This window comes from Variovorax sp. 05L425 (genome assembly GCF_056397705.1).
In genome coordinates this window covers 113324-166560 of the sequence record NZ_JBFTNY010000016.1, presented here as the reverse complement: position 1 = coordinate 166560, position 53237 = coordinate 113324, and the positions used below count along the sequence as shown (strand labels likewise).

The 53237-nt window shown below is 65.1% G+C and carries 55 protein-coding genes (1 of these 55 cut by a window edge); 25 read left to right on the top strand and 30 right to left on the bottom strand.

All coding sequences use genetic code 11. The features are described 5' to 3' along the window. Positions 1-267: 267 nt before the first annotated feature. Both AC1DN9_RS19550 and AC1DN9_RS19545 read right to left on the bottom strand, forming a co-directional pair. The gene (locus tag AC1DN9_RS19550; protein ID WP_478103034.1) at positions 268-1476 is read right to left on the bottom strand and encodes a serine hydrolase domain-containing protein; all 1209 of its coding nucleotides are present in this window, start codon (positions 1474-1476) and stop codon (positions 268-270) included. A gap of 92 nt (positions 1477-1568) precedes the next feature. Beyond that, complete coding sequence (locus AC1DN9_RS19545) at positions 1569-1931, bottom strand: hypothetical protein (protein ID WP_478103032.1); 363 nt, start codon at positions 1929-1931, stop codon at positions 1569-1571. Positions 1932-2275: 344 nt separating this feature from the next. On the opposite strand from AC1DN9_RS19545, the gene AC1DN9_RS19540 reads away from it, so the two are divergent. Further along, positions 2276-2554, top strand: a complete 279-nt coding sequence (locus tag AC1DN9_RS19540; RefSeq protein ID WP_478103031.1) for a hypothetical protein — start codon at positions 2276-2278, stop codon at positions 2552-2554. Positions 2555-2559: 5 nt separating this feature from the next. Here AC1DN9_RS19540 and AC1DN9_RS19535 read toward each other — a convergent pair whose 3' ends face one another. From AC1DN9_RS19535 to AC1DN9_RS19480, 12 genes are all read right to left on the bottom strand, one after another. Beyond that, complete coding sequence (locus tag AC1DN9_RS19535; protein ID WP_478103030.1) at positions 2560-3327, bottom strand: SDR family NAD(P)-dependent oxidoreductase; 768 nt, start codon at positions 3325-3327, stop codon at positions 2560-2562. Positions 3328-3443: 116 nt separating this feature from the next. Next, a complete protein-coding gene (gene phaZ / locus AC1DN9_RS19530; protein WP_478103028.1) occupies positions 3444-4259 on the bottom strand; it encodes a poly(3-hydroxyalkanoate) depolymerase in 816 nt (271 codons plus the stop codon). After that, a complete protein-coding gene (locus AC1DN9_RS19525; protein WP_478103027.1) occupies positions 4259-5899 on the bottom strand; it encodes an alpha/beta fold hydrolase in 1641 nt (546 codons plus the stop codon). The genes phaZ and AC1DN9_RS19525 overlap by 1 nt, the downstream gene beginning before the upstream one ends. Continuing rightward, positions 5896-6363, bottom strand: a complete 468-nt coding sequence (locus tag AC1DN9_RS19520) for a MaoC family dehydratase (RefSeq protein ID WP_478103026.1) — start codon at positions 6361-6363, stop codon at positions 5896-5898. Before AC1DN9_RS19520 ends, AC1DN9_RS19525 begins: the two co-directional genes overlap by 4 nt. Positions 6364-6384: 21 nt before the next feature. Next, the gene (locus AC1DN9_RS19515) at positions 6385-8841 is read right to left on the bottom strand and encodes an efflux RND transporter permease subunit (RefSeq protein ID WP_478103024.1); all 2457 of its coding nucleotides are present in this window, start codon (positions 8839-8841) and stop codon (positions 6385-6387) included. 21 nt (positions 8842-8862) lie between these two features. After that, positions 8863-9948, bottom strand: coding sequence for a WD40/YVTN/BNR-like repeat-containing protein (locus AC1DN9_RS19510; protein WP_478103023.1), 1086 nt, complete (start codon positions 9946-9948; stop codon positions 8863-8865). A gap of 13 nt (positions 9949-9961) precedes the next feature. Beyond that, a complete protein-coding gene (locus AC1DN9_RS19505; RefSeq protein WP_478103021.1) occupies positions 9962-11311 on the bottom strand; it encodes a DUF1329 domain-containing protein in 1350 nt (449 codons plus the stop codon). A gap of 10 nt (positions 11312-11321) precedes the next feature. Further along, complete coding sequence (locus AC1DN9_RS19500) at positions 11322-13019, bottom strand: DUF1302 domain-containing protein (RefSeq protein ID WP_478103020.1); 1698 nt, start codon at positions 13017-13019, stop codon at positions 11322-11324. A 171-nt stretch (positions 13020-13190) separates the two neighbouring features. After that, entirely contained in the window at positions 13191-13904 is a 714-nt protein-coding gene (locus AC1DN9_RS19495; protein ID WP_478103019.1) for a hypothetical protein, read from the bottom strand. Beyond that, the gene (locus AC1DN9_RS19490; RefSeq protein ID WP_478103017.1) at positions 13876-14349 is read right to left on the bottom strand and encodes a universal stress protein; all 474 of its coding nucleotides are present in this window, start codon (positions 14347-14349) and stop codon (positions 13876-13878) included. Before AC1DN9_RS19490 ends, AC1DN9_RS19495 begins: the two co-directional genes overlap by 29 nt. 90 nt (positions 14350-14439) lie before the next feature. Beyond that, positions 14440-15219: a bestrophin-like domain gene (locus AC1DN9_RS19485; RefSeq protein ID WP_478103016.1), complete on the bottom strand. Its 780-nt coding sequence runs from the start codon at positions 15217-15219 to the stop codon at positions 14440-14442. 9 nt (positions 15220-15228) lie between these two features. After that, positions 15229-16422 carry a porin gene (locus tag AC1DN9_RS19480; protein ID WP_478103014.1) on the bottom strand — a complete coding sequence of 398 codons (1194 nt, stop codon included), beginning with the start codon at positions 16420-16422 and terminating at the stop codon, positions 15229-15231. A gap of 143 nt (positions 16423-16565) precedes the next feature. Here AC1DN9_RS19480 and AC1DN9_RS19475 point away from each other — a divergent pair, with 143 nt between their 5' ends. The 12 genes from AC1DN9_RS19475 (at position 16566) to AC1DN9_RS19420 (ending at position 29772) form a co-directional block, all read left to right on the top strand. Next, positions 16566-17138 carry a DUF3302 domain-containing protein gene (locus tag AC1DN9_RS19475; RefSeq protein ID WP_478103012.1) on the top strand — a complete coding sequence of 191 codons (573 nt, stop codon included), beginning with the start codon at positions 16566-16568 and terminating at the stop codon, positions 17136-17138. Continuing rightward, a complete protein-coding gene (locus AC1DN9_RS19470; RefSeq protein ID WP_478103011.1) occupies positions 17138-18358 on the top strand; it encodes an HlyD family secretion protein in 1221 nt (406 codons plus the stop codon). Before AC1DN9_RS19475 ends, AC1DN9_RS19470 begins: the two co-directional genes overlap by 1 nt. Beyond that, positions 18358-19788 (top strand): TolC family protein, encoded by a 1431-nt coding sequence (locus AC1DN9_RS19465; RefSeq protein ID WP_478103010.1) that lies wholly within the window; start codon positions 18358-18360, stop codon positions 19786-19788. The genes AC1DN9_RS19470 and AC1DN9_RS19465 overlap by 1 nt, the downstream gene beginning before the upstream one ends. Positions 19789-20004: 216 nt before the next feature. Then, positions 20005-22371, top strand: a complete 2367-nt coding sequence (locus AC1DN9_RS19460; RefSeq protein ID WP_478103008.1) for a DUF3141 domain-containing protein — start codon at positions 20005-20007, stop codon at positions 22369-22371. Further along, complete coding sequence (locus AC1DN9_RS19455; protein WP_478103007.1) at positions 22368-23306, top strand: phosphate acetyltransferase; 939 nt, start codon at positions 22368-22370, stop codon at positions 23304-23306. Before AC1DN9_RS19460 ends, AC1DN9_RS19455 begins: the two co-directional genes overlap by 4 nt. Before the next feature lie 4 nt (positions 23307-23310). After that, positions 23311-24504 carry an acetate/propionate family kinase gene (locus tag AC1DN9_RS19450; protein WP_478103006.1) on the top strand — a complete coding sequence of 398 codons (1194 nt, stop codon included), beginning with the start codon at positions 23311-23313 and terminating at the stop codon, positions 24502-24504. Next, positions 24501-25283, top strand: a complete 783-nt coding sequence (gene fabI, locus AC1DN9_RS19445; protein ID WP_478103005.1) for an enoyl-ACP reductase FabI — start codon at positions 24501-24503, stop codon at positions 25281-25283. The genes AC1DN9_RS19450 and fabI overlap by 4 nt, the downstream gene beginning before the upstream one ends. Before the next feature lie 27 nt (positions 25284-25310). Continuing rightward, complete coding sequence (locus AC1DN9_RS19440; protein ID WP_478103003.1) at positions 25311-25565, top strand: RNA-binding protein; 255 nt, start codon at positions 25311-25313, stop codon at positions 25563-25565. 22 nt (positions 25566-25587) lie between these two features. Further along, positions 25588-26607 carry a hypothetical protein gene (locus AC1DN9_RS19435; RefSeq protein WP_478103002.1) on the top strand — a complete coding sequence of 340 codons (1020 nt, stop codon included), beginning with the start codon at positions 25588-25590 and terminating at the stop codon, positions 26605-26607. Between the two features lie 138 nt (positions 26608-26745). Next, on the top strand, positions 26746-27564 hold the full coding sequence (gene ppk2 / locus AC1DN9_RS19430) for a polyphosphate kinase 2 (protein ID WP_478103040.1): 819 nt from the start codon (positions 26746-26748) through the stop codon (positions 27562-27564). A 2-nt stretch (positions 27565-27566) separates the two neighbouring features. Continuing rightward, positions 27567-28103, top strand: coding sequence for an N-acetyltransferase family protein (locus tag AC1DN9_RS19425; RefSeq protein WP_478103001.1), 537 nt, complete (start codon positions 27567-27569; stop codon positions 28101-28103). Next, complete coding sequence (locus AC1DN9_RS19420) at positions 28087-29772, top strand: SulP family inorganic anion transporter (RefSeq protein ID WP_478102999.1); 1686 nt, start codon at positions 28087-28089, stop codon at positions 29770-29772. Before AC1DN9_RS19425 ends, AC1DN9_RS19420 begins: the two co-directional genes overlap by 17 nt. A 6-nt stretch (positions 29773-29778) precedes the next feature. Here the strand turns inward: AC1DN9_RS19420 and AC1DN9_RS19415 are convergent, their stop codons facing one another. The 3 genes from AC1DN9_RS19415 to AC1DN9_RS19405 all read right to left on the bottom strand — a co-directional run bounded on the left by AC1DN9_RS19415 (position 29779) and on the right by AC1DN9_RS19405 (position 32947). Continuing rightward, positions 29779-30690, bottom strand: a complete 912-nt coding sequence (locus tag AC1DN9_RS19415; RefSeq protein ID WP_478102998.1) for a DUF2950 domain-containing protein — start codon at positions 30688-30690, stop codon at positions 29779-29781. A gap of 12 nt (positions 30691-30702) precedes the next feature. Beyond that, entirely contained in the window at positions 30703-32241 is a 1539-nt protein-coding gene (locus AC1DN9_RS19410; RefSeq protein ID WP_478102997.1) for a DUF3300 domain-containing protein, read from the bottom strand. Between the two features lie 67 nt (positions 32242-32308). Beyond that, positions 32309-32947 (bottom strand): response regulator, encoded by a 639-nt coding sequence (locus AC1DN9_RS19405; protein WP_478102995.1) that lies wholly within the window; start codon positions 32945-32947, stop codon positions 32309-32311. Positions 32948-33265: 318 nt separating this feature from the next. Here AC1DN9_RS19405 and AC1DN9_RS19400 point away from each other — a divergent pair, with 318 nt between their 5' ends. Beyond that, complete coding sequence (locus AC1DN9_RS19400) at positions 33266-34060, top strand: Crp/Fnr family transcriptional regulator (protein ID WP_478102994.1); 795 nt, start codon at positions 33266-33268, stop codon at positions 34058-34060. On the opposite strand, the gene AC1DN9_RS19395 is transcribed toward AC1DN9_RS19400, so the two are convergent. Beyond that, complete coding sequence (locus tag AC1DN9_RS19395) at positions 34050-34454, bottom strand: response regulator (protein WP_478102993.1); 405 nt, start codon at positions 34452-34454, stop codon at positions 34050-34052. The genes AC1DN9_RS19400 and AC1DN9_RS19395 overlap by 11 nt on opposite strands. A gap of 162 nt (positions 34455-34616) precedes the next feature. Here AC1DN9_RS19395 and AC1DN9_RS19390 point away from each other — a divergent pair, with 162 nt between their 5' ends. Further along, a complete protein-coding gene (locus tag AC1DN9_RS19390; protein WP_478102991.1) occupies positions 34617-36965 on the top strand; it encodes a PAS domain-containing sensor histidine kinase in 2349 nt (782 codons plus the stop codon). Here AC1DN9_RS19390 and AC1DN9_RS19385 read toward each other — a convergent pair. After that, complete coding sequence (locus AC1DN9_RS19385; RefSeq protein WP_478102990.1) at positions 36952-38292, bottom strand: TAXI family TRAP transporter solute-binding subunit; 1341 nt, start codon at positions 38290-38292, stop codon at positions 36952-36954. The genes AC1DN9_RS19390 and AC1DN9_RS19385 overlap by 14 nt on opposite strands. 111 nt (positions 38293-38403) lie before the next feature. On the opposite strand from AC1DN9_RS19385, the gene AC1DN9_RS19380 reads away from it, so the two are divergent. The 5 genes from AC1DN9_RS19380 to AC1DN9_RS19360 all read left to right on the top strand — a co-directional run bounded on the left by AC1DN9_RS19380 (position 38404) and on the right by AC1DN9_RS19360 (position 41285). Beyond that, positions 38404-39525 carry an AI-2E family transporter gene (locus tag AC1DN9_RS19380; RefSeq protein WP_478102989.1) on the top strand — a complete coding sequence of 374 codons (1122 nt, stop codon included), beginning with the start codon at positions 38404-38406 and terminating at the stop codon, positions 39523-39525. Positions 39526-39639: 114 nt separating this feature from the next. Then, positions 39640-40083, top strand: coding sequence for an ion channel (locus AC1DN9_RS19375; protein ID WP_478102988.1), 444 nt, complete (start codon positions 39640-39642; stop codon positions 40081-40083). 21 nt (positions 40084-40104) lie between these two features. Beyond that, positions 40105-40455, top strand: a complete 351-nt coding sequence (locus AC1DN9_RS19370) for a hypothetical protein (RefSeq protein ID WP_478102986.1) — start codon at positions 40105-40107, stop codon at positions 40453-40455. Positions 40456-40660: 205 nt separating this feature from the next. Further along, positions 40661-41119 (top strand): cupin domain-containing protein, encoded by a 459-nt coding sequence (locus tag AC1DN9_RS19365; protein WP_478102985.1) that lies wholly within the window; start codon positions 40661-40663, stop codon positions 41117-41119. Continuing rightward, positions 41112-41285 (top strand): hypothetical protein, encoded by a 174-nt coding sequence (locus AC1DN9_RS19360; RefSeq protein ID WP_478102984.1) that lies wholly within the window; start codon positions 41112-41114, stop codon positions 41283-41285. The genes AC1DN9_RS19365 and AC1DN9_RS19360 overlap by 8 nt, the downstream gene beginning before the upstream one ends. On the opposite strand, the gene AC1DN9_RS19355 is transcribed toward AC1DN9_RS19360, so the two are convergent. The 3 genes from AC1DN9_RS19355 to AC1DN9_RS19345 form a co-directional block, all read right to left on the bottom strand. Further along, positions 41248-41562, bottom strand: coding sequence for a hypothetical protein (locus AC1DN9_RS19355; RefSeq protein WP_478102982.1), 315 nt, complete (start codon positions 41560-41562; stop codon positions 41248-41250). The two genes, AC1DN9_RS19360 and AC1DN9_RS19355, sit on opposite strands and share 38 nt — an antisense overlap. Before the next feature lie 84 nt (positions 41563-41646). After that, the gene (locus AC1DN9_RS19350) at positions 41647-42081 is read right to left on the bottom strand and encodes a cyclophilin-like fold protein (protein ID WP_478102981.1); all 435 of its coding nucleotides are present in this window, start codon (positions 42079-42081) and stop codon (positions 41647-41649) included. Positions 42082-42194: 113 nt separating this feature from the next. Further along, complete coding sequence (locus AC1DN9_RS19345) at positions 42195-43160, bottom strand: AraC family transcriptional regulator (RefSeq protein WP_478102980.1); 966 nt, start codon at positions 43158-43160, stop codon at positions 42195-42197. Between the two features lie 205 nt (positions 43161-43365). On the opposite strand from AC1DN9_RS19345, the gene AC1DN9_RS19340 reads away from it, so the two are divergent. The 4 genes from AC1DN9_RS19340 to AC1DN9_RS19325 all read left to right on the top strand — a co-directional run bounded on the left by AC1DN9_RS19340 (position 43366) and on the right by AC1DN9_RS19325 (position 46801). Continuing rightward, positions 43366-44391 carry a class I fructose-bisphosphate aldolase gene (locus tag AC1DN9_RS19340; protein WP_478102978.1) on the top strand — a complete coding sequence of 342 codons (1026 nt, stop codon included), beginning with the start codon at positions 43366-43368 and terminating at the stop codon, positions 44389-44391. A gap of 183 nt (positions 44392-44574) precedes the next feature. Beyond that, a complete protein-coding gene (locus AC1DN9_RS19335) occupies positions 44575-44937 on the top strand; it encodes a MarR family transcriptional regulator (protein WP_478102977.1) in 363 nt (120 codons plus the stop codon). Beyond that, positions 44934-45929 (top strand): FUSC family protein, encoded by a 996-nt coding sequence (locus AC1DN9_RS19330; protein WP_478102976.1) that lies wholly within the window; start codon positions 44934-44936, stop codon positions 45927-45929. Before AC1DN9_RS19335 ends, AC1DN9_RS19330 begins: the two co-directional genes overlap by 4 nt. 191 nt (positions 45930-46120) lie before the next feature. Then, positions 46121-46801, top strand: coding sequence for a YceH family protein (locus AC1DN9_RS19325; RefSeq protein ID WP_478102975.1), 681 nt, complete (start codon positions 46121-46123; stop codon positions 46799-46801). A 13-nt stretch (positions 46802-46814) separates the two neighbouring features. Here the strand turns inward: AC1DN9_RS19325 and AC1DN9_RS19320 are convergent, their stop codons facing one another. Next, on the bottom strand, positions 46815-47762 hold the full coding sequence (locus tag AC1DN9_RS19320; RefSeq protein ID WP_478102974.1) for an adenylate/guanylate cyclase domain-containing protein: 948 nt from the start codon (positions 47760-47762) through the stop codon (positions 46815-46817). Positions 47763-48064: 302 nt separating this feature from the next. On the opposite strand from AC1DN9_RS19320, the gene AC1DN9_RS19315 reads away from it, so the two are divergent. Next, positions 48065-48397: a hypothetical protein gene (locus tag AC1DN9_RS19315; protein ID WP_478102973.1), complete on the top strand. Its 333-nt coding sequence runs from the start codon at positions 48065-48067 to the stop codon at positions 48395-48397. A 57-nt stretch (positions 48398-48454) separates the two neighbouring features. On the opposite strand, the gene AC1DN9_RS19310 is transcribed toward AC1DN9_RS19315, so the two are convergent. From AC1DN9_RS19310 to AC1DN9_RS19280, 7 genes are all read right to left on the bottom strand, one after another. Continuing rightward, entirely contained in the window at positions 48455-49396 is a 942-nt protein-coding gene (locus AC1DN9_RS19310) for an LD-carboxypeptidase (protein ID WP_478102972.1), read from the bottom strand. Then, the gene (gene tadA, locus AC1DN9_RS19305; protein ID WP_478102970.1) at positions 49393-50469 is read right to left on the bottom strand and encodes a tRNA adenosine(34) deaminase TadA; all 1077 of its coding nucleotides are present in this window, start codon (positions 50467-50469) and stop codon (positions 49393-49395) included. The genes AC1DN9_RS19310 and tadA overlap by 4 nt, the downstream gene beginning before the upstream one ends. Next, on the bottom strand, positions 50459-50686 hold the full coding sequence (locus AC1DN9_RS19300; protein WP_478102969.1) for a hypothetical protein: 228 nt from the start codon (positions 50684-50686) through the stop codon (positions 50459-50461). Before AC1DN9_RS19300 ends, tadA begins: the two co-directional genes overlap by 11 nt. Before the next feature lies 1 nt (position 50687). Next, entirely contained in the window at positions 50688-51335 is a 648-nt protein-coding gene (locus AC1DN9_RS19295) for an FMN-binding negative transcriptional regulator (RefSeq protein WP_478102968.1), read from the bottom strand. Between the two features lie 81 nt (positions 51336-51416). Further along, positions 51417-51929 (bottom strand): GlcG/HbpS family heme-binding protein, encoded by a 513-nt coding sequence (locus tag AC1DN9_RS19290; protein ID WP_478102966.1) that lies wholly within the window; start codon positions 51927-51929, stop codon positions 51417-51419. A gap of 117 nt (positions 51930-52046) precedes the next feature. Next, positions 52047-52673, bottom strand: coding sequence for a response regulator transcription factor (locus AC1DN9_RS19285; RefSeq protein WP_478102965.1), 627 nt, complete (start codon positions 52671-52673; stop codon positions 52047-52049). Continuing rightward, positions 52670-53237, bottom strand: the end of a protein-coding gene (locus AC1DN9_RS19280; protein ID WP_478102964.1) for a sensor histidine kinase. The gene runs 917 nt beyond the window's last position; 568 of the gene's 1485 nt are visible here — the last part of the coding sequence; the start codon falls outside the window, past its right edge; its stop codon occupies positions 52670-52672. The genes AC1DN9_RS19285 and AC1DN9_RS19280 overlap by 4 nt, the downstream gene beginning before the upstream one ends.

Here is a 53237-nt window from a genome sequence, read left to right as displayed (position 1 = left end):
TAGGGCCTGTTAACACATGAATSACCCTCGCGTGAGGCCCCAGAGAGGGCCCAATCTAGGCGCCAAGCGGAACTGGGGTGCGACCCCAGTGAGCATTGGCAACGACGAGTGGGCCCTCTCTGGGGCCTCACCCGAAGGGCCGGGGCGGCAAGGGGCGCAGGGCGWCGTTGCGGKCCTTGCCCGGGGGATCACCCCGGGCTGCGGCCCGCGCCTACCCCTGCACCCCTTGCCGCCCCGGCGCGAGGGTGATTCATGTGTTAACAGGCCCTAACCGCCAGGCTTTCGCGCCGCTTCGTCGTCGATGGACTTCTGCACCGCCTTGTAGAAGTCCTCGCGCGCCTCGATCTCGGCGCGGCCCGTGGCCACGGGCCAGTCGCCGTTGGAGGCGATCACCAGCCTGCGCTTCGGGTCGATGAAGATGCCCTGGCCGAAGATGCCGCGCGCCGCGAAGCTGCCGTCGTCGTAGGTCCACCACTGGAAGCCGTAACCGCGGCCCGGCTGCCCGATGTCCGCTTGGCGCGTGGTGGCCTCGGCCAGCCAGCCGTCGGCCACGACAGGCTGCCCGCCGGCACGTGCACCGTCGAGGATGAATTGCCCGAAACGGGCGAAGTCGCGGGTCGCCGCCTGGATGCAGCAACCGCTGATTTCCTGGCCAGTGCTGCTCAGGATCCACGTGGCCTTCTGCTCCATGCCGGCCGGCACCCAGATCTTTTCCGACAGGTAGCTTGCCAGCGGCTTGCCCGTTGCGCGCGTCACCAGTACGCCCACCAGGTTGGTCTCGCCTGTGCTGTAGTTCCAACGGGTCCCGGGCGGCGCTGCCCGCGGCAGCTGGCGAAGGTAGCTCACCAGCGCATCGACGCCTTCTTCGGGCTTGTGGTTGTTGAAGCGCGCCACGTCCGAATTCGGATCGGCATAGTCCTCGTTCCAACGCACGCCGGATGTCATCGTCAGGAGCTGGCGAATGCTGACGACGTCGTAGGCCGAGCCCTTCATCTCCTGGATGTAGTCGCTGACCTTGTCGTCGAGGCTGCGGATATGGCCGTCACGGACGGCGGCGCCGAGCAGCGTGGAGGTGATGGACTTCGCCACGGAGAAACTCGTCCAGCGCCCGTCCCGGTCGAAGCCCAGGCCGTAGCGCTCCAAGCGTAGCTTGCCGTCGTGCAGGATCAGAAGGGCGGCAGTCCTTTGCTTCGCCATGTAGGCGTCGACGTCCACCGGCAGCGCCAGCGGTGGACCCGGCGGCAAGGGCGATGGCGCGGTGCCGGCGGCGACGACGCGCGCCTTGGCCAGCACCGGCAGACGGTCGAGGGCCCGGAACCCTGCATCGCGCTGCGGCTCGCTCCAGAACAGCACGTCGCGATTGGTCGGCAGCGTGGCGAGCAACCCGCGCGTTTCCTTGTCGAGACTGAACCAGCCCGCTGCACCGGCAATGGCGACGACGGCCAGCGCCCCGAGAACGATCCTTCCAGGCTTCATGCTGCAAATTCCTTTGTTGATGTGATGACGTCCTGCGCATTGAACACCCAATCGGGTCGCATCGTGCCGTCATGACCCTGTTGGTATTTGCCCTAGGCAGATGCGCAGACCCGGCGTACGGCCGTCAGCAACTGGCGTACGCTGACCGGTCGCTCTAGAAAATCGGTGGCATCGAGGCGCGCGATGGCCACCGCGGTGCGAAACGCGGTGTGCGGCCCCATGACGATCACCGGGAGGGTATTGCCCGAGTCCCTGAGATCGCGCACCAGTCGCAGCGTGGCCGTCTCGTCCTCGTCGCCCGAGAGGATCAGGCAATAACCGGGTCCGCGCGGCATTCTGGCGAGAAGGTCGAAGCCGCCCTCGAGAAATACCAGTTCCACGCTGCGCCCGAGCGCCGATTCGATCCATGCGCGATCGCGCGGGTCAACGACGACGACATACACGACGGTAGGCATGTTTTGACGAGGCGGCTTTCGAGTCGACACCGCATGCCGCCGGCAATGTTCTGCAGATGGCATTCCTTTCGCGGGCGCAAGAACGGCCGGCCCCGCGAGCCGATGATGAGCGCGCACATGTAACCCGTCCATCCCGGTCGCCACGCAACGCCACGTAGGTGGCGCCCGGCTGGGCCGTGCCTGCTTGATTGGGCGAGGCGTTATCAGCCAATCGTCAGTTCATCGACGAGCTCGGACACGCGCGTAGCTTGAAGTGCGGCTATGCTAGGCGCACGAACAATACGAAGCATCTCGAACATGGGACCTGGCCACATGGTTGTCCGCGGCCGCCGCGGAGAAGTCTTTTGAATATCGAGGAAAAACTGGAAGAGCTTTCGGCGCTCGTCGCGGTGGCGATGAATGTTGCGCCTGAGCAATTCCCGTCATGGAGTGACGGCAGCGTGGCGCACATGGCCGCGACGGGTGAACTCTGGTCCGAAATCCGGCCCCATCTCGCGGGGGACGCCGCGAGGAGCCTGGATGGAAAAATCCAGGAATTGCTCGCGGCTTTCAAGGTGGGCGAGACCGAAAAGGGCAGGCGTATCGCTGAATCGCTCTACGCCGATCTGGCCAAGCTTCGCTGACGCAATCACAGTCCAGGACTGCTTTGCATGATTCCGCCGTCGGCGAAGATCGTCGTGGCCGTGAGGTAGCTCGCACCGTCGCTCGCGAGGAAGGCCACCACGCTCGCAATCTCCTCCGGGCGGGCCATGCGGCCCAGCGGAATGGCCGCGTCGAGTTTCGCCAGCAACACCTGATTGTTCATGGTGGATTGATTGATCGGCGTCGCCACCGCGCCAGGGCCGACGCCGACGACGAGGATGTTGTGCGGCGCCAGCTCGACGCCCGCCGTGCGCGTGAGCATGCGCATTCCACCCTTCGACAGGCAGTAGGCGGCGTTGCCCGGCATCGGCCAGTCTTCGTGCACGGAGCTGACGTTGATGATGCGTCCGCCGCCGCCTTGCTTGACCATCTGCCGCGCTGCGATCTGGGTGCCGAAGAACGCGCTCTTGAGATTGATGGCGAGCACCTTGTCGTAGTCCGCCTCGGACGTGTCGAGCACGGATGTGCGCGTCTCCACCCCGGCGTTGTTGACCATGACGTCGATGCGGCCGAACGCCTCGACGGCGGTGGTAACCAGCCTTTGCAAGTCGGCGACCTTGCTCACGTCAGCTTGTACCCCGATCGCCTGGTCGCCGAGCGCGCGGACTTGCTGCTCGGTCGCCTCGGTCGCTTCGGGATGCACGACGTAGTCGATGACGATGTTGGCCCCTTGTCTGGCGAGCTCCAGCACGATGGCGAGGCCGATGCCGCTGTTGCCGCCGGTGACGATGGCGACTTTGCCCTTCAGGTTCATGATTCGCCCCCTTGATGGGTGAAGTGTCCGAGCACGCTCGATTCTTGATCCGTCAGCGTGCAGGGCAAATCCCGGGTGCTACCTATTCCCACGTACGTGGAACGCCATGGCTTGGCTCAACGATGCGAATCGATGAATCGCTCGATGCGCCGCGCCGTGGCAACCGGTTGCGTCAGCACGAACAGGTGGCCGCAATCGATCGTTTCCAGCGTCGCGTCGCGGAGGCTGCTCGCGATGATGCGCCCGTTGACGGGCGGCACGATGGGATCGTCGGCGCCCATCAGCACCAGCGCGGGCGCCTTGACGCGGTGAAGCCGATGCCAGCTGGTCCAACCCAGCGTCGCGATCAACTGGTAGAGGTAGCCCAGTCGGCTCGGTTCGCGCATTGCCTGCGCGTGCATTTGCAGCAGGTCGCGCTCGAAGCGCAGCGCACCTCCATAGAGTTCGCCGCCGATGCGCACGAGGTATGACGGGTCGAGATAGCGCCGTGGGCTCAGCATCTTCAGCAGCACGCCGGGCCGTCCCGGCACCATGACGAACCCGGCACAGGTGGCTGCCAGCGTGAGCGTGCGGCAGCGCGCCGCATGGCGTATCGCGAACTCCTGCGCCGCCGCGCCGCCCCAGGAGACGCCGAAGATGTCTGCCTGGTCGATGCCGAGCGCATCGAGCAGCCGGGCCGCAAGATCCGCGACGCCGGGCAGGCGATAGGGCAGCCACGGCACCGGCGATTCGCCGACGCCCGGGACGTCGAAGGCAACGACGCGCATGCGCTCGAAGCACTCGATGAAGGGCGCCATGGTCTCGATGCTTGCACCGATGCCGTTGAACAGCAGCAGCGTGCGGGTTGCCTTCGGCGCTCCGCCGATGGCAATCCGCACGCGCTGGCCGTCGAGGTCGATGAATTGGGTGGTCAGGAGATGCTTGGGCGCCATCAGTTGCCGCTGCCCACGTAGGTGCCGGGTGCGGCGCACAGCGGGGGATGGGCACGCGATCCTTCCTGGCGTGGAGCGCGTCGTTTCGGATCAGAACGTTTGGCAAGCCACGCGGCCAGGTGGGGCCACCAGCTGCCTTCGTGGCGGATGCTGCCGGCTTCGAATTCCTCCGGCGTCTCGTGGCTTCCGGGATGCGTGAGGAAGGCGCTCTTGCGACTGCCTCCGGGCGGATTGACGATCGACTGCACGTGGCCGCTGGAGCTCAGGACGAACTCGCTGTGGCCGCCGAGCAGGCGACGCGTCTGGTAGCAGCCGTCCCATGGCGTGATGTGGTCGGTCGTGCCCGCGAGGATGTAGCTGTCGCATTTGACGTCGCCGAGCGAAAGCGGCGTTTCGCCGATCGACAGTCCGCCGGGTTTGGCCAGCGCGTTGGATTCCAGCAGCGCGATGAAGTCGGCGTGCAGCCGGGCAGGCAGGCGCGTGGTGTCCGCGTTCCAGTAGAGGATGTCGAACGCCGAGGGCTTCCGGCCCATCAGGTAGTTGTTGACCCAGTAGTTCCAGATGAGCTCGTTCGGCCGCAGGGAGGCGAAGATCTTCGCCAGGTCCTTGCCTTCGAGAACGCCTTTCGCGCCGCTGAGCGTGCGTGCCAGGTCGAGCGTCTCCAGGTGCGCGAACAGGCCCATCGAGCTGTCGGCAATGCCATCGATGTCCAGGATGGAGACCAGCAAGGTCAGGCTGCGGGCCCAGTCGCTGCCCTTGGCCGCGAGATGGCCCAGCAGCGCCGCCGAGGTGATGCCACCCGAGCAGGCGCCGAGCACATGCAGCTGCTCGGAACGCGAGATGCTGCGCGCGACGTCCATCGCCCGCTCCAGCGCCATCACGTAGGTTTCCAGGCCCCAGTCCGACTGGCCGGCCTCGGGGTTGAACCAACTCACCACATTGACGGTGAAGCCTTGCTGCACGAGGAACTCGATCAGGCTGCGGCCCGGCGCGAGATCCCACACGTAGTACTTGTTGATCTGCGGCGGGACGATGAAGAGCGGCGTGCCGTGTACGGTATCGGTCTGCGCCCTGTACTGGATGAGCTCCAGCAGGTCGTCGCGGTGTACCACCGACCCCGGCGTCGCGGCGAGGTTCTCGCCGACGACGAAGCCGGAGCCATCCACCGACGAGGGCAGGCCGCCGTTGTCGCGCCAGTCGGCGGCCATCTGGCGGATACCGTCGGCGAGGTTGAGTCCGCCCGTCTCGATGGTGCGCTTGAGCGCCGCCGGATTGCCGACCAGCGTGTTGGTGGGCGCGAGCGCGTCGGTCACCATCCCGAGCATCATCTTTGCCCTGGCCTCGTCGCGTGGCTGGAGGTCCAGTTCGCCGGCAATGCGATGGATCTCCCGGACCACGGCGAGGTGGGTCTGCATCAGGCGGTGGTACATGCCGTTGTCCTGCCAGGCCGGGTCGTCGAAACGGCGGTCGTTCGGCGATGGACTGATCGTGGATTGACCGGTCGTGACCTTGATCAACTCGGCCGTGGCGCGGCGCAGGCCCTCCATCGACTTGAACGGCTGCATCAGCGCGCCCATGGAAAGCGCGCCGAGCGAATCGGTCAGGCGCGAGGTGCTTGCCGGCTTTTCTGCTTCGATCATGCCGTCACCATCGCGAGCGAGTCGGCCACCATCAAGGGTCGCGAGGGATCGACGAGGCTGTGCGCCGCGTTCTTGCACCGGACCAGGAAGCCGCCGGTCTTCGTCGTCACTTCGGTCAATTCCACGCGCAATTGCACGAGGGTGCCCGAAGGCACCGGCGCGAGAAAACGCACCCGGTCGAATCCGTAGTTCAGGACGTTGACGGCATCGCTCGGATAGACGCCGAGTTCGAAGTGCGCTGCCGGAATCAGCGACAGCACGAGCAGTCCGTGCGCGATCGTGCCCAGAAACGGTCCTTCCGAGCGTGCGCGATCCACGTCCACATGGATCCACTGCGTGTCTCCGGTGCATTGCGCAAAGCGATCGATGCGCGTCTGGTCGAGCAGGATGGCGGTGGACGTCCCGAAGTCACGGCCGACGTGGTCCGGAAGGGCCGATGTGGAATAGGTTTCTTGTTGAGCCATGAGACTTTCGGGAGATTCGGATCAGGCAGCCACTGCAGGCTCGGCCGCGGGTGCATCGACCAACATGGCGGCAGGCGCGCGCGGGCGCAGCAGGAAGTGCGACAGGGCGGGGATCAACAGCACGGCGCCGACCATGTTCCAGATGAACATGAAAGCCAGCAGGATGCCCATGTCGGCCTGGAACTTGATGGGCGAGAGCGCCCAGGTCAGCACGCCCGCAGCCAGTGTCACGCCGACGAGTACGACCACCTTGCCGGTGAATTGCAATGCGTCGCGGTAAGCCTGCGCGAGCGATGCGCCGGCACGTTGACGCGCGAGTTGCACACTCAGCAGGTACAACGCGTAGTCCACGCCGATGCCGACGCCGAGCGCGATCACCGGCAGCGTGGCCACCTTGACGCCGATGCCGAGGCAGACCATCAGGGCTTCGCACAGGACCGACGTGATGACAAGCGGCACCACGGCCACCACCACGGCACGCCAGCTGCGGAAGGTGATGAAGCACAGCACGATCACGGCGGCGTAGACCAGCATCAGCATCTGGGTCCAGGCCTTGTGGACCACGATGTTGGTGGCCGACTCGATGCCGGCGCCGCCGGCGGCGAGCAGGAACTTGCGGTCGCCGTTGCTGTGCGCATCGGCGAAAGCGGCACCGGCTTGCACGACGCGGTCGAGCGTCTCGGCGCGATGGTCGGCCAGGTAGGCGATCACCGGCATCACCGAGCACTCGGTGTTGAACAGCTCAGGGTTGTTCACGCTGGCCTGCTGCGCGCCGTAGTTCAGCACGTCCTGGTTGCGCGCGATGGTCAGCCACTTGGGGCTGCCTTCGTTGCTGCCGGCGGTGATCTGGCGCACGGCATTCGCCAGCGAATTCGTCGTCTGCACGCCAGGCACCTGCTGGAGCGTCCAGGCCAGGCGGTCGGCTTCGACGAGCGTCTCGTACTTCAGGCAGCCTTCCTTGGCGGTCTTGACGATCACCGCGAAGGTGTCGCTCGACAGCGAGTAGTTGGCTGTGATGAAGGCGTTGTCGCGGTTGTAGCGCGAGTCCGGCCGCAATTCCGGCGCGCCGGGGTCGAGGTCGCCGATCTTGAGATGGGTGCTGACCGCAAAGCCGACCGCCACCAGCACTGCGGCCGAGGCGACGGTACCGATGGCCCAGCGACGCTCGGTGAAGCGTTCGAGCCAGGTGTAGACGCGATTGAAGCCGCGTGCTTCGCTGCCGCTTTCCGCACGCAGGCTGCGTTGTGCGGCCTTGGCGCTCACGCCGATGTACGAAAGCAGCACCGGCAGCAGGATCAGGTTGGTGACGATCAGCACCGCCACGCCGATGCTCGCTGTGAGCGCGAGGTCCTTGATGACCGGGATGTCGATCATCATCAGCACGGCGAATCCCACCGCGTCGGCGACCAGCGCGGTCAGTCCGGCGAGGAACAGGCGGCGGAAGGTGAATCGTGCAGCGACCAGGCGGTGCGCGCCGCGGCCGATGTCCTGCATGATCCCGTTCATCTTCTGCGCACCGTGCGACACGCCGATCGCGAAGACGAGGAAGGGCACGAGGATGGAGTAGGGGTCCAGTTCGAAGCCGAGACCGGCCACCAGCCCCAGCTGCCAGACCACGGCCACCAGCGAGCACGCGACCACCAGCGCGGTGCTTCGAACACATCGCGTGTAGAAATAGATGATGAGCGTCGCCACCAGCGCGGCGAGGCCGAAGTACAGCGCCACCTGGTAGAGGCCTTCGATCAGGTCTCCGACCAGCTTCGCGAAGCCGATGCTGTGCACGCGGATGCCGGTGGGGTTGCCTTGCGCGTCGGTCTCGTAGCGCGCGCGCATCTGATCGAGCGCCTGCGACAGGCCGCGGTAGTCGAGGCGCTTGCCCTGCGTGGCGTCCGAGTCGAGCAGCGGCACGACGATCATGCTCGACTTGAAGTCATTGCCGACGAGGTTGCCCACCAGTCCGGCGCGCGCGATGTTGCCGCGCAGCCGCTCGGTGGAGGCCTGCGAGCCGTCGTAGTTGTCAGGCATCACCGGGCCGCCCTGGAAGCCTTCCTCGGTCACTTCCGTCCATCGCACGGCGGGTGCCCAGAGGGACTTCATCCACGCGCGATCGACACCGGGCGTGAGAAAGAGTTCGTCCTGGATCTTCTTCAGCGCGGCGAGGTAAGCGGGGTCGTAGATGTCGCCTTTGGTGTTCTCCACGACGATGCGCAGGGAGTTGCCCAGCCCGCGCAGTTCCGTGCGGTTCTCCAGGTAGTTCTGGATGTAGGGGTGGCCCTGCGGAAGCATCTTCTCGAAGCTGGCATTCAGCGTCAGCCGCGTCATGGCCATGAAGCCCAGCAGCAGCGTGATGAGGCCGCAGAAGACCATCACCGCGAACCTGTGATTGAAGATCAACCGCTCCAGGCGCGAGCCTGAGCGGGTGTCGAATTGCTCGAGCGAACTCGGCGCGGACGTGTCCGCGGATGTGGGGGTGTGCATGTGCGAGATCCGTCTGCCCGATCAGGGCAGTTGAAGCGATTGGGCGCCGCGCGGCCCTGCGATGACGAGCGCGCCCTTGGCGGGTGTCGCCACTGCCGCGGCGGGTACGGTGCGCTCGACGGAGGCGGCCTTGAAACTTGCGCCGTCGTCGGTGCTGGTCAGGACGTGGCCGGCCTGGCTGACGAGGACGATGCGTCCGTCGTCCTGCCGCATGCCGGCGGTCATGCCGACCTGCAGGCCCGTCGGCGTCTGCTGCCAGTTGCGTCCGCCGTCGGTGCTGCGCATCACCGTGCCGCGCAGGCCGTAGGCGATGAGCGAACGGGCATTGCCCGTGATGCCGAAAAGGGTGCCCTTGTAGGGCAGTTCGAGTGCGCGGAAACGTGTGTCGCCGTGCTCCAGCTTGAGCAGCAATCCCTGCTCGCCGGCAATGTAGGTGTCGGCGCCGATGCCACGCACCGCATAGAGGTGCAGGCCCTTCGGGTTGTCGACGGCGTGCAGCCAAGGCTCCCAGGTCGCGCCACCGTCCCTGGTGTGCAGGACGAGGCCGAATGCACCGACGACGAAGCCTTCGGATGCATCGCGGAACCACACGTCGAGGAAGGGGTTCTCCGCCCCTTGCGCCTCGAAGCGCCGGGCTTCGTCTACCAGCAGCCCGGCGCGCTTCGGATCATCGACCGCCAAGGCGGCGGCTTCGCGCTGGTAGTGGCGGACCATGATGTCGCCAACGCGCCGGCCGTCGAGCTGGGTGGTCCAGCTCAGGCCTGCATCGTTGGAGCGCAGCACGACGCCGTCGTGCCCCACGGCCCATCCGTTTGTCGCGGTCGGAAAGGTGACGGCCACCAGGTCCGAGCTGACAGGCACTTCGGCCTGCCGCCAGTTCTTGCCGGCATCGTCGGAATAGACGATGTGTCCGCGCTGGCCCACGGCCACGACGCGGTTGCCGGCACTGGCCAGCCCATTGAGCAACGTGCGCGAAGCGAGCGGGCTCTTCATGGCCGGCGTGTCCAGCACGTCACGCCATCCGGCGGGCTGTACCGCCCACGCCGAGGTGGCGGCCAGCGTCGCGGCGAGTGCCAGGCCGCCGAGGGTGAATCGCTTCGCGTTCATCGATGGGCCTCGTTCAGCGAACGCCCGCGCCGGCGAGCGAGTCGGCGGTCCACTCGCGGTCGGACAGCGCCTTGGTCTGGCGCAGGCCGCCGGTTTCCGCGATGTAGCCGGTCAGCGAATAGACCCGCGCGGCGAAGTCGTAGTGGCCGAACATGTCGGTGTACGGGGCCGGGAGGTCGTAGCTGGGCGTCATGTAGGCAAAGCCCGAGCGGTAGAGCTGGCCACGTGCGTCATAGTTGTCCGAGGCCAGGGCCGCCCACGAGTCCTCGTCGAGGTAGAAGGTGCGCTTGCTGTAGACGTGGCGCTTGCCCTCGCGCAGCGTGGCTTCCACGGCCCACACGCGATGGAGTTCCCAGCGAACCAGGTCCGGGTTCAGGTGGTTGGGCTTGAGCAGGTCGTCCTGCTTCGACTGGTATACCGCGGCGTAGTCGTTGTAGGGCAGGTACATCTCCTTCTTGCCGAGCAGCTTGAAGTCGAAGCGGTCCATGGAGCCGTTGAAGATGAAGGTGTCGTCGAAGGTCGTGGCGCCTGCGGTGCCCGGGTTGGGCGTGTCGAAGGACAGGTCCGGAGCCACCTTGACGCGGCGCTGGCCGGGCAGGTACATCCAGGCGCGGCGATCCTTGTTGCCGATGTCGAGCGGGTCGACGATCAGCAGGGCCTCGCCGGCGCGGCGTGCCGGTCCGGTGTAGGTCAGCTTGATGCGCCAGTAGGTATCCGCCGTGGCCTTGCTCGGGTCCCAGAACGGGAAGTCCTGCACGCTGACGCCTTCGGTGGCCAGGGCCGAGTGGCCGCTGGCATCGACGTTCAGGTTGCGGTACTTGGCTTCATAGCTCTGGCCGTTGAAGCGCACCAGGTGGTTCCACATGGCTTCGTAGCCATTCTTCGGAATGGGGAACGGGAAGCCGGCGTGAGCGCCTTCGATCGAACGGCCGTCGTTGGTGGTCTTGGCCTGGGTCGCGTTGGTCGCCGTGTTGTCGGTGACGAACTTCGGGAAGGCGACGGTGCGATGCGTCGGGTAGACATCCACGCGGAAGCTCGGATACGTCTTCAGCAGCGTCTTGGTGCCGTCGGTCAGGTGATCGGCGTACTGGGCCATGTTCTTGGCGTCGATCACGAGGCGCGGCTTCTCACCGGCGAAGGGGTCCGGGCGGATGCCGTCGCCTGCCTTGAAGCCTGCGGGAGCCGTCTTCAGGCCGCCTTCATAGGCCGGAATGGTGCCGTCCTTGTTGCCGGCCTTTTCCGCGCCGACGGGCGTCAGGGTCGTGCCGAGGGCCTTGGCCTCGTCGGCGGTGATGGCCGCCTGGGCGGCCAGGCTTGCCGTTGCGGCGACGACGCCTGCAATCAGCGAGTAGGTGAATTTCATGGTGGAGTCCTTAGAAGGTGGTCTTGAAGGTCAGGCTCACGAAAGCGCGGTCGTCGAGCAGCGTCGTGAAGCCGTTCTGGCTGGTCACGGCGTAGCCGTTGTCGCGGTAGCGGCCGACATAGTTGATGTATTTCAGATCGAAGCGGTATTTCTGCCGGACGTCGAAGCCGACGCCGACGCTGTAGTTGCCGTTGGCCTGATTGCCGCCGAACACGGTTGGCGCGTTGCCGTAGAGTCCCACGGCGTATGTGAGGGGTGCCGACACGTCGACGCCCGGCCACACCTGGAACCAGGTGGGCGTGAAGTTGAGACCGGCGCCGAAGTAGTTCTTCGTCGTGCAACCGTCCCATTTGTCCTTGCCGGCACAGGCCGCGAAGCCCTCGGCGAAGAAGAGGTTCTTGCCGCTGGTGACCTTCGACCAGGTGGCCCAGGTGAGTTCTGCGCCGTAGGTTGCCGTGTCGAACACGGCAGTCTTCGGGATCACGCCCACGGCGTTGATCAGGCCGTGGAAGGTGTCTCCGCGCGGTCCGTTGGTGTCGCCAGACGCAGGCAAGCCGGGTGAAATGCCAAGCACCGTGCTGTTCAGCGGCGTGTTGTGGCGATACGAGAGCTCGGAGCCGAAGCTGATGCCGCCGATGTTCTTCGCCAGGCTCACACCGAGCAGGTCGATGTTGTCGGCGTAGATCAGGTTGTAGCGGGTGATGTTCGGACCGACTCGCGTGATGAAGGTCTGCGGCAGCTTGTCAGCGAAGTTGCGCCAGTAGAAGCCCATCGTGCCGTCGAGCCACTCGGGGCTCCAGCGCGTCGACAGGCCGCCCTCGCCGTGATTCGGCGGTTTGACCGCGCCGCCGTTCTGGGCAAAGCCGAGCGCAGGCGAGATGAACTGGCGGTCCGGTCCGTTGAATGCGAAGTCCACCGGACCGAGGTACGTGCCGCCCTCAGGGTAGCGGAACGCTTCCCACTGGAGCATGTACTGCGCCGCCACCGACACGGTGTCGGTCACCTGGGCTTGCATCGAGATCTGGTTGAGCGGCCGGAACAGCTCCTTGGCTTCCACGCCGGGCGTCGCGAATCCCTTTTGCAGGTCGAGCGGATTCTGCGAATAAGCGATGCCGTTCAGGTTGCCGTTGACGAAGAGCGACTCGCCCCAGTAGAGCGAATGGCGCCCGAACTTCATGTTGACCGGCACGTTGCCGATATCGACGCCACCGAACAGGAAGGCATCGAGCCACTCGCCCGAAGGTCCGGCGTAGTAGCGCTGGGTGTAGTCGCTGTACTGGTGATTGACGTAGCTGGGGATATTGACCAGCGGCGGGTATGGGTTGGATTGGCTGGTGCTGCCGTAGGCGTTGTCGTACCACCCTGCGGCGCTCACACGTGCGCCAAAGCGCTTCTGGTAGGTGAGGTCGAACTCCGACAGGACGTCGAGGCGGTTCGCCACCGTGTCACCGCTGTTGAAGCTGTAGGTGCCCTCGTCCGAGACCGCCGAATTGCCGATCTTCGGGTCGCGGTTGGCCACGCGATTCGCGTAGTTGTACCGGAGGGTGTTGTCCCAGCGGATCGAGAGGTCCTCTTTCCCGGTGTCGAATTCGAATGCATGCGCGCCGCCCGAAGACAGCGTCACGAGCAGGGTGGCAGCGGCGACGGCCGCGAGGCGAAAGGACGAGCGGGTTTCGGTGGATCCCGTCTTTTGGTGGGAGTGGTGCACGTGTTTCCAGTTTCTTCGTTTGTGAGTGGGTGGTCTCACCTGCCTATGAGCAAGGACCGGGCGGAATTCTGGGATTCGCGCACCCTCGACTCCCCCTCCTTGGTGGAGGGGGCAGGGGGGTAGGGAAAGTCTGGATCGGGGCGCCCACGGACGGCCCCGACGGGGGCGCGCTCAGCCGCCGAGCGCCATGATCGCGGCCACCAGCGCAGTGCCGAGCCCGACCATCATCAGGCCGACCTTCCAGCTGCCATACCCTGCGTAGCGGCCCAGGGCGAGGCCTCCGACGAACAGCATCGCCAGCGCGACGATGCGGGACACGGTCATGGCGGTCCGGACATCCTGGATCAGCGCAAAAGGCAGCACCACCGGAAATGTCGCCGTCACCACGATCAGGAAGATCGCCGCGGCGGCGAGCACGTCGCGCCACAGCAGGGTGGGGCGCGACGGGATGGAGGGCAGGGCGACGATTCGGCCGCGAATGGCTTCGAGTTCCGCCGTCATGACGAACTTCGCTCCGACCCGCGACAAGGAGCCGGCAACAAGCTGGCGACCGGTCTGCGCATCCGCCGCTTCGCGAACCGAGCGAACGAGCGTGATCCATCGCCCGCGATCGGTGACTGTGCGGACGAGGTACATGACGGCGTCGACCAGGCCCCAGGCCAGGTTGCAGCCCAATGCGGCGATGAACATCTGCCGGAGATCCTCGCGCCCCGAGTCGGCCACCGACACGGCTCCGGCAAATGTGAGCGCCATGAACAGGCCGAAGAGCATCTCCGAGACCCGGTCCACCGGGCTGAGAACCGGTTCTCGCGCCGTTTCCCCGTCGGCGTCGCTTTCAGTCATGTGTTGACAGACCCTAGTCCGGCGCGGCTGCATCGCCTTCATCGCTCGTCTCCTGGACGAGCAACACCGGAACCGGGGCGACACGCATGACCTGTTCCGCGTCGCTGCCCCAGAGAATCCGCTCGATGCCTCGGCGTCCGTGTGTCCCGATCACGATGAGGTCGGCGTTCCAGGCCTTGGCCTCCTGCGCGATCATGTCCGACAAATCCTCGGACAACGAGGAAAGAAGCGTCGTTTCCACGTGGCAGCCTTCGCGCTCCGCGCGCTCGCGACCCTGCTGCAAGAGGCGCTCGCCCGCTTCCTTGATGACGGGCAACTGCTGCTTGAACGAGGCATGGCTCGCAAAGCCGACCGTGCTCCTGAACCGGTTGACGACATGCACGAGCCGCAGCGTCGCCCCCTTGGACAGGGCCATGCGGACGGCTTCGTCCAATCCTTGCGTGGACGCCTCGCTGCCGTCCAGGGGGACAAGAATTCGTCGGTACATGGCGATCCCTTCCATTGAACGCGATCCACGGCTTCCGCAGTGTCGGCGTGGTGCAGGCTGCCCGCAATGACGCACGTCAATGCGGCGGCATCATTTCTTGTCGGGCGGGCGCATCGAATCCCCGAGGCTCACCAGGTTCTGCGGACTCACGCGGATGACGCCGCCGCGCGGGCTGTCGATGTCCGCAATGAGAAAGAACGCAATGGCCAGGACCAGCGGCAGCACGAGCAGTTGGCTGCGTTCCGCGTGCGCATCTCGCACGCCGTAGCCGACCAGCAGATGGCAACAGGCGGCAATGCCCAGCATCAGGAGCCATGCCGCACGGGGAATCCGGTTCCACCAGGCGGCCTGCGTATAACCCTGCGCGTTCAGGACATCGTTCATGCCCGAGACGGCCAGTGCGACCGACGGCGACAGCGGCGCCGCTGCCGCCGGGGCCACCACAGCCGACCACAGTTCGGCCTGCAGCTTTGCCGTGCGTGCATCGACCTCGCGGAGTTGGTCCAGATCGCGCGTCGTGTAGAACAGGATGCGTTGATCGAAATAGTCGCGCAGGAGGGCGCGGACCTTCTCCGCGTCCGCTGCAGGCAGCAGCTGGGCCCGCAGGTACTCGGTACCGATCGCGTTGGCCTCCGCTTCCTCGAGATTCTTGCGCTGGTCGTAGCGGCCGACGGCCATCGAGAAGCCGAACCCGACAAGGAGACCCAGAAGCGTCAGCGTGGCCCCGACGACGATGCTGAAGTTGTCCCGCGTGCTCTCCTGGGGCCTCGACCATCTTCTGAGCACGCGCGCGCCGAACCATATGCAGAACGAGAGGAAGAGGAAGCTTGCGACGAAGACGAGCAGTGGGTAGTCCACTATTTTGATCATTGGCATCTTTCAGAAGGTCAGCTTCGTCGAGAACTGCAAGCGGTTGTCGACCTGCGACGCACCGATCTTGTCTTCGAGTCGGCCCCAGAGCAACTCGGCACCGATCGTCAGGTTCCTGGCCGTGGTGTAGAGCAGGTTGACCGACGAATAGCCGCCCTTGTGGAAGGCGGTGGCGATCTGCCCTCCGGTGTTGTTCTGCCGATGCTCGCTGTAGCCGATCGAACTGCTCCACTTGTCGCTCCAGGCGTGGTTGTAGTAGGCCAGCCATCCCACCGATCCGACGGCCTCGGCCCGCAGGTCGGCGCCGGGTGCCAGGTCCACGCCGCCGTCGTTCATGTAGCTGGCGATCCCGCGCCCGACCGCGAGCTGCAAGTTCACCTGATCCTTGCCGGCGACCTTGAATGCACCGGCAAGGTTCAGGCCGTAGCCGGTCCGCGTGCCGGACGGCTTCCCCGTGATCGACTCGGTGTTGTGATAGCCCAGCTCGCGCAAGATGGCGGCGGAGCGGAAGTGGCCCCAGTCCCGCTCGAGCCTGAACGAGGCGACGAGGTCAGGCACGCGGTTGTGGCCGGTGATGCCTTCGCCGAGCGCCGGGTCGACCCTGGCCAGCCTCCCGGCGTCGATCGCCGAACTGGGTGACTCCAGCGTGATCGCCACCTGCATTCCCTGTGGGTCGAATGGCACGTAGCGCAACTGCGGCGTGCGCACGAAGACCATGCCGCTCGGTCCCCAGTAGTCGATGATGTCCGGGAGCACATCGATGTCCATGAAGTTCGAGTACGTCTGCCCGACGCCGAACATGGGCGACGCGACCCAGGCATCGAGCAAGTGGGCCTGCGTGCCGCCATGGGTGCCAAACAGGTCGATGCTGAAGTCGGTCTTGATCGGGCCGATCGTCGTCGGGATGTACGTCTTGAAGCCCAGGCTGGATTGCCGCACGCTCAAGAGCGTTGTTCCGTCGCCGCTGCATCCGGGTGAACCCGGACAGATGACCGGAATCTGCGATGGCCGGAGCGTGGCCCGCCAGTCAGGGTGCATGCGCCCGCCATCGTAGATGGCGTCGAGCATGGCCTGACCGTAGAACTCGAAACCCGGCTTTCCTTCCTCCGGAACAAGGGGCTCGTCGGGCTGCGCATGCGCAGTGCCAGCGCCAACGCCGCCGAGGGCGAGCGCGACTGCGACCCCGGCGGCATGGCGATTCATCTCATCTCTTCCCCCACGATTGTTTCGGCCAAGTCTGCGTGTTTCTTCCTTGTCGGGAGTTGACGATTCTCAATTTGGCGCTTCACGAGTCCTCTAGCATCCTCTAGCATCCGGCCAATCATCACGGATGTTCAGGAGCCTTTATGCGATTCGCACCGAGGGAACGGACTTCAGCGAGGCTTGGGTTCTGGTCCCTTGCGCTCTTCGTGGCCAGTCTGGTCGCTCCGACGAGTGCGAACGCATCGTTCATTCCGCACGAGTACCTGGGCACGGCTGCAACGTACCTGGCCTGGTTCATCATCTTCCTGGTGCCGATCGCCGGGATCGTCCTGTTCTGGATGGTTCACGTCATGCCGGAGAAGATCGCGCACAACCGGCACCATCCCCAGCGCGATGCCATCAAGACGCTGTGCCTGCTGTCGCTGGTGTTCGGGGGCATGCTCTGGCCGCTCGCGTGGCTGTGGGCCTACATCAAGCCGGTCGGCTATCAGGTGGCGTATGGCACCGAGAAGCACGAGGACTACTTCCACGAGAAGGGCGAAAAGGCGCTGACGGGCGAACTCCTGGAGCATGAGATCGAGCACCTGCGCGACGAGCTCGATGCGATGGACGCCAAGGGCGCGCTGACAGCCGAGCTCAAGGTGCTCCGCAAGAACCTGGCTGCCGTCACGGCCCGCGGGGGCATCGCCGCCGCTGCAAGAGATGCGAGCGCCTGATGGAAGCACTGCTCCTTGGCATCTACGCCTTCTTCGTCTGGCTCTTCTTCATCAAGCTGAAGTGGCTGCCATGGAACACCGCGACGCAAGTCATTGTGGTGATCATCCCGATCGTCTTTCTGACCGCGCTGATCCTCACGCTCAACGTCGTCGCCCCGTCGACGGCGGATGTCCGCGTCATCAAGTACGTGGTGCAGGTCGTTCCGCAGGTGCGGGGCCAGGTGCTCGAGGTGCCGGTCGAACCCAATCGCCTGGTGAAGAAGGGTGAACTGCTGTTCCGCATCGACCCGACCCAGTACCAGAACGAACTCGACGCCGCCAAGGCGCGGCTGGTCGCGGACGAGGCGAAGTTCACGCAGGCGGAGGCGGCCCTGGTCGATGCGTCGGCCGGCGCACGCCAGCTCCAGGAGCAACTCAAGGCCGCAACGGGACAGGTCAGGTCGCTGCAGCCGAGGATCGAACTTGCACGATTGCGGGTTCGGCAGAACAAGGAACTGGTGTCCACCGGCGCCGGTGACAAGTTCGCGCTTGAACAGGCCGAATCCAACCTGATCGAGCTGCAAGGCCAGATCGCGACGGCCACTGCGAATGAAGCACAGGTCGCTCAAAAGCTGTCCGGGCGGGTCAACGGTGAACAGGCCTCGGTCGCCCAGGCGCGGGCCCAACTCGCAACGGCCAAGGCGCAGGTCGATATCAGTCGTGCGGCCCTCAGCAACGCGCAATGGAACCTGGACCAGACGTCCGTCTACGCGCCGGCCAATGGATACGCCATCAACGTCCAGTTGAGGCCCGGCTCCTACGTGGTCTCGATACCGCTGACTCCCGCGATGAGCTTCGTCGAAGAGACCTACCAGGTGGTCGCCCTCTACGACCAGAATGAACTGCGGCTCGTCGAGCCAGGAAATGCGGCGGAGTTCACGCTCAAGACGTACCCGGGCCGCATCATCTCGGCGAAGGTCGATTCCATCATCTGGGCGCAGGGCCAGGGCCAAGTGGCTCAGTCGGGCCAACTGCCGCAGACCGGCGCCTTTCCGCAGGTGCCGGGACGCTTCCCGGTCAAGTTCACGGTCGACGAACAGGATGCCCAGCTGTTCCTTGCCGCGGGCGCGGATGGCCAGGGCGCGATCTATACCGATCACGTGGAGATGATCCACATCCTCCGGATGGTGATCCTTCGCGTCGGATCCATCACCAACTACCTTGTCCTGAAGCTGCACTGATGCGAACACCCTCGCTTCATCGATGGCACGTTGCGACAGCGCTGGCGCTGGCGGCGGCGGTCGCCGGCTGTGCGCTGAAGACGCCGCCGACAGCCGCCGAGTTGCAGAACGAGGTGCTGCCCCAGGGGCCCGCGCCGACGGCTTTCAGGGCGGGCGGCGGCGTGACGGCGCCTGTGGCCGATGGATGGCTCGCGACCTTCGACGAGCCTGCGTTGACGGCGCTCGTCAACGAAGCCCTGGCCTACAACGTCGACCTGCGGGTCGCGGCGGCGCGCGTCGAGCAGGCCGGCGGCTATGTCAAAGTGGCGGCGGGCGCGTTGCTCCCGTCCGTGGGCGTGGTCGGCCTGGGCGGCGGCAAGTCGGGCGGCGGCGGCGGGCTGGACGGGATCTTCCTGAACGCTTCGCTGGAACTCGATGTATGGGGCCGGCTTCGCTACGCCAAGGCGGCGGCCAAGGAGCAGTCGCTGGCTGCCGAGGCTGACTATGCCTACGCGCGGCAGTCCCTGGCTGCCATGGTGGCCAAGGCATGGTTCCTTGCGGTCGAGGCGGGCTTGCAACGCGCAATCACGCTGGACGCGCTCAATTCCTCCGACGTCCTGCTTCGAATGTCCGAGGATCGCCTGCGCATCGGCAACGGCAACAACCTGGCCGTGGCGCAGGCGCGCGCGAATGTCGGTACCTATCGCGATGCGCTGAAGCAGGTGGAATTCGCGCGCGAGCAGGCCCTGCGTTCGCTCGAACTCCTGCTCGGACGCTATCCCTCCGCGGAGATCGCCGTCGCGACACAACTTTCGCCGATGCCGCCGCCGTTGCCCGTCGGCGTGCCGTCGGAACTTCTGGAGCGCCGGCCCGATCTCGTGGCGGCTGAGCGTCGCGTCGCCGCCGCGTTCGATCGCGTCGGCGAAGCCAAGGCGGCGCAGCTTCCGAGGATCAGCCTCACCGCGGGCGGCAGCAATGTGTCGAGCGAATTGCTCGTGCTGAAAGACACCAGCAGCCCGGTCTGGAGCGTCGGCGCCAACCTGATCGCGCCGATCTACCAGGGCGGCGCATTGCGCGCGCAGGTGGAAATCCGCACGGCGGAACAGAAGGTGGCGGTTGCCGACTACGCACGCGCAGGCCAGAAGGCGTTCGGCGAAGTCGAAGGCGCATTGGGTGCGGAATCGACGCTGCGCGAACGCGACGCCATCCTCGCTGCGACGATCCGCGACAGCGAGGAGGCGCTGGAGCTTTCGAGAATCCAGTACCGCGTAGGTTCTGTCGACCTGCGCTCGGTCGAGCAGAGCCAGCTCACCGTCTACGCGGCGCGCACCTCGCGCCTGCGCGTGCAGACAGAGCAGTTGGCACAGCGCACCAATCTGTACCTGGCATTGGGCGGCGGGTTCGACACGCCGGCCATGGCGGCGGCTCCTTCGCCGTGCTGCACCCAGTGACGGGATTTCGCGGGCACTGATCGATCCGAGTTGATCGATATCAAACCCCTCTCGTCGGCCGCTTCTCACAATGGCAGGACGGGCGTGGAACGAGCCCGGTAATTGCCATGAGCATGAAGAGCGCCGCAAAATAGCCCGGCCAGCGCGATGTGGTGTCACAGCCGTGTCACAGCGCCCGGACACACCTCGGTAATCCCATTCTCTAGAGGTATCGCCATGGATCCAGGAACGCGGCTCGCGCACAGTCACAAGGTCGGGACGAAGGTCGCCTCTGTCCTCCAGAAGCGAATGCAGATCGCGCAGGAACACTATGTCCAGCGCATCACCAAGGCCGTGCAGGCCGAAGGCGGTGAATCACTGCTCAAGTCGGCGGCAAGTGCGAATCCGCAGAGCCTTCTGCAATACGCCGTCGATGCCACGCAGCGCTCCATCCTGTTCTGGGACACGCTGTGGCGGCGCGGGAACAACTTCGTCGAACACAACGCGCAGGGCCTGAAGCCAGTCCTGCATTTCGACTCGGAAGTCGTCCTCGACGGCCGCACGTTCGCTCGCCCGGTGAACTACGCGTTGCTGAAGATCACGCCGCCCAAGGGCGTTCTTGTCGATCCGAAGCGGCGGCCGTACCTGATCATCGATCCGCGTGCCGGCCACGGACCCGGCATCGGCGGCTTCAAGGACGATTCGCAAGTCGGCGTCGCGCTGCGCGCGGGGCATCCGGTGTACTTCGTCATCTTCTTCCGCGACCCCGAGCCGGGGCAGACGCTGCTCGACGTCTGCAATGCCGAGCAGCAGTTCGTGAAGAAGGTGCGGGCGCTGCACCCCGACAGTTCCAAGCCGGCCATCATCGGAAATTGCCAAGGCGGCTGGGCCGCGATGATGCTCGGCGCTTCGGACCCCGACGACACGGGCCCGATCGTCATCAACGGCGCGCCGATGTCGTACTGGGGCGGGGCCTGGAACGAAGGCGAGGGCGACAACCCCATGCGCTATTCGGGCGGTCTTCTGGGGGGTTCGTGGCTGGCCTCGATGGCCGCCGACATGGGCAATGGCAAATTCGACGGCGCGTACCTGGTCCAGAATTTCGAGAACCTGAACCCGGCCAACAGCTTCTGGGACAAGTACTACCACCTGTTCGACAAGGTCGACACCGAACCGCCCCGGTTCCTGGAATTCGAGCACTGGTGGGGCGGCTACTACCTGATGAACCGGCAAGAGATCGAGTGGATCACCCAGAACCTCTTCGTTGGCAACAAGCTGTGGTCGGGCGATGTCAAGTCGGGCAGCGGCAAGCCCTTCGACCTGCGCGACATCAAGTCGCCCATCGTCCTGTTCGCATCGATGGGGGACAACATCACCCCGCCGCAACAGGCGTTCAACTGGGTCGCGGACGTCTATCGCAGCACGGCGGAGATCAAGGCACGTGGCCAGGTCATCGTCGGACTTCTGCACGAGCACGTCGGGCACCTGGGCATCTTCGTCTCCGGCGCGGTCGCGAAGAAGGAACACGCGCAGATCGTGTCCGTTCTCAAGAGCATCGAACTGTTGCCGCCGGGCCTCTACGGCATGGCGATCACCGAGCACAAGGGTGCGGACGGTGCGCCCGCCTACGAGGTCGAGTTTCACGAACACCGGCTGGAGGACATCGCGGAGCGCCTCAACCGCTTCAAGCGTGTGGACGAGAAGCCGTTCGAAGCGGTGGCGGCCGTCTCGGAGTTCAACCAGCGCGCCTACGAACTGTTCGCGCGGCCGATGGTGCAAGCCATGTCGAACGAATACACGGCGCAACTGCAGCGGGAGTTTCATCCGCTGCGCTTCCAGAACTGGGCGGTCTCCAGCCTCAATCCCTGGCTTTCATGGATCGCGCCTGCTGCCCAGGCGGTGAGGGCGGACCGAAAGGCGCTGGACGCCAACCATCCGTTGCGCCGGGGCGAAAAGCTCGGCGCCGAGATGGTCAGTGCATCGCTCGACCTTTATCGCGCGGTGCGTGATGCGATGACCGAGGCACAGTTCTTCGGCGTCTACGCGAACATGTTCTCGCTGCAAGGCGGGGATGAAACCCCGGGGCGGGGTGTCGACGAGGTGCTGGAAGCGAAGGACCGGCCGGAGGTGCGTGAGGCGCTCGCCGCCATCGCGCAGGGCGGCTACGTCGAAGCCGTGGCGCGCGCCGCCTTCCTGCTGTCGCCAGGCGACGAGCCGCTGCCGCTGTCGCGTCTCGAACTGCGGCGAGAACTGGCCGAAGACTACGCGGAGTTGCTGCCGCACATGACGCCTTACCGGTGGCGGACGATTCGCGGAACGCAGGAAATCATCGCGCGGTGCGAGCCCGATCGGGCGGTGTCGACCCTGGCCGACCTGTTGGCGGATGCCGGCGAGCGCGAGCGCTTCCTGGCGCTGCTTGACCGTGTGACCGGCGACCGTCGCGTGCTGCAGACCGCGCCGACCGTCGAGCAGCTTGCCATGCTGTCCAGGATCCGGGTCACTTTGGGCGACCAGTCCCGCAAGCAGGGGACGCGATCGGTTGTGGTCCGCGGTCAGTTTCCCGCGGCCCGAAAGACAGCACCGCGCAGGAAGGCATCCAAATGAGCGCGAGGCATGAGAAATACCAGCGTCTGATCGACGCCTGCAAGTCGCTGACCCCCATGCCGACCGCCGTCGTGCACCCTTGCGACCAGAGTTCGCTCGAGGGAATGCGGGAGGCCACGCGGCTGGGGTTGATCGCGCCGATCCTGGTCGGGCCGCGCGCGAAGATCGAGAGCGTCGCGCAGACGTTTGGCATCGACATCAGCGGCATTCCGATCGTGGATGCGCCCTTCAGCCATGCAGCGGCGGACAAGGCCGTGCAATTGGTCCGCGAAGGCACGGTCGAGGCGTTGATGAAGGGCAGCCTGCACACGGACGAGCTGATGGCGGCGGTGGTGAGGCGCGATGTCGGCCTGCGCACTGAACGGCGCATCAGCCATTGCTTCGTGATGGACGTGCCCAACCACGAACAGGCCCTGATCATCACCGACGCGGCGATCAGCATCGCCCCGACGCTGGAAGATAAGGTGGACATCGTCCAGAACGCGATCGACCTGGCGCATGCCTTGCAAGTCGACGTGGTGCGGGTCGCGATTCTCTCCGCCATGGAGACCGTCAATCCCAAGGTGCCCTCGACGATCGAGGCGGCGGCGCTGTGCAAGATGGTTGATAGGCACCAGATCACCGGCGCCTTGGTCGATGGTCCGCTGGCGCTTGACAACGCGATCGACCCCGAGGCCGCAAAGATCAAGCAGATCGATTCACCCGTCGCGGGACGCGCCAATGTGCTCGTGGTGCCCAATCTCGAAGCCGGCAACATGCTCGCCAAGAGCCTCTCGTTCCTCGCTGGGGCGGATGCGGCGGGCATCGTCCTTGGCGCGCGGGTGCCGATCATCCTGACCAGCAGGGCCGATTCGCTGACGGCGCGGCTGGCATCGTGCGCCGTTGCAGCGATGGTCGCCAAGGCGCGGCGTGAGAGCCTGGCAGTGCAGGGGTGATGCCATGGCTGACGTGATCCTCGTGCTGAACGCGGGCTCTTCGAGCATCAAGTTCAGCGCCTTCGCCACGCATGGCACCGAGTTGGACCTGATCGTGCGCGGCCAGGTCGAAGGGATCTTCACCGCGCCACGGTTCAAGGCCGTCGACGCGCACGGCACCGAAATCGAGACGAAGGCGTGGGGGGAGGGGACCGAACTGGGGCACGCGGGCGCCATCGGCTACATCGCGGACTTTCTTCGCGAACACCGCGAGGGCTATGCGCTGTCTGCAGTGGGTCATCGCGTCGTCCATGGCGGACTGGCGTTCCCGAGGGCCGTGCGGGTCACGCCCGATGTGATTTCGTCCCTGGCAAAGCTGATTCCCCTGGCGCCCTTGCATCAGCCGCACAACCTCAAGCCGATCGAGATCGTCGCGCAGCAGCGGCCGGACCTGCCCCAGGTGGCCTGCTTCGACACCGCGTTTCATCGCGTGCAGCCCGAGACAGCCCAGGCCTTCGCGCTGCCGGCCTCCATCACGGACCTCGGTGTGCGGCGCTACGGGTTCCACGGACTGTCCTATGAGTACATCGCGAGTGTGCTGCCGCAGTTCGATGCGAAGGCAGCGGCGGGCCGCACCATCGTCGCGCACCTTGGCAACGGCGCCAGCATGTGTGCGATGGCCGCTGGCAGGAGTCTTGCGAGCACCATGGGCTTCACGGCCGTCGACGGCTTGCCGATGGGAACGCGCAGCGGCAACCTGGACCCCGGCGTCCTTCTCTACCTTCAGGATGAACTGCGAATGGATGTACGTGCGGTCGAGGACCTGATCTACAAGCAGTCCGGGCTGCTGGGCGTTTCGGGCGTGTCCAGCGACATGCGCGCGCTGCTGGCCAGCGACGAGCCGCGTGCGCAGTTCGCCATCGACCTCTATGTCTACCGCATCGGGCGCGAACTCGGCTCGCTGGCCGCGGCGGCGCAGGGGATCGACGCGCTGGTGTTCACGGCCGGCATCGGCGAACATGCGTCGACGCTCCGCGAGCGCGTTTGCCGCGATGCGGCCTGGCTGGGCGTGGAACTCGACCCCGCCGCCAACCTGGCCGACGGGCCACGCATCAGCACGCCGTCGAGCAAGGTTTCGGCGTGGGTGATCCCCACGAACGAGGAATTGATGATTGCCCGGCACACGCGCCAGGTGCTTGGTCAAGGGAGTGGACGATGACGCTCGAAATGCCGCGCCCCTTGCTGAAAGACGCCAAGGTGCTCGTCTGCGGCATCGCCAACGAAAACTCGATCGCATACGGATGCGCCGCGGCGTTTCGCGAGCTGGGTGCCGACCTCGCGATCACCTATGCCGGCGAGAAAGCCAGGGCCCACGTCGAGCCCTTGGCGACCGCACTGCAGGCGCCGATCTTCATGCCGCTCGATGTGTCGAAGCCCGGCGACCTCGAAGCGGTGTTCGCAAAGATCGAAAGCGAATGGGGCCGCCTCGATGTCGTGGTGCACTCGATCGCCTGGGCGCCGAAGGACGACCTGCAGGGCGGGCTGCTGCAGTGTTCCGCCGAGGGTTTTTCGCGGGCGATGGACATCTCCTGCCATTCGTTCGTGCGAATGGCCCGGCTGGCTGCACCCCTGATGAAGGACGGCGGCACGATGCTGACGATGTCGTACTACGGGGCCAACAAGGTGGTCGCCAACTACAACGTGATGGGCCCGGTCAAGGCCGCGCTGGAAGCGTCGGCGCGCTACCTCGCCTACGAACTCGGCCCGCTCGGCATCCGGGTGCACGCGATCTCGCCGGGGCCGCTCAAGACGCGCGCCGCGTCCGGTCTCAAGGATTTCGACCTGCTCCTCAACGAGGCCGCCCAGCGCGCACCGCTCGGGGAGCTTGTCGACATCATGGACGTGGGGTACACCTGTGCTTTCCTGGCGACGCCTTACGCGCGGCGGCTCTCGGGCGAGACGCTGTACATCGACGGCGGCGTGAACATCATGGCTTGATGGGACAAGTTCCCGAAGGAGACTTCAGTGGCACGACTGTTCATGGGAAACATTTCCGAGGGAACGACCGATGACGAAATCAAGGCGTTCCTCGTGAAGTACGGATGTCCGGAATACGACGAGATCCAGCATGCGCCGGGCGCAGGGAACCGGCCTGCCGTCATCGTGACTTTCAACGGCGTCCATCCGGAGGCGCTGCACAAGGTCAAGGAGCGGATCCACGACATGTACTGGAAAAAGGGACGTCTCACCGCGCAGATCCTGAGCGACGACTTCGCCTGATCCTCACTCCCATCGACGCGCCATGGGACTCCTGGCTCGGCTCTTCGGGGACAAAGGCGACGGAAACGCGCCGCGGGATGAGGACGTCGGGCGCATGGTGGAGCGCGTCATTGCCCTGAACCCACGGCTTCGCATGGCGCGCGGCCATGAGGCGCGGCTGCAATCGGCCGTCGCGAAGGCGGCGCGCCATCTTCGTGAACTCGTCGAGGGCTTTCCTGCGCCACGCGTCCTCAATGCGGCGAGTTGGGCATCCGATCCGTACATCCGCGCGTTTTTCGGGGCCGCCGACGATATCGGGCCGGTGCTCAGTCGCTCCACGGAATTGTGCGGCTTCCTCGACAACGAGCAGGGCCTTCGCGAAGGGTTTGCGGTGCTCGGGATGGCGATGAGTGAACGCCGCACGCTGGGCGTCGCGCAGGAAGGCGGCATCACCCGCTCGGACGTTCCCCAGACGACGGTGAGCTTCAGCGACCACCAGATCCGCATCTGCGGTCCGGAAGACGCCGGACTGCGACGCGAAATCGTGTTTCGGATGATCGACCAGCTGGCCATCGAGGCCCTCTCGCGAATCGCCGCGGACAGCTCGCGTCGCGACGAGTTGGAGCAGGAGCGCGCGCTGCTGGCCACGCGACTTCGGTTGATCGAGCGCCAGGGCAGCGGCATGCGATCGGTGCTCGGCGGCCAGGCCCAGGGCGATGCCTCCGATTCGGCACGTCTGCGCACGCAGATGGAAGAGAACGACCGTGAACTCAAGAGCCTGGGCTCGCGCGCCGAGACGCTCGACCGGCAGCTCGACGTCATGTGCGAAGTATTCGCTGACGCGGGCCAGCTGATCCATGTCACGACAAGACGGCTGCGGTTGAGCCGGATGAACGTCGTGCTCCCGGAACATGGCGAGGACGAGGGCCACACGCTCGATCTGGAGATCGCACGCGTGCCCGGCGATCCTCCCAGCGAACGCGCGTTCGCGCTGGTGCAGGTGTCCCGGGGCGATGTCCCCAAGGGCAGGAACCTGCTGGACGAGGCTGCGCGGCTGCTGTGAGCGACGGCAGTGGCGCGAAAACGGAGACGAGGAACTTCAACAACCGAGGAGCAAGCGATGTCCAAGAGCGAGAAGATCGAGAAGAGCGAGAAGAGACACCACCAGGGAAAGTCTGCCCCCAAGGATGAAACCCAGGAGATGCCGCCAGCGGCGAACGAAGCCGACGCCAAGCCCGAAGCGAACAAATCGCTGTCAAGCAAGGCCTATGACAAGGCGCTGCGCGAGCTTCACGTCGAACTGGTCAAGATGCAGGAATGGGTGCAGCACGCTGGCCTGAAGGTGTGCGTGATCCTGGAGGGACGCGACGGCGCAGGGAAGGGCGGCACGATCAAGGCCATCACCGAGCGCGTCAGCCCGCGCGTGTTTCGCGTCGTCGCCTTGCCGGCGCCGACCGAGCGGGAGAAGTCGCAGATGTACTTGCAGCGCTATTTCTTGCACCTGCCGGCTGCCGGCGAGATCGTGATCTTCGATCGCAGTTGGTACAACCGCGCAGGCGTGGAGCGCGTCATGGGGTTCTGCACGGAGGCGCAGGTGAAGGCCTTTCTCGCCGCAACACCGCTCGTGGAGCGGGCGATCATCGATTCCGGGATCATCCTGCTGAAGTACTGGCTCGAAGTCAGCCCAGACGAGCAGACTCGTCGACTCGAAGCGCGCATCCAGGACGGCCGCAAGATCTGGAAGCTGTCGCCGATGGACCTCAAGTCCTACAACCGCTGGTACGACTATTCACGCGCCCGCGATGAGATGTTCATGGCTACCGATCTCCCGAAGGCGCCCTGGTTCGTCGTGCGTTCGGACGACAAGAAGCGGGCACGCCTGAACCTGATCAAGCATCTGCTCGCCCACGTTCCCTATGAAACCGTGCCGCGCGAGAAGGTCAAGCTGCCGAAGCGACAGATCCGGGGTGACTACAAGGAGTCGGATCACCCGCTCAGGGTCGTTCCCGAGGTCTACTGAGCATGAGCCTTCCGGCCACGCTGACCTTGCGCGACGGCCGCCGCGTCACCGTGCGCGAAATCCTGCCCGAGGACAAGGAACCGCTCCAGGCGGCCGTCGGCAACATGTCGGCGGACTCTCGCTACACGCGCTTCATGGGCACGATGCGGGAGATCCCGGACAAGATGCTCGAAGCGGCGACGCATCCGGTGGCGGATCGGGAGTGCGCGCTGGTCGCCGTCAGCGGGGAGGGTGCGGACGAGGTCATCATCGGCGGCTCGCGCTATGCGTCGAATGCCGGCAGCGACACCTGCGAGTTCGCCATCGCGATCGTCGACGGCTGGCAAGGGCTGGGCCTGGCGGCGCATCTCATGAACACACTGATGGCGCTCGCGGAATCGCAAGGCTTTCGCTATATGGAGGGCTTCGTCCTCTCGACGAATGCGTCCATGCGCGGCCTCGCCAAGCGACTGGGCTTCCAGGACTCGCAGTGTCCCGGCGACGCGACCGTGCGACTGGTGAAGCGCACGTTGGGAAGTCCCGATGAAGCGCCGCGTTGAGATGCGCGGCAGCGTGGCCTTGCCCATCCCGGGGTGGCTTCGCGACTACCGGTCCGAATGGCTCTCCGCCGACGTCGTGGCCGGCCTGATCGCCGCGGCGGTCGTCATTCCCAAGGCCTTCGCCTACGCGACGATCGCAGGACTTCCGGTGCAGGTCGGTCTCTACACGGTGTTCGTCCCGATGGTGATCTACGCGCTGCTGGGGAGCTCGCGTCCCCTCAGCGTGAGCACGACCACCACGCTCGCCATCCTGACGGGCACGGCATTGGCGGCCGTCGTGCCGGACGACAATCCTGCAAACCTGCTGACGGCTTCCGCGACGCTGGCGCTGATGACCGGCGTCATCCTTGTGATGGCGGGTCTGCTGCGCCTGGGCTTTGTCGCGAACTTCATCTCGGAGCCTGTGCTGGTCGGGTTCAAGGCAGGCATCGGGATCGTCATCGTGGTGGACCAGATTCCCAAGCTGCTGGGCATCCATTTTCCGAAGGGCTCGTTCCTGCAGAACCTGCTTTCCATCGTGCAGAACCTGCCGGAAGCATCGGTGCCGACGGTGCTCGTCGGCGTCATCACCGTGATCGCCCTCGTGGCGATGGAGCATTTCACGCCGCGCGCGCCCGCCCCGCTGATCGCCGTGGCGGGCGGCATCGCCGCCATGAAGTTCCTGGGGCTCGACCGCTACGGCGTCTCGCCGGTCGGCGCTGTTCCGACCGGCTTGCCGCCGGTGACGCTGCCGAATGCGCAACTGTTGATTCCTCTCTGGCCCGCGGCGCTGGGCATCGCGCTGATGAGTTTCACCGAGACGATCGCTGCAGGGCGCGCGTTTGTCCGTACCGGGGAGCCGGTGCCGGAGCCCAATCGGGAACTGTGGGCGACGGGAGTGGCCAATGTCGGCGGGGCGTTGCTGGGTGCGATGCCGGCGGGCGGCGGCACCACGCAGACGGCCGTGAATCGTCTCGGCGGCGCGCGCACCCAGCTTGCGGAACTCGTCACGGCAGGCGCCGCGCTGGTCACGGCACTCTTCCTGGCGCCCTTCATCGGCCTGATGCCGCATGCCACGCTGGCAGCCGTGGTGATCGTGTATTCCGTGGGCCTGATCAAGCCGGTGGAATTCAGGGAGATCCTCAAGATACGGAAGACCGAGTTCATCTGGGCGCTGGTGGCGATGGCGGGCGTGGTGCTGCTTGGAACCTTGCAAGGCATCGTCGCCGCGATCGTCGTGTCCCTCGTGGCGCTGGTCTACCAGATGTCCGATCCGCCGGTCCATGTCCTGGGGCGCAAGCCGGGCACCCCTGTGCTGCGGCCACGAACCGACGAGCATCCCGAAGACGAGGCCTTCGGCGAGTTGCTGCTGATCCGGCCGGAAGGGCGCATCTATTTCGCCAATGCGGAGCGCGTCGGTCTCAAGATGAAGGCCTTGGTCGACGCGGCGCACCCCAAGGTCGTCGTCCTCGACATGAGCAGCGTGTTCGACATCGAGTACACCGCGCTCAAGATGCTGACGGAAGGCGAGGAGAGGCTGCGAAACGACGGCATCACGCTATGGCTCGCGGGTCTGAATCCCGGTGTGCTGGCGATGGTGCAGCGATCGCCGCTGGGCGAGCGTCTCGGTCGGGACGGCATGTTCTTCGGCGTCGAACAAGCCATTGCCCGGTATCGAGCCAGCGCCTGACCTGCTTCAGCTTCCGGGCACGTTCACCTTCTGCCAGCTTGAATCGGGATTGAAGCGCGTGAGCGCGCGAGCCGCGGCGTCGGTGTTCGGCCCGAGGTTCTTCTCGTACACCGTGCCGTCGTGGCTGACGATGAAGCTCATCACGCCCGTTTCTCCATAGTGGGTCGGCCACGCGACCAGCGCGAAGCCGCCACGCATGCGGCCGCCGATCACGTAGTCGTAAGCACCGCCCGGCGCGTCCTTGCCCTGGGCCTTGAGGATCTTGAAGTGATAGCCGTGGTAGCCCTCGCTGCTTTTCTGGCCACTGTAGAGCGGCCCGAGCGGGCTTTCGTCCTGACCGGCGGCATCCGGCCAGTAGAGGCCGTCGTGCTTGCCCGGCGAGCTCACGAACTTCTGCGCGTACTCGAGTACGGCGTTGCCGTCGCGGTCTTTCTGGGCGTATTCCTTTTGCGCGTCGTAGTACGCCAGCGCGGCCTGCATCGCGGCGAGCTCGTTGCGCCCGATGCGCCGGGTGTGCATGAGGTCCGCACCCGCGCGGGGGTCGAATCGCCAGCCGGCGGCGCTCTTCACGATCGGCACCGGTAGCGTCCAGTCGCTGTCGCCCACCGCGAGCATTGCCTTGCCCGGCGATTCGAGGACGATCTTGTGCTGCTTGGCCCATGCCCCGAGGAAGTCATAGACGTCGTCCACATCGACGCCACCCGCCGGAACGAAGCGCTTCCAGTCGGGGCCGAGCACGACGCCCAGCGCGGCGGTATCACTGCGCGTCACGGCGTCGACGAATGCTTGCGCGGCGGCGTCCGGCGTTGGGTAGGCGTGTTGCGCGAATGAAGGTCCCGAGGCGAGCGACAAGGCCACGGCAATGCCGGCCGCCAAGGTCTTGAAGGTCGGCATGCGCCGGTCAGTGTTTTGCGTCATGGATGCCTCCTGTCAACGACCCCGGCCACCGCCGCCGCGTCCACCACCGCCGCCGCCACGCGCACCACCGCCACCGCCTGCGCGAGCGCCGCCACCACCACCACCCATGTGCGCGCCTCCGCCGCTTGGCCGGCCGCCGCCGCCACCGCCCATCTGTACACCGCCCCCGCCAGCGCCGGCGCGTGCGCCACCAGCGCCTTGGTGTTGTCCCATGGACTGGCGGCTTGCGTCGCCGCGACTGGCCTGCTGGCGCGCCTGGTTTCCGTCGCCGGCTCCTCGCAGGGCGTTGTCGCCGCCGCGTGCGCCAGCGCCGCCAGGACCACCAACACCGCCAGGGCCGCCAGGACCGCCGATGCTTCCGGGACCGCCAGGGCCGCCAGGACGGCCAGCACCTCCGGGACCGCCGACACCGCCAGGACCGCCCGGCCCCCCAGGACCGCCGACGCTTCCGGGACCACCAGCGCCCCCTGGACGGCCGGCGCCCCCGACACCTCCGGGTCCGCCAACGCCCCCAGGTCCGCGACCCGCGCCACCCGCGGCGGCTTGGGCCCGATCCCTTGTCGCGGGGTCGTTGCGAAGCTGATCGCGACCCTGGCCCGGGTCCATGCCGCGTTGCTGCAGGTTGGACTGCGCCTGCTGACGCTGCGCATCGCGACCGCGGTAGTCCCCGCGCTGCTCCGCGCCTCCGACGTTCTTTCCGAACTTCTGCTGGCTCGCTGAATCACGGTACGGCACGCCGCGTCGGTTGGAGGCGTTGTGCTGGAAGTTCGTCTGGTTCGCGGCGATCTGCCGGTTGGCGTTCACGCTGTTGTAGCGGTTCACGTTGACGTTGACGTTGCCCCCGCCCCAGTTGGTATTGCCCCAGAGTGCAGCGGTGGCCGCCACACCCACACCGAAGGCGATGCCTGTCGCGAGCGCCGCGCCGGGGTAGTAGTAGGGCGCAGGCGGGTAGTAGTAGGGCGGATAGGCCGGGTAGGGCCACGCACCGTAGACCACGGTCGGGTTATAGGCAGGCACGTACACCACTTGCGGGTTCGTGGGCTCGATCTTGATCACCGTCTGCTGCGTCTGCGGTTCCTGCTCGACGATGACCTGCTGCTGCTCGGAGCTCTTGAGGTTGCCGGTCTGCTGGGCCTTGGCGCGCAATCGCTGCGCAGAGTCGAGCACCTCCTTGGACGAGGCAAGGAAGGCATCGCCGAGGTTCTGCACCCAATCCGGCTGGTCGCCCATCATCTGCAGCACCTGCGGAAATGCGACCAGTGACTGCACGCTCGGGTCCCACGGCTGGTCGGCGACCATCTTCAGTGCCGCGTCGCCTTTCTGGTCAGGGTGTGCCTTGGACCACTTGGCTGCATCGGCAACGTCGGCTGGATAGGTCGCGGCCATCAGCACCTGTGACAGCAGTTGGTCCGGATACAGCGCGATCGGGGCGACCATCTGGTCGAGCTGCTCCCGGGAGAAGGTCTGGCCCTGCTGCGCGCCCGCCAGTCCCGTGAACAGCGAGGCGGCGATCATGAGCGCGCGCGCGAATCGGACGATCAGGACACGCATATGTCGCCTTCCTTTCTTGAGGGCCATTCAATCATCGGCGGCTGTTGCCTTTCGAGCAGGCCAAGATCTACGCCTGGATGAAGGGGTCGTCGATGTGATTCTCCAGCGCGTAGCGAATCAATTCGGCGGTGCTGGAGAGCTGCAGCTTTTCCTGGATGTGTGTCTTGTGCGTGCTCACGGTTTTCACCGAGAGGTGAAGCGCGTCGCCGATGGCAGTGAGCGGCTGGCCAGCCGCGACGCGTCGCAGGATATCGAGCTCACGGTCGGTCAGAACCGCGTGTCTCGGCGCTTCCGACGATCCATTGAGTTGCTGCACGAATTTCTCGGCGAGGCTCTCGGTGACATAGACGCCACCTGCAGCGACCTTGCGGACTGCACCGACGAGCTCGCTTGCCGCGATGTCCTTCGTGACGTAGCCGTGGGCACCTGCCTTGAAGGCGCGCACTGCGTATTGCTCTTCCGCGTGCATGCTCAGGACGAGGATGCGAACGCTCGTGAATTCGTTCTTGATGCGTTGCACCAGTTCAAGCCCTGTCATCCCGGGCATCGACAGGTCGATGAGCGCAAGGTCGAACGCATTCTCACGGAGGAACTCGAGCGCCTGGTAGCCGGTATTCGCCTCGGTCAGGACCCAGTTGTTGCCAGCCGGATCGAGCACTCGCATCAGGCCTTCCCGAACGATCATGTGGTCGTCAACCAAAAGCATTCGCAGCGCCGGCTTTGAAGGAGTGGCAGCTCTCAAGATACCTCCTCGGATCCAGCAGAACGAACTGCCAAGATCGGTCTTGTCTGTTCAAGCGAATATGGCGCGAAACGCGCATCTCCACAAGCCGTGGCTTCTCCCATCCTCGATCTCGCGATCGCCTGATATCGGAATACTCCTACTCGGCGATCGGGAAAATCCGAGAACTCAAGGATCAATCCGCTCTCGTGCCAAGCATTGCGCCGATGTTCGGGCTGCTGCCGGCGATGCAAGCTCCGGCCTCGCGCACCCTCAGCCATCGCCCACCACGGAGAGCATTCGATGAACATCCCTCAAGTCCAGGAAACGTCCATGCATTTCAGCGGCAATGGCAGGTTCGGGCTTGCCGGCATCGATCGTCGCGAATGGACCCACCTGCATGACATGCTCGATCTCATTGGCGTGCTGGTCGACGATGAATTGCACGCACCCATCGTCCAGCCCACCGTGCGGCGTCTGCAGGCGGGAGAACTTTTGTTTCTTGAAGGGGCGCCGGCCACCTCCATCCATGTGGTTCGCACAGGCGTCTTCAAGGTTTTCCGGACCGCCGAAGATGGCTACGAGCAGGTCTTCGGCTTTGTGCGGCGGGGAGAGTTGCTGGGCTTCGATGCACTGTCGGATGCTCGCCACCTCATGGCGACGGTGGCCTTGGAGGATGCGAGTGTCTTTTCGATTGCGTTGCCCGATTTCTATGCCTTGACGCAAGACCTTCCGTCGTTCGACCGTGGCGTGATGCGCGCCGTGGCCAAGGCGATGGTCGACCTGACCCGGGTGTCGGAAATGATGGCCGCCGCCGCGGCCGAGGTGCGGCTGGCAAGGTTTCTGCTGCATGTATCGCGGTGCATGTCGAGTTGCGGGCAATCCCCCCGATCGCTGCGCCTGCAAATGACGCGCCGTGACATCGGAAGCTATCTTGGCGTGGCCCATGAAACCATCAGTCGTTCATTTGCGGTGTTGATGGAAGCGGGCCTGATCGAGGTCGAGCAACGCAAGGTCGAGATTCTTGATCTCGATGCGTTGCAGCGGTACGCGCAAGGCACGCGCGCGCCTGCAAAGCGGCATGCCCTCAGGGCTTGAGCGTGGCAGAGGCCGCAGACGCCGCGGACTGGGCATTCGACAAATCCGCGATGAAGTCTCGCGCTTGCTGGAACTCCGTGCTCTTGTCGAAGTAGGCGAGCGCGCCGGCTTCCATGTGACTGCTGCGCATGGCCACCCAATTGAACTGGGAAATCATGACGACCTTGATTCCGGGATGGTGCTGCCTGACATGACGCAGGACATCGATCCCCCGGTCTTGCCCGCGCAGCATGGCATCCAGAACAATGAGTTCGGGCTGGCTTGAGGTAATCGCCGCCATGGCCGAAGCCAGGTCATCGGCATAGCCCACGACTTCGACGCCGGGTGCGCTCGCCAGCAGCGCCCCGAAGCTTCGCTGTATAGCCGTGGAATCGTCGACCAGCAGCACTTTCACTTGTAGACCTCACAACCGCCGTTGTTGACCCCCCAGGCCGCCATGTTGCCCCTGATCAGCCGCGCGCCGAGTGAGTCTGATCAATGAATCGTCAGAAAGTCCGCTTTTTTGAGGCATCCTACGGGCGGTCCGACCCGCATCCACTGACTGGCGAGGAATCCTTTGTCTTCATGGTTTGAGAACCTGTCGATCCGGAGCCGAATCGTTCTGCTGATGGTCGGCGTCATGCTTCCCGTGGCAGCGCTGCTGGCGTGGTTTGCATTCGTGACTCTCCCCGGCGCCGACTGGCGAGTGGCGGCCAGTCTGCCTCAGGCCGAGGTCTTTGCGGAATACGAGCGCGCAGTGCTGCGAGCGATCGTCATCGCCGCGGGGCTGTGCCTCCTCGCGCTTGTCCTGGCGTGGCGCCTGAGCGCTGCCATCGTCAACCCCATCTCGCACCTGAAAGAGACGGCCAGCCAGATTGCTTCAGGCAAGGAAACGATTCGGGCCCAGCTCACGGGGCCGCCCGAGATCAGGGCGGTCGCACAACAACTCAATCTGATGGTCGATGCGCAGGCATTGACCGAAGCGAGACTCCGGGGAATCTTCGAATCGGCCGTCGACGCGATTCTCACGGCCAACGAGAACCAGGTCATCGTGCAAGCCAATCCTGCAGCGGCCCGGATGTTCCGTTGCACGCTGGACGAGCTGATCGGCGCGCCACTGGACCGCCTCGTTCCATCGCGATTTCGGGAGAGGTATGCACGGGATGTCGACGCATTGGGCCGCGACCCGGCCATCTCGCGTCGCATAGGGTTGAAGCGGGATGTGGCCGCATTGCGAGCGGATGGCGCCGAGTTCCCCATCGAGGCTGCGATTTCCCACGTTTCCATTGCCGGGCGTCTGCTGTACACGGTGATCCTGCGTGACATCACGGAACGCAAGCAGGCCGAGCATGCTCTCCGCGACAGCGCCTCGAAGCTTCAGGCGGCGCTGTCGAGCATGAGCGACGCGGTCTGCATCTCCGACGTCGAGGGCCGGCTCATCGAATTCAACGATGCCTTTGCATCGTTTCACGGCTTTCCGGACAAGGCCGCTTGCAGTCGCGCGATCGCAGACTACATGGACATGCTGGATGTGTTCTTGCCGAATGGCGAGCACGCGACGCGGGAGCAGTGGCCGCTTGCCAGGGCCCTGCGAGGAGAGACGGCGACCAACGTCGAATACAGCTTGCGGCGCAAGGACACCGGGGCGTCGTTGATCGGCAGCTACAGCTTCGCGCCCATTTGCTCGGAGAGCGGAACGATCGCAGGCGCCGTTGTCGCGGCACGCAATGTGACCGCGATCAGGGAAGTGCAGGCCGACCTTGCGTCTTCGCATTTCGCCCTGCAACGGCTCATCGCTTCGCGGGACCAGGTGCAGGAAGAAGAACGCAAGCGTATTGCGCGCGAACTGCACGACGACCTGCAGCAAACCTTGTCTGCGATCCGCATGGATCTGCACTTCATCAGCGCTCGCTTTGGCGACGAGGCGCCGGAATTGCCGCCGCTGGTTGCCGGGGTCGATCGCCTTGCCGAGCGGGCAGTCGCTTCGACGCGGCGGATCGTGAACGACCTGCGCCCTCCCATGCTCGAAGACCTCGGCCTGGTGCCGGCGCTGGAGGCGATGGCAGGCCAATTCACTCAACAGACGGGAATCGCATGCGAGGTGAACACACCCGGGGAAGATGCTTTCAACGAATGGGTGGAAGCGCCGTCAGTCGCCCTCTGTTTGTACCGCGTCGCCCAGGAGGCGCTCAACAACGTGGCCAAGCATTCGCACGCCAGCGAGGTGCACATCCGCCTTGCGATGGCGACCGAAAACTCGATCTCGCTCCAGGTCAAGGACAACGGCCGCGGCATGGCCGCTTCAGATATGCGCAAGCACGAGTCTTTCGGGATTCTGGGCATCCGGGAACGGATTCGTGCCAACGGCGGGATCATGCGCATCGACAGCGGGCCGCAAGGAGGCACCGTGCTCGACGTGCTCGTCCCGCGCGCCGGAACGCCGGGGTTGGCCGGCCCACAGGCCGCACCGGGGCAATTGGCCGACAAAGGGGAGGGCGGAGCGTCCCGCGCGGAATTCGATGATGCCCATGCGTTGCCAAGACTGTTGAGCCGAGCCACCGACAAGACACTGCAGGATGTGATCGACGCCATCGCGGGCAGTGTCGCGGTCATGGACCGGCGCGGCACGATCCGGTTCGTCAATCGCGCGTGGACCGAATTCGTCGACCACAACGGAATGCCCGGACCCGGGTCGGTCGGCCCGGGCGTGAACTACCTGGAAGCATGTCGAAGCAGTTCGCTCAAGGACGAACCGACGCGGAAAGTTCTTCGAGGGCTCGAAGGCGTGATCGACGAGGGCCGGACGACGTTCACCTGCGAATACCCCTGTCACTCGCCCGACGAGTTGCGCTGGTTCCGGATGCACGTCACGTCGATGGCCAATGGGGACGTGATGATCGCCCACTTCTGGATCAACGAGCCGTGAGCTCGTCCGCGCTCGCATCAGTGCCCTGTGCCTTGGCAATCACGGCTCGGCGAACCAGTCCGATGTGTTCGCGCAGCGTATAGGCCTCGCTTGCATAGCTCAATGGGGCGCGGATCCGCGCAGCAGCCTGCTCGATCCGGACCAGGTCGCCGAGCCATTGCGCGACGGGCAAGTTGCCGGTGCGCGTTGCGACATCGCGCTCGAGCAGTGCCAACTCTCCGTACCAGCGATAGATGCGCGACCGCGCTCGCCAGCGGAACAGCCGCGGCAGGAGATTGGTCAGCGGAACGATCACGAACACCACGGGCACCAGCAGCACGATCAGGCGTTCGAGGTAGGCCGCGAGGGTGAACGGAAGGTAACGGTGAAGCACGCTGGGCCCGAAGCGGTGATGGCGACTCGCATCGGTCGACACCGGCAGGTCCACCATCGAAGTGTTCGGAAACTCGTCGTCCGCTTCGAAGAATCCCTGGTTCCCATGCAGTTCGCGCGCGGCTTCGAGGAGCAGGTTGATGATCGCCGGCGACAAACCATCACGCGAAACCAGCATCGCCTTGGTGCCGATCATCTTCACCTCCTGCTCCGGAATGTGCAGTGCGAGATCGATCGTTCCCGGTGGCAAGGTCAACTTGGTGATGTAGGAGAACCTGCGCTGATAGGCCTCTGCCCGTGCAAGGCTCAGCAGTTTCAGATCCGGATCGTGCAAGGCCTGCCAGATTGCCGGGAACTGCGCGGGTCCGACCAGGAATGCGGCGTCGACCTGTCCCGCCTGCAGCGCGCGCAGGGCCTCCAGATTGACCAGGGGCATCAGCTCGGAATTCAGGCTGGTGATGTTGTTGGCCGCGAGCAGCGGTTCCATGAAAGCGCGAACGCCGCTGCCCGGTGAACCCACGGCGAGCCGCCTGTGGCGAAGCTCGTCGAAGTGCTCGTGGACGACGGTGTCGCGATAGAAGATCCACAGCGGTTCGTAGTACAGGGCGGCCAGCATGACCAGCGTCTCGCGCTCGTTCGGGCGCACCACGCCGCCCTGGACGAAGGCCACATCCACGCCGGAATGGGGATCGCGCAGCAAGCGCTCGTTCTCGTCCGCGCCGCCCGTCATGCGCTCCTCGACCGTCACACCGTCGCGTGCCAGGATTTCCTTGTAGCGCTGCGCGTACTGGTGGTACATGCCGTCGCCCAGGCCGGACGCGAGGACGATGTGGCGCGGAATGGCGCTTTGCAGGAGCCAGGCGCCCAGAAAGGCAAGGGCAATGCTCGCCACCGCAATCAGCGTCCAGCGCAGTTGTTCGTGTCGAGCTCCGACAGGGAGATCACCGAGTCGCATACAGATGCAGCATCCTGCCACCCGCTGATTGCTCCACTCTTGAGAGTTGTCAAGTCAAAGAAGAAGCAGCGAAGGAAAATTCCTACATCGTCTACTTTCGAGGGCGGACCGATGACAACGACCAACAAGCCTGATCTGGTACTCGAAACACGACTGTCCAGGAAGCTGATGGATGTCTTCATCCGGGCTGGACTGGTCCTGGCCCTGACGCTGCTGTGTTTCAAGATCTTCTCGCCCTTCATCACGATGATGGCGTGGGCGCTGATCCTGGCGGTGACGATCTATCCGGGCCATCAGGCGCTGGCCGCCAAGCTGGGCGGCAAACAGGGATTGGCGGCCACCTTGCTGGTGCTGGGCGGCATTGCGCTGATCGTGGCGCCCACGGCGGTGGTGTTCGGCTCGATGGGCGATTCGGTCCATGCGACTGTGGAGAAGGTGAAAGACAACAAGTTCGAAGTTCCTGCGCCACCGGCGCGCGTGGCCGACTTGCCAATCGTTGGCCCGAAGTTGCATGGTTGGTGGTCGTTGGCGCATACGGACATGCCAGCGGTCATTCAGAGGATGCAGCCGCAACTCGGCGAACTGGCCGCCAAGGCGCTCGGGATGGTGGCAAGCATTGGCGGAACAATTCTGCTTTTCATGGCCTCGTTCATCATCGCGGGCATCATCATGGCCTTCGGGGAGTCGGGTGCCGAAGCCGCGGAGTCCATCCTCGGGCGCATCGTCGGCAGCCGACGAGGCGAGGAATTCGCCGCGCTGGCCACCGCGACCATTCGCGCAGTGGCCTTGGGCGTGGTTGGCGTGGCCTTCATCCAGGCCATGGCCGTGGGCATCATCATGATCCTTGCCGAGATTCCCTTCGCCGGCGTTCTGGCCGTGATCGTGCTGGTGCTGGGCGTCGCGCAGGTGCCGGCACTGCTGGTCACTATTCCGGTCATCGCCTACGTCTGGTTGAGCAAGGACTACGAGACCGTGCCGGCAGTCGCCAACACGGTGCTTCTGGTGGTCGCCGGCATGCTCGACAACGTGCTGAAGCCGCTCTTGCTGGGCCGGGGCGTGGATGCGCCCATGCCGGTGGTCCTGATCGGTGCCCTGGGCGGCTTGGCGGGCGCCGGCATCCTGGGCATGTTTCTCGGTGCCACCGCGCTGAGCCTGGGTTATCAGATCCTGATGCGGTGGGTGGCGACCGATCCGAACGTCGTGGCGGAGAGCGACTTGCCGACTGCATCTTGACCCGGCGCGCGCGATGCCTTCGAAGGGATCGAGGGTGCGAATCATGGCGTTGGCCGGCGCCGCCGCGATGCTCGGTGGATGCACCACGGTGGGCCTGAACGGAGGAATCACACCATGCTGATCAATCTCTCGATCGGGCTGCCGACCATCCTGCTGTGCCTGGTGCTGCAGGCGACCGTCACGTTCTGGAGCGTTCGCTACTACATCAATCAGTCGAATCGGAAGGCGGTCATTGCAGGACCATTCGTTCAAATTCGTTCGCTGCTGGTCGCGATGATCGTGCTGATTCTGGGCAACTTCGTCCAGATCATGATCTGGGGAACGCTGTTCATGGTGCTGGGCGAGTTCGACGAGTTGTACGAGGCCGTCTACCACTCCGCAGTGAACTTCAGTTCGCTGGGCTACGGCGATGTGGTGATGACCAAGCCCTGGAAGCTGCTGGGTCCGCTGGAGGCTGCGAACGGCGTTTTGATGTTCGGCCTGACGGGCGCCGCGCTGATGGCGATCCTGCAGCAGATGATCAGGGCTCAAGCCGAAAAGGCGGGCCACAGTATTTGAGCAACCGATGGAGGCGACAGCATGAAGAGCTTCACGATCCTGGCACGCGCGGCGAGTTTCGCTGCGGCGTTGGCTTTGTCGGGCTGTGCGTACTACGGCTATCCCGTTCCCGTGTCGACGTCGGCCCCGGCCAGCTTCGACCGATCGTTCGCTGCGGCGTCCGGTGCCATGCGCGACCAAGGCCTCGCGATCAGCGTCGAGGACCGCGGCAGCGGCACCATCGTCGGCCGCATCGGTGCCGGCACCGTGACCGCCAGCGTGCGTCAGCAGGCGGACGGCAGCGTGCGTGTGCAATTCGACGCCACGGGTCCACGCGATCCGGGTCTGATCGATCGCGTTTCTCGGAGCTATGACAGTCGGATGGGGCGCTGAGAGTCGATTTGCCCAGCCTCCTTGCGGACTCTTTAAAATAATACAATGTATATTATGTAAAATGACTGACGCAAGTTCCGAAAGCCAGCTTCCAGAATCTGCAGATCCTTCCCTCCCGGCTCTCTCTGTCCTGTCACCGAACCCGCGTGTTTCCCTTTCAGGCAAACACCTTGCATGATGTAGCGCCGTCCTCATCGGAGAAAAAATGACCGATCCATCCGTCATCAAGCTTGGCCAACTGTCCGTTCGCTATCTGGTGGACGGATCGCATTCCGACACCATGGGCATGTTCGAACTCACGGTGCCGCCGAACTCCAACGTGCCACCGCCGCACAGCCACACGAAGAACGACGAGTGCGTCTACGTTCTCGAAGGAACCCTGCGGTATTCGGTCGGGACCGAGGTCCGGGACCTCACACCTGGTGAATCCATGTTCAGCCCTAAAGGAAGCGTCCACCAGTTCTCGAATCCCTTCGCGGCTGACGCTCGGGCGCTGATCGTGCAGTCACCGGATATCGGCGCGCAGTACTTTCGGGACGTGGCAGCGGTCGCCAATGCCGGCAAAGGACCGCCGGACAAGAATGCGCTGATTTCCGTCATGGTGCGCTACGGCCTGGTTCCGGCTGCGCCCGCCGGCGCCCAGCAACCGGTGCGCAATGCCTGAATTCACGCTGCTGAACGCTGCGATCGCGACCTGCGTGGCAGCAGGCGTCATGACGGTTGGATTTGCGGCGCGGGCGACGCGCTGGGGAACACCCCTCTTGATGGCCGGCATCATCGGCCTGCTCGCGGTCATCGGGTACGGTATCGTGGATTTGGTGAGTTTCTGACCGATTCCAGCCAAAGTAGCAGCGTTGTCGTGATCCAGCCAGCCAATGACCAGAGGACGACGGCCAGCAAGATCGAGACCAGAAGCAACTGCGACTCGACAAGGTCATAGGGGATCAGCCTTGCGGTCGACGCGCCGCTCTGCACCGTCACAGGCGTCGGCAAGAGAAGCGGCACGCCGAACAGGGCGAGTGCAAGGCCCGCCCCCACCATGAAGGCACGCCTGAAAAACCGCTGATAGCGCCTGCGCTGTCTGTGCACAATCTCTGGCGCGTCCATGATGCTGCTCCTTGCCCGTGGGGGCGATACGCCGAAGTTTTCACTTTGGCCGTAGCGGCGAACCGCTGTGTGTAAGACACGAACTCACAACATCGTGCGTAAATCCGACGCTGTGCATCGCCCGCATGCGCTCAGCAGGTCGACGGTCGACTGCTCGATGTCCAACGCCGGCACTTCGATGGTCACCGTCAGCGGGCCGGGCGCACCAAACTCCTCCGCACCGAAGTCGAGTTTTCCGAGAACGTGGACGCCGCCGCTGATCGTCTGGCCGTCGTGGCGGTAGAAGATCGTGACGTCGGGTCCGGGCGCCCAGCAAATCATGTCGCCGACCTCGTAGGCCTGGTCAGTGCGCGTGCCCCTGCCCGAGATCGCACTGGGCAGCGGACCGAATTTCTCTCTCTTGAAGAGATCGTGCATCGTGATCGTCAGCGGCAGCATGGCAACGAATTCCTCCGCCGTCTTGTTGTCCGCCAAGGTGGCCGGGATCACCCTGCCGTTCAGTTTCAGATGGATTTTCATGATTGACCTCTCGGAATGGAGCCCATCAATGGACGAACGCCCCCTGCGGCGTGCCGCATTGCGGCGCCACTGACATTTGCGGTTGGATTTGCGGCCTTGGCCGCTTGCCGTCGTCAGCTGCTCACGCGACCCAGCTGAAGCTCGCGCAGGCGCTTGACATCGCGCGCTGGCGGCAAGCCGAAGAAGCGGCTGTATTCGCGGTTGAACTGCGACTGGCTCTCGTAGCCCACGCGGTGCCCTGCCGTGGCGGCATCGACGTCTTCGCTGATCATGATCCGTCGCGATTCCTGCAGGCGCAGCTGCTTCTGGAATTGCAGCGGGCTCATCGCGGTGACGGCCTTGAAATGCTGGTGCAGCGAAGACACGCTCATGTGGACCTCGTCCGCGAGATCCTCGACACGAAGCGGCTCCTGGAAGCGTCGCGAGAGCACGCCGATCGCCTGGGCGATGCGCTGGCTGTGGCCGTCGACGACGGCCATCTGGGCCAGTCGCCAGCCGTCGGGCGACCTCATCAGGCGGTACAGGATCTCCCGCGTGATCAGCGGCGCCAGCGCCGGAATGTCTTCAGGCGTATCCAGCAACTTGGTCAGCCGCAGCACGGGATCCAGCAGCGTCGTGGACAGCTCGCCGGTGAAGATGCCGCGCTGCGACGCCCGCTTCGGAAGGGTTTCGCCGAGCTTCATTTCCAGCGCGAGTGCGGCGATGTCCTTGACGTCGAAGCTCAGTCGCAGGCCCAGGTAGGGCGCCTCCGGCGACGCGTCGATCACCTGCCCGGCCACGGGCAGGTTCTGCGCCACCACCAGGTACTGGCTGCTGTCATAGACATAGACCTCGTCGCCCAGCAGAACCCGCTTGCTGCCTTGTGCCAGCACGCAAAAGGCCGGTTCGTGGATGGCGTGCACTGGATGCTGCACGCTCGATGCCCGCCCCAGCATCAGGCGCGGTATAGGCGTTTGATGGCCGCCGTCAGTGACCGTGATGCGGTCGATCATGGCGGCGAGTTCGGCCCTCATCACGGTGGTTTGCAGCTGATCGACAGGCCGATCGCTGCGCAGTGCGTTGTGGGTGGATGTCAGCATGGATCGGAGCTTAGGTATCTTGCCGACGCTTGTCTCCACCCAGGCGAGTCAACCGGAGGATCGTGCAAACATCTTCAACAATCCTGCAAGGCGCTCGCGTTTGCACGGCGCGAAACAACTCGAGTGGCCATGGCATCACGCCCAGGAGGGGCTTGCATTGCAGCACCTCCCGGCGACAGACTGCACATCCCTCCGGAGGATTCCCATGGCCACTCCCAGCGCACTCCAAGCCACCGTGGCAGCGATCGCCCAGAAAGGCAAAGGCATTCTTGCGGCCGACGAAAGCGGCCCGACGATTGCCAAGCGTTTCAAGACGATCGCCGTGGAATCGACAGAGGAAAATCGGCGCGCCTATCGCAGCCTGCTGCTGTCGACGCCGGGCCTCGGCCAGTACGTCAGCGGCGTCATCCTCTACGAGGAAACGCTGACTCAGCGCTCGGACGATGGCGAACCGCTGCCGCAACTGGCCGCGCGGCAAGGGATCGTGCCGGGCATCAAGGTCGACGCGGGAAAGATCCCGCTCGCGCTGGCACCGGGTGACGAGATCACGCAAGGCCTCGATGGGCTCGCCGAGCGCCTCGAGGGCTACAAGCAGCACGGCGCGCGATTTGCCAAGTGGCGCGCCGTCTACAACGTTTCCGACACCCTGCCCGGCCAGGCGGCAATCGCGGCCAACGCCGAATCGCTGGCGCGCTACGCGGCCGTCTGCCAGGAACACGACGTGGTGCCGATCGTGGAACCCGAGGTGCTGATCGACGGTGACCACACCCTTGCGCGCTGCGCCGAGGTCACGCAGGCTGTTCTGCACGAAGTCTTTCGTGCCCTCGATCGCCATCGTGTGGTGCTCGAACACATGCTTCTCAAGCCGAGCATGGTGGTGCCAGGCAAGACCCACGCCCTGCAAGCAACGCCCGAGGAAGTGGCAACGCAGACGATCGGCGTGCTGCGGCGCGCTGTGCCGGCTGCCGTCCCGAGCATCAACTTCCTCTCGGGCGGACAGTCGCCCGCCGAGGCCACGGCCAATCTGGATGCGCTGAATCGGTTAGGCGCGCAACCGTGGTTTCTGAGCTTTTCATATGGACGCGCGCTCCAGGATCCCGCGCTGCAGGCCTGGCAAGGCCGCCCTGCCAATGTGCGCCAGGCACAGGAAGCATTGCTCAAGCGCGCACGCCTGAACGCCGCCGCAAGCCAAGGCGCGTACAGCGCGGCCATGGAAGATGCCGCCGGATAACCTCGCGCGTTGCGATTTACCAAGACATGTCTTAGCATCCGAAAACTACGACACGTCTTGGTACTTCGCATGAGCCGATCCGACCCCCCACCCGATTCAGCGCATTGCGCGATCCGTCTTCGCGGAGCCGTCACCCTTTTGTCCCGCCGATTGCGCCCCGCGCCGCAGCAAGGCGGAATCAGCGTGGCGAAGCTCAGTGCGATCGGGCAGCTCTACCGCGCCGGTCCTTCGACGCCCACCGAACTCGCTGCACGTGAAGGCGTGAAGCTCCAGTCCCTGACACGGCTGCTGGCGGAACTCGAAGACGACGGATGGATTGCGCGCAAGGCCCATGCGTCCGACGGTCGACAGTCGCTCCTGAGCCTCACGCGGCTGGGCTCGAAGCGGCTCGCCGCCGCGGTCCATGCCGGCGAAGCCTCGCTCGCGAAGGTCATTGAAGCCACGCTCGGCGAACGCGAACGCGCGGTGCTGCTGCAAGCCTGCACGTTGATCGAAGGTATTTCGGAGGCGTTGGCCGCCGATGCACAGGTCGATGCGCGATCATGAGCTGGTTTTCCATGGATGCCGAGAAGCGGCATCACGGCCTGCAGCTGGCCTCAGCGGTCGTTCTCGCCTATTTCATTTCGATGGTGGTGGGGCTGCCCGAGCACTTCTGGGCGGTCATGAGCACGCTGATCGTGATGCGGCCCAATTCCGCGTCGACCTTCGATGCCGGCTGGGATCGCGCCCGGGGGACTTTGATCGGCGTCGCGGGCGGGCTGCTCGGCGTCTACCTGCAACATATGGGCAGCAATGTCCTCGCGACGACGCTCACGATCATCGTGCTGCTGTCTTTTGCCAGCGCCGCGAGCCCGGCTTTGCGAAGCGCTCCGATCGCTGCGTTGATCATCCTGGCGGCCGGCGGACTCCCTGGCCATTCGGCATTGCAGGTCGCCGTGTTGCGGGTGGTCCAGATCCTCATCGGCGTCGGCGTCGCGATGGGCGTGGCCATCGTCTCGTCGAGATACCGCGCTGGCGACCGCCTTCGGGCGGGGTGCGCTGCCCTTCTCCAACGCATGGCCCGTCCCCTGCAAGATCCGGACGCACGAAGCGCGCGCGACGAATCCGACGCCGAGAAAACAGGCGCCGCAGTTCGCAGCGCGTTGGATCGCCTGACGACGCTCGCCGGAAGCGCAGACCGCGCACCGCGTGTCTTCAAGCGCACCGAGGCCGCCGGTGGTGAGCGACATCACAGGAACATTGCCGGACTGACGAGCCGGATCGTGCAGGACATCTCGCTGCTCAACCGTGTACTGCGCGTTACCGGTGAACGGCAACCCCTGCGTTGCGGTCGCGAAGCCGCACTGGCCGCAAGCGCCGGCCTTGCGAGCGTCGCCGATGTCCTCGCCGGACGTGGCCAGCCGGACCTGGCCGCGCTGCGCGCCGCTACCCGTGCGGGCGGCGAAGATGCGCCGGATGCCCTCCTCGCCGCCCCACTCCGCCTGCTCCTCGAAGATCTGCAACGTCTCGTGCGCGTGATCGAGCGGCCGCAGACCTGAACATCGGTCGGCGGAGTTGTGCCGCGATTCTGTGGATAACACTGTGTGAAGTGGCGGGAGTCACCCGCAGGTGGCGTGTATCCACGCGGGTTCCGGCCGCATTGCCTCCGGAATAGGCAACGGGAAGGCAGCGCGTCGCTAAGCTACGCTGACCCGCCGATTCCCGTCAAATCCCTATCAGAATTCCTGCCATGTCCAGCCCGCTGCCCGTACTTTCTCTTCTCGAAACCCGTGTGCTCGGCGTGCTCGCCGAAAAGCAGCGCACGGTGCCCGACAGCTATCCGCTCACCCTCAACGCCCTGGTGGCCGGCTGCAATCAGAAAACGAGCCGCAACCCGATCCTCGAGATCACGGACGCCGACGCCCAGACTGCGATCGACAGCCTCAAGAGTCTCAGCCTCGTGCAGGAGACCAGCGGCGGCCGGGTTTTTCGCTACGCGCACAACGTGGATGGCGTGCTGAGGATTCCGTCGCAGTCGATCATCCTGCTGACGGTGCTGATGCTTCGCGGACCGCAGACGGCGGGAGAACTTCGCATCGCGTCCGACCGCATGCACAACTTCGCGGACATTTCGTCGGTCGAGGCTTTTCTCGAGGAAATGGCTGAGCGGCCTGCAGGCAGTCTCGTGGTGAAGCTGCCAAGGCTGCCGGGAGCGCGGGAAAGCCGCTGGGCGCATCTGCTGAGCGGCGAACCGGCAGAAGAACTGACCAGTCCTGCGACAGCCGTCGGCGCCGGCGACATCTCGTTGAGCGAAGTGGCCGCCCTCAAGGCGCACGTGGCACGGCTGGAAGCGGAGTTGGCGGGAACAAAGGCCCTCGTGAGCCGGATTTGTTCGGAACTGGGCATCTCCGACCTACCCGACGCCTCGTGAGGCGCCGAGGGCCTTAGCGCACGTCGCGCCGCGCCAGCAGCACGTTGCCGCCGGTGGTATTGAACGAGATGGTCGGCGCACTGAAGTCACTCAACGGCGCACCCAGGCCGATTTCACCGCTGCCATGCAGCACGCATTCGTCGCGTCGCAGCGCGATCTCGCCGCTGGCGCCTGCCGTGCCATGAAAACGCACCCACGTACCGTACGTGCTGACGTCCACGAGCACGCAACTGCCATTGCGCGATTCGATGCGCGCATGGAGGCGTGAAACGCGCGGATCGTTGACGACGAACTGCGCCTCATCGACGCGGCCGAGGTGGATCGGCAACTCTTCCGCACGAAACATCGAGCGCACGTCGAGCCAGGCCAACTCGATCTGCCCGAAGGACGAATCCGCAGCCCGCGCAGGTGGAACCAGCGAGGCTGGCATCGTCAGGAATTCGGAGACCTCGTCCTGCCAGTCGACCCGGTGGACGATGGGCATCTCGTTCTTGCCGCGGATATTGATCGGCCCCAGGCTGCGATGGCGAACCTCGCCTTCGTGCAATTGCTCGATGACCGATTCGGTCGCCCAGATCTGCCCGGGGCCTGCGAGATCGCTGAGGCGCGAAGCCAGGTTGACCGCATCGCCATAGCAATCGCCGTCGACTTCCACGATCTCGCCGCTCGCGACGCCGATCTGAAGCTCCATGCGCAGCGGGGCCGGCCAGGTCTGCAACCGCTTCTGATGGTTGCGCTGCATTTCGAGCACGGCGCGCGTCGCGGTAATGCCGTTTCCGAACACGGCAAACACGCCGTCACCGAGCGACTTGACGACGCGACCACCGTGGGATTCGCAGACGCCGGCGATCCACTGGGTCAATCGCGTCACCGTCTCGGTCGCGCGTGCGTTCCCCATGGCCTCGAAGACCCTGGTGCTCCCCGTCAAGTCGGCAAATACGACAGTGGAATCGGCGCCCATGTTGTGCAGTTTTTGGTAGCTCTCGCTTTCGGATTATGGCAAAGGAGCAAAAAAACACTGCCTTCCAGAGCCAAATCGCTCGACTTCGCGGCAAACGTGTTGCTTTTTCATTTCGACACGCCGAATGCAAAACGTTTCACTTAACAAAGTAACACTTTGGTATCCGTTATTAGACCGGAACTTGAAGTGATTCGTGAAGTATGTTGTTTTTAAACATGAAATGTTGTTTCCATACTTGTGTGATGACCGGGCCAGCCGTAACGTACCCACCCATCAAGGCTTCCGGCACCCGCCTTCATTCCATGGCCCCCTTCCGCAGGTTCTTCCGCTTTCTGTCTCTTCCAGGCTTCGGCTCGCGCCGTGCCACGGATCGCCAGATGGGCCGGATTCGCACAGCCATGCTGTCGCTGCTGCAGGTTCACGGTGGGCATTCCGTGCAACGCGTTGCGCAGCGCGTGCGCTTCGCAGGCGATCTCGAAGCGCTTTGGTACCTGCGTCAGGATGTGCTGACGGCGCTGAGCGCTGTGGACGGTGAAGTCGCCGCGCGACGCCAGATGCGCCAGATCAATCGCCTGTTCAAGGGCGGCCTTCCGCACGCGATGGGTCCGAGGACCCACCAGCGCATCATCACCTGATCGAAAGCCGCTGCTTCGGCCTCGGACAGGCCCGCACCCTGCTTTCTCCCGGCTCTCTCAGTGCGCGTGATCGTGCGCGTGCCGATGCCCCCAGACCATGAAGACATCCCGCCCATCGGCCGCAAGTTCCACCTTGGCGCCGACAGGCAGCAGAACCTTGGTCGGCACGTGACCAAAGGGTAGTCCCGTCAGCACCGGGACCTTGATCAACTCCCGCAGGCGCGCTGTCACGGCCTGCATGCCGAAGCCGCGGTCGTGCGGCACCTTCCGGATCCCCGTGAACTGACCCAGGATCACTGCCTTCTGGCGCGCGAGAACGCCCGCATGTCGCAGTTGGTCGAGCATGCGTTCGACACGATACGGGTGCTCGTTGACGTCCTCGAGGAACAGCACGCCCTTGTCGATCGTCGGGAAGTAAGGCGTACCGAGCAGGCTCGTCAGCACGCAGAGATTGCCGCCCCACAGGACTGCGCCATGGATGCCGCGAATGGGCCCCAGGCCGGTGAAATCGCGCGCCGGCATCCGCCAGCCGGTGCCCTCACCCTGCCCGCACAGTAAATCGTCGAAGCAGGCTTCCATGATGTCGTCGGCCCCTGCTTCGGCGCCGAAGTCTTCGCCGACGGCCGGACCGGCCCAGCTCACGCTGCCGGTCTTCGCCAGCAGCGCACACTGGAACGCGGTGAAGTCGCTGAGCCCGACGAACTCGGTGCCACGATGGATGGCCTTGGCGACGGCCTTGTACGGAATGGCGTCGAGGATGCGCGTGAGGCCGTAGCCGCCGCGTGAGATGAGCGCCACGTCAGCACCGCTGGCGGCGGCGCGGGCGATGGCCGCCAGGCGTGCGGCATCGTCGCCGGCGAAACGCTGATGGCTGGCAAGGGCGGTCTCGTCGATCTCGACTTCGTGGCCCAGCGCCTGGAGCCGCTTGATGCCGCGCTTGAAAGCGGCCTTGTCGCGCACGGCGCTGGATGGCGAATAGATGTAGATGTGTTTTTTCACGGGGCGAAGTATCCCATCGCGTCCTTGACGAGTTGCGCAGCCTGCGCGGCCGAGAGGCCCGAGGCGCGCTTCGGAATGGCCCCCAGCGCCCGCAGGCCGGCCTCGTAGCCGCGATCGGGGAACGGTGCCCGCCATGCGTCGACGGCCTGCCTTCCTTCGTCGGGTGCGCGCATCAGCTTGGGGAAACGCGCCGGCGCCGCATCGACGAGAAGCGACGCCAGCGCAGACGCGCCGGCGCTATGCACGAGCGCCAGCGGCCCGGGATCAAGCCGGTCGATCCACTCGAGCAGTACATCGCGATGCCAGTCCAGCCGATGAATCGCCTCGCGCTTGGGCTTGTCGCTCTGGCCGAAGCCGATGAGATCCGGCGCCAGGACGCGTGCCTGCCTCAGTCCTGCGAGATGGCGAAAGAAATAGCTCCATTCACCGGGTCCGTGCAGGCACAGGAGCGCGAATCCCGCATCGACCGGACCCTCGTCGAGGTAGTGCATGCGCCACCCGCTCAGGCTCGGCAGCTCGCTCACGTAGTGCGGCGCGAAGGCAAAGTCGGCCAACGCGCTGAAGCGCTCGGCTGGCGTGCGCAAGGCATCGTCGCGCAACGGTTCTGCCGCTTCGCGGGCAGCGCTGCGACGATCGCGGAAGAAGGCTTGCAGAAGCGCCTGGCACTCGTCCGCCAGGACGCCCCCCTCGATCACCGTGTGATGGTTGAGTTGCGGCTGCACGAACAGATCAACCACTGATCCTGCGGCGCCCGTCTTGGGATCCGTTGTGCCAAACACGGCCCGCTTCAGCCTCGCGTGCAGCATGGCCCCGGCGCACATCGCGCAGGGTTCGAGCGTCACGAAAAGCTCGCAGCCATCGAGGCGGTAGTTCCCGAGCACCTCCCCTGCGGCCCGCAGCGCGTTGATCTCTGCATGCGCACTGGGGTCGTGCATCGCGACCGGCGCATTGCGTCCGCTCGCGACAAGCACACCGTCTTTCACCACCACTGCGCCGACCGGCACTTCGCCGGATTCACCGGCCCGCCGCGCCTCGGCCAGCGCCAATGCCATCCAGTGCGCGTCAGTTGTCATCCGGCATGGGACGCGGCTTCTGCGCCGCCTCGATGGATTGCTTGATCTGCTGCTGAATCTGCTGGCTCTGGGCGCGAACATCGCCTGCCGGTGCAGCACCCGTTACCGCCACGCCGGGCGGCAGCACCGGCGCAGTGACCACGTTCAGTTGCTTCTTGACGAGCACCCCTACGACGACCAGCGCCAACAGAAGTCCGATGAGCCCGATAGCGCGCATCTCAGATCTCCTCGGCCCTGACCGCATCGGTCACGTTCATGCCGAGGCGCTTCATCCATCCCGCGAGCGCCTGCTCGTCCGACGAACCCACGCTGTACTGCGCGTACATGGCGGGATGCGACTCCTTGCGGTGCTGATTGAGCTTGAGCTTGCACTGGAGCGTCGTCACGCGCAGTTCGAAGCCGACGATGCCGTTAAGCATCTTGTTCTGGAACTCTTCGCCGAGGTCGCGCCACTGCTGTGCGTATGCCGGTTCGTGCTGGCCGATCAGACGCTTGAGCAGCGCATCTTTTTCGACTGGTGCTTCGATCAGGCTGGCTTCGACCGTGCAATGCACGGCGAGGTAGTTCCAGGTCGGGACGCGGGCGAGATCGGGGTAGACCGAAGGCGACATGTACGCGTGCGGCCCGAGAAAGGTCACCGCCGCCTTGGGCCTGTCCCGAAGATAGCGCCAGTGCGGATTGGGCTTGGCGCAGTGCCCGAGCAGCGCCAGTTCGCCGGACGCCCTTTCATCCGCCACCAGTGGCAGATGAGTGACGTATGGCAGGCTTTCGTCATCGGTCGAAATCAGGCTGGCGAAGGGATGCGCGCGCATCAGTTCCAAAGCGATGGCGCGGTCGGTGCCATTGAATTGCGGAGGCATGTACATGGGGCGGCCCTGCGAAAAGAATCGCCCCGATTGTCCCCGAGCCGCCTTGTTTGCGGCGCCCGCCCTGCCCCTTTTCGATACTCAGCCCAGTTGACCCTTGACCTTTTCGAGCGCCGCGTTCGCGCATTGCTCGTCGAGGTGACCGCCCGGCGCGCCGCCCACACCTACTGCGCCGATCACTTCGTTGCCCGACTTCACCGGCACGCCGCCGCCGAGCAGCAGGAAGCCGGGGATGTTCACCAGGTTGGCCGCGCCCGGGTTCTTCTGCGCGTTTTCCATCATTGCGAGCGTCGGCGACTTGGCCGATGCCGAAGTCCATGCCTTGCGTTCGCTGGCGCCCAGCGTATGGGCGCCGGCGTTGTCGGCACGCTGCACGGCGCGCACGGTGCCTGCGCGGTCCACCACCGTCGCCGCCACGGCATAACCGTTGGCGGCGCAGGCTGCGACGCTGGCGGCGGCGATCTGGTTGGCGAGGTCGAGCGACATGTTCTTTTCGGCCCGGACGGCCGGGCTCGGCGCCTGGCTTTGTGCCTGTGCGGTCACGGCGGCGGCAAGAAGGACGGCGAGGCTGCCGAGGCGAAGGGTTGAATGCATGAGGATCTCCGAATGGGTTTGATGGGGTCGCGCCGGCACTTCGCCGACCGCACCGCCACTGTAGAAATCGCGCGGCGGGAACACCATTCGTACGGCTACGCGCAGTGCTCCGTAGAACTACGGAGCTTCGCCATCGACGAGCGACGCGTAGCGGCGGATCAACCGAGCCAGCGAATCGCATTCGAGCTTGGCGAACAGGTTGGCCCGGTGCGATTCGACCGTGCGTGGCGACAGCGCGAGGGTGCGCGCGATCTCCTTGTTGGTCAGTCCTGCCACGATGTAGCCGAGCACCTCGCGCTCGCGTTCGGAAAGCTGTGCGCAGCGGTCGCGTGCGGCCTGGTCGGCCTGCGTGCGCTCGCGCGAGTTGACGTGCCGGCGCACCGCCTGCTGCAGGGCTTCGAGCAACTGCTCGTCGTCCACGGGCTTTTCAAGAAACTCCGCCGCGCCGGACTTGAATGCGCGCCGGCACATCTCCACCGTGCCGTGGCCGGTGAGCATGATGACGGGTTGGTCGACGCCCTGTGCGATGAGCGTGTCCAGCACGGCCAGCCCGCTGATGCCCGGCATGCGGACGTCGAGCACGATCGCGCCGACGCTGCCGCGGTCGAAGCCGTCGATGAATTCCTGCGGGTCCGCCCAGGTCTGCGCGCGCAGGCCGACGGTTCCGATCAGCAGCGCCAGGCTTTCCCGCACGGCGAGGTCGTCGTCGATCAAGTGAATCAGCGGGGACTGCGGCTCGTTCATGCGGTGTGCTCCGGGGATGCGGCGGCCAGCGGCAATCGCAGCGTGAAGCGGGCGCCGCGTGGCGACTCGTGCTCGGCGGCGAGCGATCCGCCCATGCCGACGGCCAGCGACTCGCAGAGGCTCAGCCCGAGGCCGAGGCCGCCTTCGCGCGTGCTGAAGAACGGTTCGAAGATGTGCGGCAACGCGTCGGGCGCGAAGCCGCGACCGTTGTCGGTGACGGTCAGCACACCCACTGCGCCTTCGCGCCCGATCGCGAGCCGCAGGCGTCGCTCGCCTGACGGCGCTTCGTCCAGCGCTTGCAGGGCGTTCATCAGGAGGTTGTGGATGATCTGTTCGAGCGCGATCGGGTCGACTTGCACGATGACGGGCGCATGGGCCGTATCGTCGACCGCTGGCACAACCGAACGTCCCTCGAATTCCGGCGCCAGCAGATGGAGCACGCTGCGCAGCGCCTCCTGCAAAGGCACGGGCCGTGTGTCGGCGTGGCGTTCGGGCCGCTCGATCACGCGGCGCAGGCGACCCACCACATCGGCGGCTCGCCGCGCCTGTTCCGCTGCCTGCTTC

What these genes read in the sequence shown, in the direction of transcription:
- AC1DN9_RS19550 (WP_478103034.1), bottom strand. Translation starts at nt 1,476, where the DNA reads ATGAAGCCTGGAAGGATCGTTCTCGGGGCGCTGGCCGTCGTCGCCATT.
- AC1DN9_RS19545 (WP_478103032.1), bottom strand. Translation starts at nt 1,931, where the DNA reads ATGCCTACCGTCGTGTATGTCGTCGTCGTTGACCCGCGCGATCGCGCA.
- AC1DN9_RS19535 (WP_478103030.1), bottom strand. Translation starts at nt 3,327, where the DNA reads ATGAACCTGAAGGGCAAAGTCGCCATCGTCACCGGCGGCAACAGCGGC.
- phaZ (WP_478103028.1), bottom strand. Translation starts at nt 4,259, where the DNA reads ATGGCGCCCAAGCATCTCCTGACCACCCAATTCATCGACCTCGACGGC.
- AC1DN9_RS19525 (WP_478103027.1), bottom strand. Translation starts at nt 5,899, where the DNA reads ATGATCGAAGCAGAAAAGCCGGCAAGCACCTCGCGCCTGACCGATTCG.
- AC1DN9_RS19520 (WP_478103026.1), bottom strand. Translation starts at nt 6,363, where the DNA reads ATGGCTCAACAAGAAACCTATTCCACATCGGCCCTTCCGGACCACGTC.
- AC1DN9_RS19515 (WP_478103024.1), bottom strand. Translation starts at nt 8,841, where the DNA reads ATGCACACCCCCACATCCGCGGACACGTCCGCGCCGAGTTCGCTCGAG.
- AC1DN9_RS19510 (WP_478103023.1), bottom strand. Translation starts at nt 9,948, where the DNA reads ATGAACGCGAAGCGATTCACCCTCGGCGGCCTGGCACTCGCCGCGACG.
- AC1DN9_RS19505 (WP_478103021.1), bottom strand. Translation starts at nt 11,311, where the DNA reads ATGAAATTCACCTACTCGCTGATTGCAGGCGTCGTCGCCGCAACGGCA.
- AC1DN9_RS19495 (WP_478103019.1), bottom strand. Translation starts at nt 13,904, where the DNA reads ATGAAGGCGATGCAGCCGCGCCGGACTAGGGTCTGTCAACACATGACT.
- AC1DN9_RS19490 (WP_478103017.1), bottom strand. Translation starts at nt 14,349, where the DNA reads ATGTACCGACGAATTCTTGTCCCCCTGGACGGCAGCGAGGCGTCCACG.
- AC1DN9_RS19485 (WP_478103016.1), bottom strand. Translation starts at nt 15,219, where the DNA reads ATGATCAAAATAGTGGACTACCCACTGCTCGTCTTCGTCGCAAGCTTC.
- AC1DN9_RS19480 (WP_478103014.1), bottom strand. Translation starts at nt 16,422, where the DNA reads ATGAATCGCCATGCCGCCGGGGTCGCAGTCGCGCTCGCCCTCGGCGGC.
- AC1DN9_RS19475 (WP_478103012.1), top strand. Translation starts at nt 16,566, where the DNA reads ATGCGATTCGCACCGAGGGAACGGACTTCAGCGAGGCTTGGGTTCTGG.
- AC1DN9_RS19470 (WP_478103011.1), top strand. Translation starts at nt 17,138, where the DNA reads ATGGAAGCACTGCTCCTTGGCATCTACGCCTTCTTCGTCTGGCTCTTC.
- AC1DN9_RS19465 (WP_478103010.1), top strand. Translation starts at nt 18,358, where the DNA reads ATGCGAACACCCTCGCTTCATCGATGGCACGTTGCGACAGCGCTGGCG.
- AC1DN9_RS19460 (WP_478103008.1), top strand. Translation starts at nt 20,005, where the DNA reads ATGGATCCAGGAACGCGGCTCGCGCACAGTCACAAGGTCGGGACGAAG.
- AC1DN9_RS19455 (WP_478103007.1), top strand. Translation starts at nt 22,368, where the DNA reads ATGAGCGCGAGGCATGAGAAATACCAGCGTCTGATCGACGCCTGCAAG.
- AC1DN9_RS19450 (WP_478103006.1), top strand. Translation starts at nt 23,311, where the DNA reads ATGGCTGACGTGATCCTCGTGCTGAACGCGGGCTCTTCGAGCATCAAG.
- fabI (WP_478103005.1), top strand. Translation starts at nt 24,501, where the DNA reads ATGACGCTCGAAATGCCGCGCCCCTTGCTGAAAGACGCCAAGGTGCTC.
- AC1DN9_RS19435 (WP_478103002.1), top strand. Translation starts at nt 25,588, where the DNA reads ATGGGACTCCTGGCTCGGCTCTTCGGGGACAAAGGCGACGGAAACGCG.
- ppk2 (WP_478103040.1), top strand. Translation starts at nt 26,746, where the DNA reads ATGCCGCCAGCGGCGAACGAAGCCGACGCCAAGCCCGAAGCGAACAAA.
- AC1DN9_RS19425 (WP_478103001.1), top strand. Translation starts at nt 27,567, where the DNA reads ATGAGCCTTCCGGCCACGCTGACCTTGCGCGACGGCCGCCGCGTCACC.
- AC1DN9_RS19420 (WP_478102999.1), top strand. Translation starts at nt 28,087, where the DNA reads ATGAAGCGCCGCGTTGAGATGCGCGGCAGCGTGGCCTTGCCCATCCCG.
- AC1DN9_RS19415 (WP_478102998.1), bottom strand. Translation starts at nt 30,690, where the DNA reads ATGACGCAAAACACTGACCGGCGCATGCCGACCTTCAAGACCTTGGCG.
- AC1DN9_RS19410 (WP_478102997.1), bottom strand. Translation starts at nt 32,241, where the DNA reads ATGCGTGTCCTGATCGTCCGATTCGCGCGCGCGCTCATGATCGCCGCC.
- AC1DN9_RS19405 (WP_478102995.1), bottom strand. Translation starts at nt 32,947, where the DNA reads ATGCTTTTGGTTGACGACCACATGATCGTTCGGGAAGGCCTGATGCGA.
- AC1DN9_RS19400 (WP_478102994.1), top strand. Translation starts at nt 33,266, where the DNA reads ATGAACATCCCTCAAGTCCAGGAAACGTCCATGCATTTCAGCGGCAAT.
- AC1DN9_RS19385 (WP_478102990.1), bottom strand. Translation starts at nt 38,292, where the DNA reads ATGCGACTCGGTGATCTCCCTGTCGGAGCTCGACACGAACAACTGCGC.
- AC1DN9_RS19380 (WP_478102989.1), top strand. Translation starts at nt 38,404, where the DNA reads ATGACAACGACCAACAAGCCTGATCTGGTACTCGAAACACGACTGTCC.
- AC1DN9_RS19375 (WP_478102988.1), top strand. Translation starts at nt 39,640, where the DNA reads ATGCTGATCAATCTCTCGATCGGGCTGCCGACCATCCTGCTGTGCCTG.
- AC1DN9_RS19370 (WP_478102986.1), top strand. Translation starts at nt 40,105, where the DNA reads ATGAAGAGCTTCACGATCCTGGCACGCGCGGCGAGTTTCGCTGCGGCG.
- AC1DN9_RS19365 (WP_478102985.1), top strand. Translation starts at nt 40,661, where the DNA reads ATGACCGATCCATCCGTCATCAAGCTTGGCCAACTGTCCGTTCGCTAT.
- AC1DN9_RS19360 (WP_478102984.1), top strand. Translation starts at nt 41,112, where the DNA reads ATGCCTGAATTCACGCTGCTGAACGCTGCGATCGCGACCTGCGTGGCA.
- AC1DN9_RS19355 (WP_478102982.1), bottom strand. Translation starts at nt 41,562, where the DNA reads ATGGACGCGCCAGAGATTGTGCACAGACAGCGCAGGCGCTATCAGCGG.
- AC1DN9_RS19350 (WP_478102981.1), bottom strand. Translation starts at nt 42,081, where the DNA reads ATGAAAATCCATCTGAAACTGAACGGCAGGGTGATCCCGGCCACCTTG.
- AC1DN9_RS19345 (WP_478102980.1), bottom strand. Translation starts at nt 43,160, where the DNA reads ATGCTGACATCCACCCACAACGCACTGCGCAGCGATCGGCCTGTCGAT.
- AC1DN9_RS19340 (WP_478102978.1), top strand. Translation starts at nt 43,366, where the DNA reads ATGGCCACTCCCAGCGCACTCCAAGCCACCGTGGCAGCGATCGCCCAG.
- AC1DN9_RS19330 (WP_478102976.1), top strand. Translation starts at nt 44,934, where the DNA reads ATGAGCTGGTTTTCCATGGATGCCGAGAAGCGGCATCACGGCCTGCAG.
- AC1DN9_RS19325 (WP_478102975.1), top strand. Translation starts at nt 46,121, where the DNA reads ATGTCCAGCCCGCTGCCCGTACTTTCTCTTCTCGAAACCCGTGTGCTC.
- AC1DN9_RS19320 (WP_478102974.1), bottom strand. Translation starts at nt 47,762, where the DNA reads ATGGGCGCCGATTCCACTGTCGTATTTGCCGACTTGACGGGGAGCACC.
- AC1DN9_RS19315 (WP_478102973.1), top strand. Translation starts at nt 48,065, where the DNA reads ATGGCCCCCTTCCGCAGGTTCTTCCGCTTTCTGTCTCTTCCAGGCTTC.
- tadA (WP_478102970.1), bottom strand. Translation starts at nt 50,469, where the DNA reads ATGACAACTGACGCGCACTGGATGGCATTGGCGCTGGCCGAGGCGCGG.
- AC1DN9_RS19300 (WP_478102969.1), bottom strand. Translation starts at nt 50,686, where the DNA reads ATGCGCGCTATCGGGCTCATCGGACTTCTGTTGGCGCTGGTCGTCGTA.
- AC1DN9_RS19295 (WP_478102968.1), bottom strand. Translation starts at nt 51,335, where the DNA reads ATGTACATGCCTCCGCAATTCAATGGCACCGACCGCGCCATCGCTTTG.
- AC1DN9_RS19290 (WP_478102966.1), bottom strand. Translation starts at nt 51,929, where the DNA reads ATGCATTCAACCCTTCGCCTCGGCAGCCTCGCCGTCCTTCTTGCCGCC.
- AC1DN9_RS19285 (WP_478102965.1), bottom strand. Translation starts at nt 52,673, where the DNA reads ATGAACGAGCCGCAGTCCCCGCTGATTCACTTGATCGACGACGACCTC.